General features: G+C 69.1%; 51 protein-coding genes and 1 tRNA gene (1 of these 52 cut by a window edge). 30 read left to right on the top strand and 22 right to left on the bottom strand.

What is annotated here, in order from left to right:
- Both ACFPN9_RS12900 and ACFPN9_RS12895 read right to left on the bottom strand, forming a co-directional pair.
- Window positions 1-559, bottom strand: partial view of a cold-shock protein gene (locus ACFPN9_RS12900; protein ID WP_066720055.1) — the 5' portion only. Its footprint begins 86 nt before the window's first position; 559 of the gene's 645 nt are visible here — the first part of the coding sequence; the start codon lies at window positions 557-559; its stop codon lies beyond the left edge, outside the window.
- Window positions 560-708: 149 nt separating this feature from the next.
- Window positions 709-1,959: a Zn-dependent hydrolase gene (locus ACFPN9_RS12895; RefSeq protein WP_066720059.1), complete on the bottom strand. Its 1,251-nt coding sequence runs from the start codon at window positions 1,957-1,959 to the stop codon at window positions 709-711.
- A 148-nt stretch (window positions 1,960-2,107) separates the two neighbouring features.
- Between ACFPN9_RS12895 and cls the strand changes: the two genes are divergently transcribed.
- Window positions 2,108-3,388, top strand: coding sequence for a cardiolipin synthase (gene cls, locus ACFPN9_RS12890; protein WP_066720094.1), 1,281 nt, complete (start codon window positions 2,108-2,110; stop codon window positions 3,386-3,388).
- Here the strand turns inward: cls and ACFPN9_RS12885 are convergent.
- The 5 genes from ACFPN9_RS12885 to cpdR all read right to left on the bottom strand — a co-directional run bounded on the left by ACFPN9_RS12885 (window position 3,385) and on the right by cpdR (window position 6,424).
- Complete coding sequence (locus ACFPN9_RS12885; protein WP_156446518.1) at window positions 3,385-3,696, bottom strand: hypothetical protein; 312 nt, start codon at window positions 3,694-3,696, stop codon at window positions 3,385-3,387. The two genes, cls and ACFPN9_RS12885, sit on opposite strands and share 4 nt — an antisense overlap.
- A gap of 33 nt (window positions 3,697-3,729) precedes the next feature.
- Window positions 3,730-3,927 (bottom strand): DUF3606 domain-containing protein, encoded by a 198-nt coding sequence (locus tag ACFPN9_RS12880; RefSeq protein ID WP_066720064.1) that lies wholly within the window; start codon window positions 3,925-3,927, stop codon window positions 3,730-3,732.
- A gap of 42 nt (window positions 3,928-3,969) precedes the next feature.
- Window positions 3,970-5,388, bottom strand: a complete 1,419-nt coding sequence (locus tag ACFPN9_RS12875) for an MATE family efflux transporter (protein ID WP_082734916.1) — start codon at window positions 5,386-5,388, stop codon at window positions 3,970-3,972.
- A 453-nt stretch (window positions 5,389-5,841) separates the two neighbouring features.
- Window positions 5,842-5,916: transfer RNA gene (locus ACFPN9_RS12870), tRNA-Val, on the bottom strand.
- A gap of 148 nt (window positions 5,917-6,064) precedes the next feature.
- Window positions 6,065-6,424 (bottom strand): cell cycle two-component system response regulator CpdR, encoded by a 360-nt coding sequence (cpdR, locus tag ACFPN9_RS12865; RefSeq protein ID WP_038363805.1) that lies wholly within the window; start codon window positions 6,422-6,424, stop codon window positions 6,065-6,067.
- Between the two features lie 260 nt (window positions 6,425-6,684).
- Between cpdR and ACFPN9_RS12860 the strand changes: the two genes are divergently transcribed.
- Entirely contained in the window at window positions 6,685-7,605 is a 921-nt protein-coding gene (locus ACFPN9_RS12860) for an N-formylglutamate amidohydrolase (protein ID WP_066720071.1), read from the top strand.
- 328 nt (window positions 7,606-7,933) lie between these two features.
- Window positions 7,934-8,716, top strand: coding sequence for a histidinol-phosphatase (gene hisN / locus ACFPN9_RS12855; protein WP_066720073.1), 783 nt, complete (start codon window positions 7,934-7,936; stop codon window positions 8,714-8,716).
- Here hisN and ACFPN9_RS12850 read toward each other — a convergent pair.
- Window positions 8,621-9,685: an alpha/beta hydrolase gene (locus tag ACFPN9_RS12850; RefSeq protein ID WP_082734917.1), complete on the bottom strand. Its 1,065-nt coding sequence runs from the start codon at window positions 9,683-9,685 to the stop codon at window positions 8,621-8,623. The two genes, hisN and ACFPN9_RS12850, sit on opposite strands and share 96 nt — an antisense overlap.
- Before the next feature lie 211 nt (window positions 9,686-9,896).
- Here ACFPN9_RS12850 and ACFPN9_RS12845 point away from each other — a divergent pair, with 211 nt between their 5' ends.
- On the top strand, window positions 9,897-10,370 hold the full coding sequence (locus ACFPN9_RS12845; RefSeq protein WP_066720097.1) for an Hsp20 family protein: 474 nt from the start codon (window positions 9,897-9,899) through the stop codon (window positions 10,368-10,370).
- An 86-nt stretch (window positions 10,371-10,456) separates the two neighbouring features.
- On the opposite strand, the gene ACFPN9_RS12840 is transcribed toward ACFPN9_RS12845, so the two are convergent.
- The 3 genes from ACFPN9_RS12840 to ACFPN9_RS12830 all read right to left on the bottom strand — a co-directional run bounded on the left by ACFPN9_RS12840 (window position 10,457) and on the right by ACFPN9_RS12830 (window position 12,986).
- Window positions 10,457-11,392, bottom strand: a complete 936-nt coding sequence (locus ACFPN9_RS12840; protein WP_377817151.1) for a hypothetical protein — start codon at window positions 11,390-11,392, stop codon at window positions 10,457-10,459.
- Between the two features lie 87 nt (window positions 11,393-11,479).
- Window positions 11,480-12,544, bottom strand: coding sequence for a threonine aldolase family protein (locus ACFPN9_RS12835; RefSeq protein ID WP_066718031.1), 1,065 nt, complete (start codon window positions 12,542-12,544; stop codon window positions 11,480-11,482).
- A 49-nt stretch (window positions 12,545-12,593) separates the two neighbouring features.
- The gene (locus tag ACFPN9_RS12830) at window positions 12,594-12,986 is read right to left on the bottom strand and encodes an MAPEG family protein (protein ID WP_066718028.1); all 393 of its coding nucleotides are present in this window, start codon (window positions 12,984-12,986) and stop codon (window positions 12,594-12,596) included.
- A 591-nt stretch (window positions 12,987-13,577) separates the two neighbouring features.
- Between ACFPN9_RS12830 and gltB the strand changes: the two genes are divergently transcribed.
- Window positions 13,578-18,308: a glutamate synthase large subunit gene (gene gltB, locus ACFPN9_RS12825; protein WP_066718025.1), complete on the top strand. Its 4,731-nt coding sequence runs from the start codon at window positions 13,578-13,580 to the stop codon at window positions 18,306-18,308.
- A gap of 112 nt (window positions 18,309-18,420) precedes the next feature.
- Window positions 18,421-19,845, top strand: coding sequence for a glutamate synthase subunit beta (locus ACFPN9_RS12820; RefSeq protein WP_066718022.1), 1,425 nt, complete (start codon window positions 18,421-18,423; stop codon window positions 19,843-19,845).
- 43 nt (window positions 19,846-19,888) lie between these two features.
- Here ACFPN9_RS12820 and ACFPN9_RS12815 read toward each other — a convergent pair whose 3' ends face one another.
- Together ACFPN9_RS12815 and ACFPN9_RS12810 are read right to left on the bottom strand one after the other, a co-directional pair.
- Complete coding sequence (locus ACFPN9_RS12815) at window positions 19,889-21,112, bottom strand: SGNH/GDSL hydrolase family protein (RefSeq protein ID WP_066718019.1); 1,224 nt, start codon at window positions 21,110-21,112, stop codon at window positions 19,889-19,891.
- 62 nt (window positions 21,113-21,174) lie between these two features.
- Window positions 21,175-22,419 carry a lytic murein transglycosylase gene (locus ACFPN9_RS12810; RefSeq protein WP_082735410.1) on the bottom strand — a complete coding sequence of 415 codons (1,245 nt, stop codon included), beginning with the start codon at window positions 22,417-22,419 and terminating at the stop codon, window positions 21,175-21,177.
- On the opposite strand from ACFPN9_RS12810, the gene ACFPN9_RS12805 reads away from it, so the two are divergent.
- Both ACFPN9_RS12805 and rnk read left to right on the top strand, forming a co-directional pair.
- Window positions 22,418-22,633: a hypothetical protein gene (locus tag ACFPN9_RS12805; RefSeq protein ID WP_156446444.1), complete on the top strand. Its 216-nt coding sequence runs from the start codon at window positions 22,418-22,420 to the stop codon at window positions 22,631-22,633. The two genes, ACFPN9_RS12810 and ACFPN9_RS12805, sit on opposite strands and share 2 nt — an antisense overlap.
- Before the next feature lie 148 nt (window positions 22,634-22,781).
- Window positions 22,782-23,207 (top strand): nucleoside diphosphate kinase regulator, encoded by a 426-nt coding sequence (gene rnk, locus ACFPN9_RS12800; RefSeq protein ID WP_066718016.1) that lies wholly within the window; start codon window positions 22,782-22,784, stop codon window positions 23,205-23,207.
- An 11-nt stretch (window positions 23,208-23,218) separates the two neighbouring features.
- On the opposite strand, the gene galE is transcribed toward rnk, so the two are convergent.
- Window positions 23,219-24,208 carry a UDP-glucose 4-epimerase GalE gene (gene galE, locus ACFPN9_RS12795; RefSeq protein WP_066718013.1) on the bottom strand — a complete coding sequence of 330 codons (990 nt, stop codon included), beginning with the start codon at window positions 24,206-24,208 and terminating at the stop codon, window positions 23,219-23,221.
- A 174-nt stretch (window positions 24,209-24,382) separates the two neighbouring features.
- On the opposite strand from galE, the gene ACFPN9_RS12790 reads away from it, so the two are divergent.
- The 3 genes from ACFPN9_RS12790 to ACFPN9_RS12780 are packed head-to-tail and all read left to right on the top strand — an operon-like array spanning window position 24,383 to window position 26,632.
- Entirely contained in the window at window positions 24,383-25,267 is an 885-nt protein-coding gene (locus ACFPN9_RS12790; RefSeq protein WP_066718010.1) for a UTP--glucose-1-phosphate uridylyltransferase, read from the top strand.
- A 14-nt stretch (window positions 25,268-25,281) separates the two neighbouring features.
- Window positions 25,282-26,163 carry a methyltransferase domain-containing protein gene (locus tag ACFPN9_RS12785; protein ID WP_066718007.1) on the top strand — a complete coding sequence of 294 codons (882 nt, stop codon included), beginning with the start codon at window positions 25,282-25,284 and terminating at the stop codon, window positions 26,161-26,163.
- Window positions 26,164-26,179: 16 nt separating this feature from the next.
- Complete coding sequence (locus ACFPN9_RS12780; protein ID WP_197426542.1) at window positions 26,180-26,632, top strand: acyl-CoA thioesterase; 453 nt, start codon at window positions 26,180-26,182, stop codon at window positions 26,630-26,632.
- On the opposite strand, the gene ACFPN9_RS12775 is transcribed toward ACFPN9_RS12780, so the two are convergent.
- On the bottom strand, window positions 26,607-27,848 hold the full coding sequence (locus ACFPN9_RS12775) for a TadE/TadG family type IV pilus assembly protein (protein ID WP_197431941.1): 1,242 nt from the start codon (window positions 27,846-27,848) through the stop codon (window positions 26,607-26,609). The two genes, ACFPN9_RS12780 and ACFPN9_RS12775, sit on opposite strands and share 26 nt — an antisense overlap.
- A 176-nt stretch (window positions 27,849-28,024) precedes the next feature.
- Between ACFPN9_RS12775 and purL the strand changes: the two genes are divergently transcribed.
- The 5 genes from purL to bla all read left to right on the top strand — a co-directional run bounded on the left by purL (window position 28,025) and on the right by bla (window position 32,193).
- A complete protein-coding gene (gene purL, locus ACFPN9_RS12770) occupies window positions 28,025-30,235 on the top strand; it encodes a phosphoribosylformylglycinamidine synthase subunit PurL (RefSeq protein ID WP_377817150.1) in 2,211 nt (736 codons plus the stop codon).
- An 11-nt stretch (window positions 30,236-30,246) separates the two neighbouring features.
- Entirely contained in the window at window positions 30,247-30,483 is a 237-nt protein-coding gene (locus tag ACFPN9_RS12765) for a BolA family protein (RefSeq protein WP_066718001.1), read from the top strand.
- Between the two features lie 22 nt (window positions 30,484-30,505).
- Window positions 30,506-30,754, top strand: a complete 249-nt coding sequence (locus ACFPN9_RS12760) for a hypothetical protein (RefSeq protein ID WP_066717999.1) — start codon at window positions 30,506-30,508, stop codon at window positions 30,752-30,754.
- 17 nt (window positions 30,755-30,771) lie between these two features.
- On the top strand, window positions 30,772-31,107 hold the full coding sequence (gene grxD / locus ACFPN9_RS12755; RefSeq protein WP_066717997.1) for a Grx4 family monothiol glutaredoxin: 336 nt from the start codon (window positions 30,772-30,774) through the stop codon (window positions 31,105-31,107).
- A 72-nt stretch (window positions 31,108-31,179) separates the two neighbouring features.
- Window positions 31,180-32,193 carry a class A beta-lactamase gene (bla, locus tag ACFPN9_RS12750; protein WP_066717995.1) on the top strand — a complete coding sequence of 338 codons (1,014 nt, stop codon included), beginning with the start codon at window positions 31,180-31,182 and terminating at the stop codon, window positions 32,191-32,193.
- Here bla and ACFPN9_RS12745 read toward each other — a convergent pair.
- On the bottom strand, window positions 32,190-33,104 hold the full coding sequence (locus tag ACFPN9_RS12745; protein WP_066717992.1) for a DMT family transporter: 915 nt from the start codon (window positions 33,102-33,104) through the stop codon (window positions 32,190-32,192). The two genes, bla and ACFPN9_RS12745, sit on opposite strands and share 4 nt — an antisense overlap.
- Window positions 33,105-33,231: 127 nt before the next feature.
- Here ACFPN9_RS12745 and ACFPN9_RS12740 point away from each other — a divergent pair, with 127 nt between their 5' ends.
- Both ACFPN9_RS12740 and ACFPN9_RS12735 read left to right on the top strand, forming a co-directional pair.
- Entirely contained in the window at window positions 33,232-34,113 is an 882-nt protein-coding gene (locus ACFPN9_RS12740) for a type 1 glutamine amidotransferase (protein WP_066717989.1), read from the top strand.
- A 418-nt stretch (window positions 34,114-34,531) separates the two neighbouring features.
- Window positions 34,532-36,190, top strand: coding sequence for an autotransporter outer membrane beta-barrel domain-containing protein (locus ACFPN9_RS12735; RefSeq protein ID WP_377817149.1), 1,659 nt, complete (start codon window positions 34,532-34,534; stop codon window positions 36,188-36,190).
- Here the strand turns inward: ACFPN9_RS12735 and ACFPN9_RS12730 are convergent.
- The gene (locus tag ACFPN9_RS12730; RefSeq protein WP_377817148.1) at window positions 36,187-36,477 is read right to left on the bottom strand and encodes a hypothetical protein; all 291 of its coding nucleotides are present in this window, start codon (window positions 36,475-36,477) and stop codon (window positions 36,187-36,189) included. The two genes, ACFPN9_RS12735 and ACFPN9_RS12730, sit on opposite strands and share 4 nt — an antisense overlap.
- On the opposite strand from ACFPN9_RS12730, the gene ACFPN9_RS12725 reads away from it, so the two are divergent.
- From ACFPN9_RS12725 to ACFPN9_RS12715, 3 genes are all read left to right on the top strand, one after another.
- Window positions 36,476-37,468, top strand: a complete 993-nt coding sequence (locus ACFPN9_RS12725) for an autotransporter outer membrane beta-barrel domain-containing protein (protein ID WP_377817147.1) — start codon at window positions 36,476-36,478, stop codon at window positions 37,466-37,468. The two genes, ACFPN9_RS12730 and ACFPN9_RS12725, sit on opposite strands and share 2 nt — an antisense overlap.
- Window positions 37,469-37,768: 300 nt before the next feature.
- Window positions 37,769-39,850 (top strand): methyl-accepting chemotaxis protein, encoded by a 2,082-nt coding sequence (locus ACFPN9_RS12720; RefSeq protein ID WP_377817146.1) that lies wholly within the window; start codon window positions 37,769-37,771, stop codon window positions 39,848-39,850.
- Between the two features lie 206 nt (window positions 39,851-40,056).
- Window positions 40,057-41,775 (top strand): mucoidy inhibitor MuiA family protein, encoded by a 1,719-nt coding sequence (locus ACFPN9_RS12715; protein ID WP_066719033.1) that lies wholly within the window; start codon window positions 40,057-40,059, stop codon window positions 41,773-41,775.
- Window positions 41,776-41,942: 167 nt separating this feature from the next.
- Here ACFPN9_RS12715 and ACFPN9_RS12710 read toward each other — a convergent pair whose 3' ends face one another.
- Window positions 41,943-42,521, bottom strand: a complete 579-nt coding sequence (locus ACFPN9_RS12710; protein ID WP_067253429.1) for a tyrosine phosphatase family protein — start codon at window positions 42,519-42,521, stop codon at window positions 41,943-41,945.
- 253 nt (window positions 42,522-42,774) lie between these two features.
- The gene (locus ACFPN9_RS12705; protein WP_377817145.1) at window positions 42,775-43,986 is read right to left on the bottom strand and encodes an amidohydrolase; all 1,212 of its coding nucleotides are present in this window, start codon (window positions 43,984-43,986) and stop codon (window positions 42,775-42,777) included.
- A gap of 245 nt (window positions 43,987-44,231) precedes the next feature.
- Here ACFPN9_RS12705 and ACFPN9_RS12700 point away from each other — a divergent pair, with 245 nt between their 5' ends.
- Together ACFPN9_RS12700 and ACFPN9_RS12695 are read left to right on the top strand one after the other, a co-directional pair.
- On the top strand, window positions 44,232-45,524 hold the full coding sequence (locus ACFPN9_RS12700; protein ID WP_066717099.1) for an adenylosuccinate synthase: 1,293 nt from the start codon (window positions 44,232-44,234) through the stop codon (window positions 45,522-45,524).
- Between the two features lie 56 nt (window positions 45,525-45,580).
- The gene (locus tag ACFPN9_RS12695; protein ID WP_066717101.1) at window positions 45,581-46,801 is read left to right on the top strand and encodes a hypothetical protein; all 1,221 of its coding nucleotides are present in this window, start codon (window positions 45,581-45,583) and stop codon (window positions 46,799-46,801) included.
- Window positions 46,802-46,893: 92 nt separating this feature from the next.
- Here ACFPN9_RS12695 and ACFPN9_RS12690 read toward each other — a convergent pair whose 3' ends face one another.
- Window positions 46,894-47,850 (bottom strand): polyprenyl synthetase family protein, encoded by a 957-nt coding sequence (locus tag ACFPN9_RS12690; RefSeq protein WP_066717103.1) that lies wholly within the window; start codon window positions 47,848-47,850, stop codon window positions 46,894-46,896.
- A gap of 97 nt (window positions 47,851-47,947) precedes the next feature.
- On the opposite strand from ACFPN9_RS12690, the gene mtgA reads away from it, so the two are divergent.
- The 3 genes from mtgA (at window position 47,948) to ACFPN9_RS12675 (ending at window position 49,676) form a co-directional block, all read left to right on the top strand.
- A complete protein-coding gene (mtgA, locus tag ACFPN9_RS12685) occupies window positions 47,948-48,649 on the top strand; it encodes a monofunctional biosynthetic peptidoglycan transglycosylase (protein ID WP_082734993.1) in 702 nt (233 codons plus the stop codon).
- A 151-nt stretch (window positions 48,650-48,800) separates the two neighbouring features.
- On the top strand, window positions 48,801-48,986 hold the full coding sequence (rpmF, locus tag ACFPN9_RS12680; RefSeq protein WP_057189713.1) for a 50S ribosomal protein L32: 186 nt from the start codon (window positions 48,801-48,803) through the stop codon (window positions 48,984-48,986).
- Between the two features lie 120 nt (window positions 48,987-49,106).
- Window positions 49,107-49,676 (top strand): hypothetical protein, encoded by a 570-nt coding sequence (locus ACFPN9_RS12675; RefSeq protein WP_066717106.1) that lies wholly within the window; start codon window positions 49,107-49,109, stop codon window positions 49,674-49,676.
- A gap of 12 nt (window positions 49,677-49,688) precedes the next feature.
- On the opposite strand, the gene ACFPN9_RS12670 is transcribed toward ACFPN9_RS12675, so the two are convergent.
- On the bottom strand, window positions 49,689-49,883 hold the full coding sequence (locus ACFPN9_RS12670; protein WP_066717108.1) for a hypothetical protein: 195 nt from the start codon (window positions 49,881-49,883) through the stop codon (window positions 49,689-49,691).
- 165 nt (window positions 49,884-50,048) lie between these two features.
- Between ACFPN9_RS12670 and ACFPN9_RS12665 the strand changes: the two genes are divergently transcribed.
- Window positions 50,049-51,737 carry a bifunctional diguanylate cyclase/phosphodiesterase gene (locus ACFPN9_RS12665; RefSeq protein WP_066717111.1) on the top strand — a complete coding sequence of 563 codons (1,689 nt, stop codon included), beginning with the start codon at window positions 50,049-50,051 and terminating at the stop codon, window positions 51,735-51,737.
- Window positions 51,738-51,773: 36 nt separating this feature from the next.
- On the opposite strand, the gene phaR is transcribed toward ACFPN9_RS12665, so the two are convergent.
- Window positions 51,774-52,370 (bottom strand): polyhydroxyalkanoate synthesis repressor PhaR, encoded by a 597-nt coding sequence (gene phaR, locus ACFPN9_RS12660; RefSeq protein ID WP_066717114.1) that lies wholly within the window; start codon window positions 52,368-52,370, stop codon window positions 51,774-51,776.
- Window positions 52,371-52,676: 306 nt separating this feature from the next.
- Between phaR and ACFPN9_RS12655 the strand changes: the two genes are divergently transcribed.
- From ACFPN9_RS12655 to phbB, 3 genes are all read left to right on the top strand, one after another.
- Entirely contained in the window at window positions 52,677-53,855 is a 1,179-nt protein-coding gene (locus tag ACFPN9_RS12655) for an acetyl-CoA C-acetyltransferase (RefSeq protein ID WP_066717117.1), read from the top strand.
- A gap of 7 nt (window positions 53,856-53,862) precedes the next feature.
- The gene (locus ACFPN9_RS12650; RefSeq protein WP_066717120.1) at window positions 53,863-54,078 is read left to right on the top strand and encodes a DUF1737 domain-containing protein; all 216 of its coding nucleotides are present in this window, start codon (window positions 53,863-53,865) and stop codon (window positions 54,076-54,078) included.
- A gap of 35 nt (window positions 54,079-54,113) precedes the next feature.
- Window positions 54,114-54,775 (top strand): acetoacetyl-CoA reductase (gene phbB / locus ACFPN9_RS12645; RefSeq protein ID WP_377817144.1); only part of this gene is annotated, 662 nt, incomplete at its 3' end.

The raw sequence follows: 54,775 nt of genomic DNA, 5'->3' as shown, positions 1-54,775 counted from the left end.
GAAGGCCGCTGCGGCTCAGCGAGGAGACGTGCAGGAACACGTCGGCGCCGCCCTGGTCGGGCGCGATGAATCCGAAGCCGCGCTCCGCGTTGAAGAACTTCACGGCGCCGTCGAAGGGGCCTTCCATCGGGCCGCTGTCGCGGTTGCCGAAGCCGCCACGATCGGAATAGCCGCCGCGATCGCCGCCACCATAACCGCCGCGGTCGCCGCGATCGGCATAGCCGCCACCGCCGCCATAGCCGCCGCCGAAATCGTCACGCGGGGCGCGCGGCGCCCGCGGGGCAGTCTGCGTCGCGGTCGAGGCGTCGATCTCGTGCACGGCCACCACCTGCAGGCCGCGGCGGCCCTCGCCGAGGTCGGCGATGATCGTCGCGCCGGGAAGCAGGTCCTGCTGGTCGAGCGGGCCGATCGCAGAAATGTGAAGGAAAACGTCGCCCGAACCGTCGGAGGGCGACGCGAAACCGAACCCCTTCTCGGGATCGAACCATTTGACCTTGGCTTCGATATTTTCGTGCGTGACAAAAGGCTGGGCGGCAGGAGGCTTGCGACGATCGTACATGGAGCTTCGAGGCTGAGTGAGCGGGAAATCGCAATCTAGCGCAAGTAAAGCGTGGCGTCATCGGGGGTGAAGCGTAATTTATTGCCGTCCTGAGCCCATTCCGGAGGAAGCGTCGTGCAAGCGCACCGGTGCTTTGCCGGCACAAGCCTTCATTCGACCCGGTCGGCCCGCGCCAGCACGGCCCGCAACAGCACGTCGAGACCCGGTTCGAGGTCCTCGCGCGAGCAGAACTCCCCGTTATTGTGGGTGATGCCGCCCCGGCACGGTGTGAAGATCATCGTGGTGGGGGCGTGGCGCGCGACGAAATAGGCGTCGTGCCCGGCCTGGCTCAGAATGTCGCGGTGGCGATATCCCCGGGCGCTGGCGATGCCGCGGACCTGCTCGACGAGTTCGGGCGCGAAGATGTTTCCACCCCATTGCCAGATATCGAGGATCTCGACGCTGCAGTCCGCCTTCGCCGCCGATTCGTAAGCCGCGCGGCGCATCGCCTCGGCCATCACGGCGGAGGTGGTGGGGTCCGGATGGCGAACGTCGCCGACCGCCTGGGCCCAGTCGGAGAGGATGCCGGGCTTGTTCGGCCAGGCGACGAGGCGGGCGGCGGTCGCCTTGCCGCCCGTGCCGGCATGGACCCAGCCGAGATCGTCGACCGCGACGAGGAAGCGCGCGCCGGCAATGAGCGCGTTCTTGCGCCACTCCATCGGCCAGGGGCCGGTATGGGCGGTCTCGCCCCTGAACTCGATCAGCATGCCGGTGGAGGGAAAGCCGCCGGTGACGACGCCGACCTGCATGCCCTCGCGATCGAGGATGGGCCCCTGCTCGATATGGAGTTCGTAATAGGCGTCGAAGGCATGGGGCGTCTCCTCCATCTCGCCGCGATAGCCGATGCGGGCGAGCTCGTCGCCGAGCCGGCGGCCCTCCTCGTCGACGCGTCCATGGGCCCAGTCGAGCGTATAGGCGCCGGTGAAGGTGCCCGATCCCACCATGGGCGGCGAGAAGCGCGCGCCTTCCTCGTTGGTCCAGTTGACCAGCTCGATCGGCCGGCGGGTGCGATGGCCGATCGTGTCGAGCGCCCGGCAGACCTCGAGCCCGCCGAGAACGCCGAGAATGCCGTCGAAGCGGCCGCCATTGAACTGGGTGTCGAGATGGCTGCCCATCACCACCGGCGGCAGATTGTCGTCCGTGCCGGCGCGGCGCGCGAAGATGTTGCCGATGCCGTCGATGCGGACGGAGAGCCCGGCCTCGCGGCACCAGGCGACGAACTGGTCGCGAACCTCCCTGTCCGCATCGGAGGCGGCGAGGCGCGAGAGGCCGCCGGGCCGGCCGGGCCCGATCTCGGCGGAGCGCTCCATCGTCGCCCAGAAGCGGTCCATGTCGATGCGGGCGGGGGCGGTCATGTCCATGGCGTCGTCTTCGGTTGGGGCGGCTCGCCCGGTGCGGGCGCGTCCCTGACTATCGTGGCAGAGCCGGGCAGCGGGCAATGCCCGCCGCCGCGGGGAACCCATCCGCCGCCGCATGGGTTTGCCATCGGCGAAGCTGGCGGGGGCCCTGATGAGATTGCTGAAGAACCGGCTCGTCATCGCGATCGTGTCGGCAGTACTCGGCGCGGTCGGCTGGCTGGTGGCAGAGAACCTGATCCCGGAACGAAAGGATCTGGGGAAGCCGCTGCCGCATCATCTTGCAGCGGGGGACCCCCAGTTCGGCCGGTCGATGGCCGCGCTGTTCGGCTCGAACATGCTGCCCGGCAACCGCATCGAAACGCTCGTCAACGGCAACGAGATCTTCCCGGCGATGCTGAAGGCGCTGCGCGGGGCGACCCAGACCATCACTTTCGAAACCTATATCTACTGGCGCGGCGATGTTGCCGATCAGTTCGCCGAGGTGCTGTCGCAGAAGGCGCGGGAAGGCGTGAGCGTCAAGGTGCTGCTCGACTGGGTCGGCAGTATCCCGATGGAGGAGGCTCTGGTCGAACGGATGAAGGCGGCGGGCGTCGAGGTCGTCCGCTTCCGCCCGGTGGCCTGGAGCACGCTCGACAAGGTCAATAATCGCACCCATCGCAAGATCGTCGTGGTCGATGGCCGCATCGGCTTCACGGGCGGCGTCGGTATCGGCGACGAGTGGAACGGCGACGCCCGCACCAAGGCCGAGTGGCGCGACAACCATTACCAGGTCGAGGGGCCGGTCGTGGCCGAACTCCAGGCCGCGTTCGCCGAGCACTGGCTGGAGGCCGGGGGCGAATTGCTGATGGGTGACCGTTTCTTCCCGGCCCTCGCGCCCGCTGGCGACAGTCCGGCCCAGGTGGTCGCGAGTTCCACGAATCAACGCAGCGTCATGCATCTGATGCTGATGACGGCGCTGTCTTCGGCAAAGACGCGGATCCGGCTCGGCACGCCCTATTTCGTTCCGGACGAGACGACCCGTAAGCAACTGCTGGATGCCCGCAAGCGCGGGGTGGAGATCGACATCCTCATCCCCGGCCCGATCACCGATGCCCGCATCGTCCACAAAGCCTCGCGCCATTTCTGGGGCGAGTTGCTGGACGCAGGCATCCGCATCCACGAGTTCGAGCCGACCATGTATCACTGCAAACTCGTGGTGGTGGACGAGGCCTGGGCTTCCGTGGGCTCGACGAATATCGACGACCGGGCCCTGCGGCTGAACGACGAGGTCAATCTCAACGCCTATGATCCGGCCTTCGCCCGCGCGCAGATCGCGGTGTTCGAGGCGGATCTGAAGCGGGCGCGGCCGTATACGCTGGCGCAGTGGCAGGCGCGGTCGTCCTGGGAGCAACTGTCGGACTGGCTCGCGAGCCTGCTGCGCTCGCAGATCTAGCGATCCCGCCTCATGACCGCTTTGCCGCAGACATCATCGCCGCGCAGCCAGGCCTCGCGGCCCCAGTTGCGGTAGCGCAGGCGCAGCGAAATCCAGAAGCCGAAGAACGGCGCGAACAGCAGGCTTAAGGCCAGGGCAACGATCAACAGGTGGGCCGCATGCTCTGCCAGGGGCGGGATCGACAGCACCAGCGTCGTCCCGAAGCCGAAAAGGACGGTCTGGACGATCGCGCCGCAGATCACCGCCAGGAACAGGTCGATATCGAAATCGTCTTCGAAACGCTGCATGGCCGCCTCCTGACGCGTCAACGGCGGGAGGCGGCCGGCAGTTCCGGGGCGAGGCTAGCGGTCCCCGCTCAGGGTCTGGCGCCGCAACTCCTCCTCGACAGCCGCGGCCGATGAGCCCGCCTTGCGGACGGCCTCTTCGAGCTGGCTCTTCGAGATGCCGAATTTGTCGGTCCAGTAGCGGACCTCGTAATCCTCGCCGAGATTGATGCGCGAGCGATCCTGCGGCCCGCGATTCGTCCTGTCGTCAGCCATGGGCGGTCTCCTTCTGTCTCGGAAGGAATCGCGCAGGGGGCGTCAGGTTCCCGGATCCGGCGCAGCCGGCATCAGGCCGAGCCGCTCGCGGGCCGCCCAGCGTCCCAGCATCAGCGCCGCGACCAGCGCCAGCGCGACGGCGAGGCCGATCCAGATGCCGCTGCCGGCCAGCGGCGTGCCGAAGCCCAGCGCGACCGAGAGCGGCAGCCCGATCACCCAGTAGCCGAGCCCGGCATAGAGCATCGGGATGCGCGTATCGCCGAGGCCGCGCAGCAGGCAGGAGCCGACGACCTGCGCCCCGTCGACGATCTGAAAGATCGCAGCGAAAACCAGGAAATGCATCGCCAGCGCCGCGACCTCGATCGCGCCGGGACGGCTGACGTCGAGGAAGGGGCGCACCAGCCAGTGCGGCGCCAACCACATCACGAGGGCCGTCAGCGCCATGAAGCCGACGCCGAGCACGATCGCGACCTGCCCGGCGCGGCGAATGCCGTCGCGGTCGCCGGCACCGAAGGCGCGGCCGACGCGCACCGTCGCAGCCTGGCCGATGCCCATCGGCACCATGAAGGTCAGCGACGCGATCTGGATCGCGATGGCGTGGGCGGCGAGCGCGGTGGGGCCGATGAGGCCCATCAGGAAGGCGGCCCCGTTGAAGATCACGACCTCGAAGGCGAGCGTCGCGCCGATCGGCAGGCCGAGCCGCCAGAAGGCGCGGTAGCGCGGCCAGTCCGCGACCCAGAAGCGGCCGAACAGGCGGAAACGCCGGAATTGCCGGTTGCGCAGCACGAGGGCGGCGAGACCAGCAAACATCAGCACGGAGGAGAGGGCGGTGGCGAGGCCCGAACCGGGCAGGCCCAGCGCGGGCAGGCCGAGCCGGCCAAACATCAGCACCCAGTTGGCGAAGGCGTTGAACAGTACCGCGGCCAGCACCACCAGCATCGCGGCCAGCGGGCGCTGCAGCGCCGCGACGAAGCCGCGCAGCACGAGGTAGAAGAAGAAGGGCAGCAGGCTCCATTGCAGCGCCCGGACATAGCTGCCGGCTGCCGCGGAGAGCGCGCGGTCCTGACCCATTGCGGCGAGAACGGCTTCTGCCTGCCAGAGAAAGAGCCACATCGGCCCGACCAGCGTCGCCGCTGCCCAGAAGCCCTGGCGCACGGTGCGCCTGATCTCGCGCACCGCATGGCGGTTGCGCCCGAGCTCGATCGAGAGCATCGGCGACACGGCTGCCATGACGCCGATCCCGAAGATCAGCACCGCCATGTAGAGATTGGAGCCGAGTGCGCCGGCCGCGAGCGCATCGGGGCCGAGCTGCCCCATCATCATCACGTCGGTTGCCGTCATCGCCGTCTGGGCGAGATTGGTCAGAACCAGCGGCCAGCCAAGACGCAAGGTCGCCCCCGCCTCGGCCATCCAGGCGGAGCGAGACGAGGTGAGCGAGAGGGATTGCGCGGGGGAGGGCATGGGGGGCTGCTTCTAGCCCGCGCCGAACGCCTGCGACAGCCCGCATCGACGGGGCTGCCACCCGTCTGGCGCAATCGCCCGGCCGCCTCTGCCGGCCGGGCGAGAAGAAAAGCTCAGCGCGCCGTCAGCCGGGCGAAGAGATCGCGCGTCACGTTCAGCACGCGCTCGCGAAGCTCCGGCCGGGTCGCCAGCATCCAACCGGCCGCTCCGGCGAGAATCATCCTGAACATGGTCGCATTTCCTCTCGGCAAGTCGGCGGACGGTCCCGCCCCACGCCCGCCCAACGCCCGTGGTGCCGGAAGGTTCAGGGCGGGGCGCCTGATCAGGTCGGCGTGCGGTGCGCGTCGGGCGGTGCGGCGGAGCCGTGAAACCGGAGAGGCTGCGCTCATCGCAGGCGCCAAAAGCAAAAACCCCGGACACCGCTCTTGGGAGCGATCTCCGGGGCTTTGAAGATGGTGGGCGCGACAGGGATCGAACCTGTGACCCCTACGATGTCAACGTAGTGCTCTCCCGCTGAGCTACGCGCCCGTCTGCCGCGTCGGGATAACGTCGCGGCGGCCGGAACAGGTTGCGCCGTTGCCGGGCGACCATGTTGCGAGGTGTGCGGCTATAGCCGCTCGCTTCGAGCCTTGCAAGGCGCTTTGTCGAGAAAGCGTCACAGGCCTGTCGGCGGCCGTCAGGCCGCCAGCAGCTTCTCGACCTCGTTCACCAGCTCGCGCAGGTGGAAGGGCTTGGAGAGCACCTTGGCATCCTTGGGCGTCTGCGAATCGGGGTTCAGCGCCACGGCCGCGAAGCCGGTGATGAACATCACCTTGATGTCGGGGTCGAGCTCGGTGGCGCGGCGCGCCAGCTCGATGCCGTCCATCTCGGGCATGACGATGTCCGTCAGCAGCAGCTCGAAGGGCTCTTCGCGCAGCCGGTTATAGGCCGAGAGCCCATTGTCGAAGGAGGCCACGTCATAGCCCGCATTCTGCAGGGCCTTGACCAGGAAACGGCGCATGTCGTTGTCGTCTTCGGCGAGAAGTATCTTGGTCATGGGCCTGATCTGTCCGTCCCGTAAGGCCTGTGTCTGGTGCAGCGGGGGCCGGCGGCGTAGCCCGGTCCCGGTCTCGACTCGTATTCGCGCTCCATCCCCGCGCGACCGCGGCGGCAGGGTTATCGGCCCGCCCCCGCAGTGGGAACCCACGGTTTCTATAAGGCATCAGTATGGTAAACAACGGGTGAATCCGTGGGCGCTTGCCGCTGCGCGCCTGTGGCGCTTCAACCCAGCCGCTTTGTGTGCTTCTGTCGGCGGCGATGAGCGAGCCATCCCGCCCCCTTTCCACCGGCCCGGAAGACGTCGTCGCCGAGATCGAGCGGCCCTACACGCTGTATCAGCCGGCGCTGCACATCGTGCCGGTGGTGGTCGACGTCCCGCATGCGGGCCGGCGCTATCCCCGGGCCTTCGTCGAGCGCGCAAGGCTGCCGCTGCGCTCGCTGCGCCGCTCCGAGGACGCCTATGTCGACCGGCTCTTCGCCCGCAGCGTGACTCTGGGTGCGCCGCTGCTGGCGGCCGAGTTCCCGCGGGCCTATCTCGACGTCAATCGCGAGCCCTACGAGCTCGATCCGCGCATGTTCGAGGGGCGGCTGCCGCCCTTCGCCAACACCCGTTCCCTGCGGGTCGCGGGCGGGCTGGGGACGATCCCGCGCATCGTCGGCGACGCGCACGAGATCTATTTCGGCCGGATTCCGGTGGAGGAGGCGCTGACGCGGATCGATTCGCTGTACCGGCCCTATCACGCCGGGCTGCGCGACCTGGTGCAGCGGACCCAGCGCGCCTTCGGCACCTGCATCCTGGTCGACGCGCATTCGATGCCCTCGACCGGGCTGGACCGCGAGGGGCCGGTGAAGCCCGATATCATCCTGGGGGATCGGTTCGGCACGAGCGCGGCCGGCTACGTCACCGATGTCGCCGAGGCCGCCTTCACGCGGCTGGGCTTCAGCGTGACGCGCAACCGGCCCTATGCGGGGGGCTTCATCACCGAGCATTACGGCGCGCCCGGCACCGGCGTTCACACGCTCCAGATCGAGATCAACCGCGCCCTCTACATGGACGAGGCGACGCTGCTGCCGCATGGCGGCTTCGTCGTGCTGGAGGAGGCGATCACGGCGGCCATGGCCGAGTGCTTCGCACGCTGGAGCGGCTGGCTCGACGGGTTCCGCCAAGCGGCGGAGTAGGGCGCATGACGGCCCTATGAAGCCGTTGCCACCGCAACAGAAAAAAGGGCCGCACACTTGCGTGGCGGCCCAAGTCTAGGGAGGAAACGCCCAAGGAGGGCAACGAAGGCTTGAGGTCATCGCCCCTTCGCAGTGCACAATATGACGGTGCAGCGCAAAAAAGCAAGTGGCCTGACCAAAATTTTGCGCGAGCCGGCGGCGGATGAGGCATGCGTCAGACGCAGAACGGCGCACTCCAGCGGGGCGGCCAGCACCGGCCGCTTGCCTTCGGCCGGTCCGGCGATCATCAGAAGAGCGGCGCTGCGGATCGGCGCAAGGGGGAACCAGCATGAGCGCGGTCGATTTCGGAGCCTTCGTGGCGGAGCTCGCCACCCAGTCCGGCCGGGCGATCCTGCCCTTCTTCCGCGCCCATCACATGCTCGAAGACAAGTCGCGCGGCGGCGCCTTCGATCCCGTCACCGAGGGGGACAAGGCCGGCGAGACCGTGATGCGCCATCTGATCCGGCGCCAGTTCCCGGCCCATGGCGTGATCGGCGAGGAGTTCGGCAACGAGAATGCCGAGGCCGAGTATTGCTGGGTGCTCGATCCGATCGATGGCACGCGCGCCTTCATCTCCGGCATTCCCGTCTGGGGCACGCTGATCGGGCTGGCGCGCCGGGGCGTGCCGGTCTACGGCATGATGCACCAGCCCTTCACCGGCGAGCGCTACTGGGGCGACGGCGGCGAAGCCCGCTATGACGGTCCGGGGGGAGCGCGCATCCTGCGCACGCGCCAGGTGCGAAACCTGGCCGACGCCACGCTGATGACGACTTCGCCCGCCCTCTTCAAGGGCGAAGAGGCGCAGGCCTATGCCCGTGTCGAGGAGGCCGTCCGGCTCGCCCGCTATGGCTGCGACTGCTATGCCTATTGCATGCTCGCCGCGGGCCATGTCGATCTCGTGATCGAAAGCGGCCTGAAGCCTTATGACATCGTCGCGCTGATCCCGATCATCGAGGGCGCGGGCGGCATCGTCACCTCATGGGACGGAGGCAGCGCCGCCGGCGGCGGGCGCATCCTCGCTGCCGCCAACAAGGCGCTGCATGAGGCCGCGCTGGCGCGGCTCGCCGGCTGAAGCGGGGCCGGCTGCGAGCGGTGCATCCTCGCCGGGAATGAAGGCGTCGAAGGCGGCCCAGAACTGCTCCCGGATCGGATCGCTCTCCATCAGGATCTCGTGGCGCGCCTCGCGCAGGACGAGCGCGCCTCCGGTCTTCAGCCGCGCGGCGAAGCGCTCGATCGCCGGTGTCGAGACGACACGGTCGCGCCCGGCGGCGATCACCAGCGTCGGCACGCGCACCTCGCGGGCGGCGTGGGGGGCGGCCAGCCGCGCCATCAGGCGGAAGGCGGTGCGGACCCAGGCGATGGTCGGGTCGCCGATGCTGAGATGGCGGGCGGCCGCCGAAAGCGCGCTGTTGCGGGCATAGCGGACAGGGTCGCCGCTCAGGCGGTTGCCCTCGAAGGGCTTGGTCGCGATCGCGGTGTCGCCGCCGCCGGGCACGAAGGCCTTGCCGAAGCCGAACCAGAACAGCACGCTCGCAAGCCGGCTGGCGGCCCTCGGATTGTCGATGATGGCGAGCTCGAGCATCGGCGCCAGCGCCACCAGCCGGGAAACGGGCAGGGCGTCCCGGCGGGCGGCGTCGAGGCACAGGGCCGCCCCCATCGAATGAGCGAGGACGAAAAAGGGGCCTGGGCAGCGCTCCTGCATCTGCGCCATGGCCAGCGCCAGATCCGCCTCGTAATGGCGCAGCCAGCCGACATGGCCCTTGCGCTCGCGGCGGACGAAGCGCTGCGAGCCTCCTTGGCCGCGCCAGTCGAAGGTCAGCACATGGAAGCCGCGCCGGCGCAGTTCGGCGGCGGTCTCGCCATAGCGCTCGATGAATTCGGCGCGACCCTGCACCAGGACGACGGTGCCGCGCACGGGCTTCACCGTCGGGCGCCAGCTCGCGAAGCGGACCTTGGCGCCGTCGCGCGTCTGGGCAAACCAGACCCGGCCATGGCCCGGCATCGGATAATCGGGATGGGCGAAGAGTTCGGCGTCGGCCATGGCGGGCTTTCCGGCGGCTGGCTCGCGATCCGGGCGGCGTCGCCACCGATCCGCCGACCCCGTTTATGCCCGCCGGAACGACCTCTTGAAAAGCCGAAAACGTCTTCCCAGATCAGCTCCGTGCAGGCCGGAACGGCTGCACGCACCTGAACCGGGCCCGCGCTCGAGACGAGGCGGGCTGGACATCGACGTCGCTTCTTTGGAGGACATCATGCGTCACTTCGATCTTTCCCCGCTCTATCGCTCGACCGTCGGCTTCGACCGTCTGTTCTCGCTGCTCGACCAGGTCGGCAGCACCGACTCGGCCCCGAGCTATCCGCCCTACAACATCGAGCGCACGGCCGAGAACGCCTACCGCATCACCATCGCGGTCGCCGGCTTCGGCGAGTCCGACCTCTCGATCGAGAGCAAGGAGAACGCGCTGACGGTGCGCGGCGAGAAGCAGGCCAACGACAATGGCGAGAAGCGTGAGATCCTGCATCAGGGCATCGCCGCGCGCGCCTTCGAGCGCCGCTTCCAGCTCGCCGACTATGTGCATGTGACCGGCGCCAGCCTCGAGAACGGGCTGCTCCACATCGATCTCGTCCGCGAGATCCCCGAGGCCAAGAAGCCGCGCCAGATCGCGATCGGCAGCGGCAAGGCGAAGGTCCTCGAGGCCAAGGTGGAGACGGCTCAGGCCGCCTGATCGCTGCTGCGTCCGTCGCCTGAAACAGAGGCGCCCCCGGGAAACCGGGGGCGCTTTTTCGTTGTGGCAGACGAAGGCGGGAGCGCTCACTCCATCGGCGTCACAGGGACGGCGGGCGTCTCCGGTTTCGGTTGGGACGAGGTCGAATCCTGCGGTTGCACGGGCGGCAGCTGGGCGGGAATGCCGGGCTGCTCGGTGCGGGCCAGTGGCGGCGTGCGCTCGCCGCCCTCGGTGCCGCGCACATCCGTGGGATTGACGAGGCGCGGCTTCTCCGCCCCGCTCACAGGGTCCGTCGAGCCCGGGCCTGGGGCTGCAGGGGCGGCCGGCGCGGGCGGGATCTGCGTCGCCGGGGCGCTGGCCTCGGCCGGCGGCTTCGCAACCGGCGCCGGCTCGACGCGGGGCGGAGCGGCCGGGGCGGGCGGCGTCGCCGTGGCGGGGGCGCTGGCCTCGGCGGGGGGCCTGGCGGGCGCCGGAGCCGGTTCGGCCCGCGGCGGCGCGGCCGGCGAAGGCGGCGTGGCGGTGGCGGGGGCCGCCGCCTGCCCCGGCGGCTTCAGGACAGGCGGGCGCTCCGGCGGTTGCGGGGTCAGCCGCGGCGGACGCGGCTTTGCCTCCTCGCGCGGCTCGATGCGGGCGACGCGCGGGGCCTGCCGGGGCGCCGGCTGCAGGACGATCCGGTCGAGTTCCTGGCCGCTATAGGGATCGAGGATGAGGCGGATGCGGGCGCCGCTGCGGGTGCGCCCGTCGACGACATAGGCGGAGCCGGTGGCGATGGTGCGGTCGACCTGCACCAGGCCCAGATCGCGGGCGGCGATGCGTGAGATCGCGCGCTGCGGGATTGGTGCCGGCGGGCGCGGCGCGACATAGCGGTAGCCGTAGCCATAGCCGAAGCGCTGCTCGAGATAGGGCGCGTCGTCATCGAGATAGTACTGGGCCGAGGCGGAGCCGGCACTGCCGGCGAGGGCGCCGGCGACGGCCAGACCCATCAGCGCGGTGCGCGTCGGCGCGGTCGAACGAAGAACCATGAGGGGCAGACCCTTCCAGGATGGACTGACAAGCGTTCAGTCTTCCTTAGGGATTGCGGCGGGCGTGGGGCTGAAAGCGGGAGGGTTTCAGCCCTCCGCGGCCTCGATCAGGGCGATCAGCCGGGTCACATCGGCTTCGGGCGTGGCGAAGGACATCACGAAGCGGCCGACCACCTCGCCCTCGGCGAGCGCTTCGCCCACCGGGAGCGCGCGCGCGGACCAGTCGATATAGCCGACCCCTGCCGCTTTCAGCCGTGCCTGCAGGGCCGGAGACAAAATCAGAAACACTTCATTGGCCTGGCAGGGCCAGGCGAGGCGGGCCTGGGTGCTGCGCCCGATCGCCTGGGCGAGGCGCTGCGCCAGCGCATTGGCATAGCGGGCCAGGTCGAGCCAGTGCCCGTCGGCGAGCAGCCCCTCGAACTGGGCGCCGATGAGCCGGCCCTTGGAGAGAGTCTGGCCGGCGCGCTTGCGGCGCCATTTCATCTCGGCCGCGCGGGCGGGATCGAAGAAGACGACCGCCTCGGCCGCCCAGGCGCCGTTCTTGGTGCCGCCGAAGGAGAGCACGTCGATGCCCGCCTTCCAGGTCGTCTCGGCCGGGCTGCAGCCCAACGTCACCAGCGCATTGGCGAAGCGGGCGCCGTCCATGTGCAGAGCAAGGCTGCGCGGCGCGGCGGCCGCCTTCAGCGCGCGGATTTCGTAGGGCGTGTAGATCGTGCCGCATTCGGTGGCCTGGGTGATCGACAGCACCTGCGGCTGGACCTGATGCAGGGCGCCCTCGCGGAAGCGGGCCAGCGTCTGGGTGACATCTGCGGGCGAGAGCTTGTTGCCGGCGCCGGGCAGGCCGATCAGCTTGGCGCCGTCGCTGAAGAATTCCGGCGCGCCGCATTCGTCGTCCGCGACATGGCTCTCTTCATGGGTGATGACGGCACCCCAAGGGCGGGTCAGGCTCGCCAGCGCCAGGGCATTGGCCGCCGTACCGCTGGTGACGAGGAAGACCGCGACTTCATGCTCGAAGATCTCGGCGATGCGTCGCTCAGTGGCTTGCGTCCAGCCATCCGTGCCATAGGCCGAGGCCGGTCCGTCATTGGCGGCGGCGATCGCGGCCATGACCTTCGGGCTGGCGCCCGCGATGTTGTCGCTGATGAAGTTCATGCCGCCAGCGATAGAGATCGGCGGCGCCGTCGCCAAGGGCGCCGGGCGCCTAGCCGACCAGCGCCTGCACGAGCAGGGTCAGCGAGGCCGCGATCAGCGCGAGGAAGGTCGCGACCATGCCGGCGACGCGGAAGCGCAGATCCTCATCGAGATGCGAGACGCCCCAGGCATGGCTGGCGCGTCCCAGGAGCAGGCACAGGCACAGCCCGTGCAGCAGCAGGGCCGGCGCGCCACGGAACTCGGCCATGGCGAGCAGCAGCAAGGCGAGCGGCGTGTATTCGGCGAAATTGCCATGGACGCGGACGCGCCGTTCTAGTTCCCGGTCTCCGGCCGTGCCGATGGCGACACGGCCGCTACGCCGCTGCCGGACGACCGACAGGGAGAGCATGACAAAAAGCAGCGCCAGCAGCGCGGCATAGACGGGGACGATCACCAGCGACATCGGGCCTGACCATGGAATACGGAAGCCGCCAGCCTAGGCGCCCGGTCCTCGGGGCGCCAGAGCCCCGCGGGGCAGGCCCGACAGGAAGTGAGCGCTCTCCGCGGCCAGTCATGCCAGAAATGTCGGGATGCGGGGCTCACTCAACATAAAATTTCCGAAGGGTGTCGATTCACCGCTTGTGCGAAGATTGGAATTCTGGCAAATTCACGAGATAGGACAGTGTTGCTGTCCCATTTTTCGCCGTGCCGATCGGGCCCCTCTGGGAGAACGGTCGTGCCAAACGCAACGGAGCGGATCGATGACGAAAGGCGCGGCCAAACACGCCAAAGCCAATCGTACGCGCGCCGCCCGCAAAGCGGCAGCCTGACAGGCGCGGCAGGGCGAAAGCCCTCAGCGCCTGCGGAGGACGCGGGCGCCCCGAGACCAGCGCAAGCCACCTCCGACGACAAAGCGAGCGGCCCGGTTGGCCCCGTCCTTGCTGCGGCTTCGCGAGCCGGGGTCAAGACGGGTCCGGTGCGGCAGACAGGTGATATGGACTCAAGGTGGCCCTCCGGCGGAAGCTGGGCGGGCCGTGGCAAGCGGGGTTTGACGATGAGCGAAACCAGCCAGTCGAGCGGCGCCTTCGAGCGCGCGGAGACCTCGGGCGGCGCCACGCCGGCCACGCCGGCCTTCGAGCGCTTCCCCGAGGTTCGCGATCCGGCGATGCCGGTGCGCCAGGGTCTCTACGATCCGTCGATGGAGAAGGATTCCTGCGGCGTCGGCTTCATCGCCGACATGAAGAACCGCAAGAGCCACGCCGTCGTCGCGCAGGGCCTGCAAATCCTGCTCAACATCGACCATCGCGGCGCGGTCGGCGCCGATCCCAAGCTCGGCGACGGCTGCGGCATCCTCACCCAGATCCCGGACCGCTTCTTCCGCGAGGAATGCGCGACGCTCGGCATCACCCTGCCGGATGTCGGCCATTACGCGATCGGCCAGTTCTTCATGCCGCGCGACAATGGCGACCGGAAGACCTGCGAGGACATCGTCGAGCAGACGGTGACCGAAGAGGGGCTGATCTTCCTCGGCTGGCGCGACGTGCCCGTCGACGGTTCCGATCTCGGCAAGGCGGTGAAGGAGACCGAGCCGGTCCATCGCCAGCTCTTCGTCGGCCGCCCGGCCGAAATCGCGACGGAGGAGGAGTTCGAGCGCAAGGTCTACGTTCTGCGCAAGTCCGTCTCCAACAAGGTCTACAAGCTGAAGGACCGCGCCACCGCGACCTATTACCCGGTCTCGATGTCGGCGCGCACGATCGTCTACAAGGGCATGGTGCTGGTCACCCAGCTCGGCAGCTATTTCAAGGATCTGCAGGACGAGCGCTTCGAGAGCGCGATCGCGCTGGTGCATCAGCGCTTCGCCACCAACACCTTCCCGTCCTGGCGGCTGGCGCATCCCTACCGGATGGTCGCCCATAACGGCGAGATCAACACGCTGCGCGGCAACGTCAACTGGATGGCGGCGCGGCAGGCTTCGGTCGATTCCGAGCTGTTCGGGCCTGACATCTCGAAGCTCTGGCCGATCTCCTATGAGGGCCAGTCCGACACCGCCTGCTTCGACAACGCGCTCGAATTCCTGGTGCAGGGCGGCTACTCGCTCGCGCACGCGATGATGATGCTCGTTCCCGAGGCCTGGAACGGCAACCCGCTGATGGATGAGGAGCGGCGCGCCTTCTACGAATACCACGCCGCGCTGATGGAGCCCTGGGACGGGCCGGCCGCGATCGCCTTCACCGACGGCAAGCAGATCGGCGCGACGCTGGACCGCAACGGCCTGCGGCCGGCGCGCTATCTCGTCACCGATGACGGGCTCGTGGTGCTCGCCTCCGAATTCGGCGTGCTGCCGATCCCGGAGGAGAAGATCGTCGAGAAGTGGCGCCTGCAGCCCGGCAAGATGCTGCTGATCGACCTCGAAGAGGGCCGGATCATCGGCGACGACGAGATCAAGGCGAGCCTGTGCCAGGCCAACCCCTACAAGGAGTGGCTGAAGCGCACCCAGATCGTGCTGGAGGACCTGCCGCCGGTCGAGGCGCGGGCGCAGCGCACCGACGTCGCCCTGCTCGATCGCCAGCAGGCCTTCGGTTACACGCAGGAGGACACCCGCCTGCTGATGGCGCCGATGGCGGTGACGGGGCAGGAAGCGGTCGGCTCGATGGGCACCGACACGCCGATCTCGGCGCTCTCGTCGAAGTCGAAGCTGCTCTACACCTATTTCAAGCAGAACTTCGCCCAGGTCACCAACCCGCCGATCGATCCGATCCGCGAGGAACTGGTGATGAGCCTGCTCTCCTTCATCGGGCCGCGGCCGAACATCCTCGACCTGGAGGGAACCTCGCGGCGCAAGCGCCTCGAGGTGCGCCAGCCGATCCTGACCAATGACGATCTCGAGAAGATCCGCTGCATCGGCCATTATGAGGATCGCTTCGACACCAAGACGATCGACTTCACCTATCCGGCGCGCGACGGTGCGGGCGGCATGGCGGCGGCGCTGGAACGCCTCTGCGAGCGCGCCGAGGCGGCGGTCCATGGCGGCTACAACATCATCATCCTGTCCGACCGCCTGGTCGGGCCGGACCGGATCCCGATCCCGGCGCTGCTGGCGACGGCGGCCGTGCATCATCACCTGATCCGCAAGGGTCTGCGCACCTCGGTCGGCCTCGTCGTGGAATCGGGCGAGCCGCGCGAGATCCACCATTTCTGCTGCCTCGCCGGCTATGGGGCGGAGGCGATCAACCCCTATCTCGCCTTCGACACGCTGCTTGACCTGCACGAGCAGGGCGCCTTCCCGACCGAGGTCGACGCCTATGAGGTGGTGAAGCGCTACATCAAGTCCGTCGGCAAGGGCGTGCTGAAGGTCATGTCCAAGATGGGCATCTCGACCTACCAGTCCTATTGCGGCGCGCAGATCTTCGACGCGGTCGGCCTGCGCAGCGACTTCGTCGAGCGCTACTTCTTCGGCACGGCGACCGCGATCGAGGGCGTCGGCCTGGAGGAGGTCGCGCTGGAGAGCGTCAGCCGCCACAAGGACGCCTTCGGCGACGCGCCGGTCTATCGCAACAGTCTCGATATCGGCGGCGAATATGTCTACCGCATCCGCGGCGAGGAGCATGTCTGGACGCCGGACGTCGTCGCCTCGCTGCAGCATGCGGTGCGCCTCAACGCCCAGGACCGCTACGAGGCCTTCGCGCAGCAGGTGAATGACGAGGCGCAGCGGCTGACCACGATCCGCGGCCTGTTCAAGCTGAAGCAGGCGCGCGACAACGGCCGCGCGCCGGTGCCGCTGGAGAGCGTCGAGCCGGCCTCCGAGATCGTCAAGCGCTTCGCCACGGGCGCGATGTCCTTCGGGTCGATCTCGCGCGAAGCGCACGAGACCATCGCGATCGCGATGAACCAGATCGGCGGCAAGTCGAACACCGGCGAGGGCGGCGAGGAGCCGATCCGCTTCAAGCCGATGGCCGACGGGCGCTCGAAGCGCTCCGCGATCAAGCAGATCGCGTCCGGCCGCTTCGGCGTGACGACCGAATATCTCGTCAATGCTGACGTCATGCAGATCAAGGTCGCGCAGGGTGCCAAGCCCGGCGAGGGCGGCCAGCTGCCCGGCCACAAGGTCGATGCGAAGATCGCCAAGGTCCGGCATTCGACCCCGGGCGTCGGACTGATCTCGCCGCCACCGCATCACGACATCTATTCGATCGAGGATCTGGCGCAGCTGATCTTCGACCTGAAGAACGTCAACCCAACGGCGGATGTCTCGGTGAAGCTCGTCTCCGAGATCGGGGTGGGCACGGTCGCGGCCGGCGTCGCCAAGTCGCGCGCCGACCACATCACCATCTCGGGCTTCGAGGGCGGCACGGGCGCGAGCCCGCTGACCTCGCTGAAGCATGCCGGCTCGCCCTGGGAGATCGGGCTCGCCGAGACGCAGCAGACGCTCGTCCTCAACCAGCTGCGCGGCCGCGTCGCGCTGCAGGTCGATGGCGGCCTGCGCACGGGCCGCGACGTCGTCATCGGCGCGCTGCTCGGGGCCGACGAGTTCGGCTTCTCGACCGCCCCGCTCATCGCGGCAGGCTGCATCATGATGCGCAAGTGCCATCTCAACACCTGCCCGGTCGGCGTCGCGACGCAGGATCCGGTGCTGCGCAAGCGCTTCAAGGGCCTGCCCGAGCACGTCATCAACTACTTCTTCTTCGTCGCCGAGGACGTGCGGAAGATCCTGGCCGAGATGGGCTTCACCCGCCTCGACGAGATCGTCGGCCGCTCGGACCTGCTCGACAAGCGCGAGGCGATCGACCACTGGAAGGCCAAGGGGCTCGATTTCTCGCGGCTGTTCCACAAGGTCGATCTGCCGGACGTGGCGATCCGCCATGTCGAGCTGCAGAAGCATCCGATCGACGATGTGCTCGACCGCAAGCTGATCGAGGGCGCGCAGGACGCGCTGGAGACCGGCACGCCGGTGGTGCTCGAGCACCCGGTTTGCAATGTCGACCGCAGCGTCGGCGCGATGCTGTCGGGCGCCGTCGCCAAGAAGTACGGCCATGCCGGCCTGCCGGAGGACACCATCACGGTGAAGCTCTCGGGCACCTCGGGCCAGAGCTTCGCCGCCTTCCTCGCAGCAGGCGTGACCGTCGAGCTGACGGGCCAGGCCAACGACTATGTCGGCAAGGGCCTGTCGGGCGGCAAGCTGATCGTGAAGCCGGACCCGGCCTCGAAGGCGGTGCCGGAGCGCTCGATCATCGTCGGCAACACGGTGCTCTACGGCGCGATCTCGGGCGAGGCCTATTTCCGCGGCATCGCCGGCGAGCGCTTCGCCGTCCGCAATTCGGGTGCGGTCGCCGTGGTCGAGGGCACGGGCGACCATGGCTGCGAGTACATGACGGGCGGCGTCGTCGCGGTGATCGGCCCGACGGGGCGCAACTTCGCGGCCGGCATGTCGGGTGGCATCGCCTATGTGCTCGACGAGGACGGGACCTTCCCGCAGCGCTGCAACCTCTCCATGGTCGATCTCGAACCGGTCGAGGAGGAAGAGGACCTGATGGAGCGGCTGCACCATCATGGCGGCGATCTCGAGCACAAGGGCCGCATCGACATGGCCAACATGTCGGGCCATGACGAGGAGCGCCTGATGCAGATGCTGACGAACCATGTCGACTACACCGGTTCGGAGACGGCCAGGCGCATCCTGGAGAACTGGGCCGATTACCGGACCAAGTTCGTCAAGGTGATGCCGGTCGAGTACCGCCGGGCGCTGCGCGAGATGGAACAGGCGCGCTCGCTGCAGGCGGCGGAATAACACGAGGGTCGGTCCCGGGCGGGCTTCTGCCGCCCCGGGGCTTCATCGGGACAGGCGCCCCGCCCCGCGGGGATGCCCGGCTGAGCCGGGCGGGACGGCGAGAGACACAGGCATGGGCAAGGTCACCGGCTTTCTCGAATATGACCGGCAGGAGCAGAAGTATCAGCTCGCCGGCGACCGCATCCGTCATTTCCGGGAGTTCACGCTCCCGCTGGAGGAGCGCGACGTCAAGAAGCAGGCGGCGCGCTGCATGGATTGCGGCATCCCGTTCTGCCATGGGCCGACCGGCTGCCCGGTCCACAACCAGATCCCGGACTGGAACGAGCTGGTCTATTCCGGCGGCTGGGAGGATGCGCTGCGCAACCTCCACTCCACCAACAACTTCCCGGAGTTCACCGGCCGCATCTGCCCCGCGCCCTGCGAGGAAGCCTGCACGCTGAACCTCGAGAACATGCCGGTCACGATCAAGACGATCGAGCAGGCGATCGCCGACAAGGGCTGGCAGGAGGGCTGGATCGTGCCCGAGCCGGCCGCGATCCGCACCGGCAAGAAGATCGCCGTCGTCGGCTCTGGCCCCGCGGGCCTCGCCGCGGCGCAGCAGCTCGCCCGCGTCGGCCACGAGGTCCATGTCTATGAGCGCGAGGCCCGCGCCGGCGGCCTGCTGCGCTACGGCATCCCCGACTTCAAGATGGAAAAGAAGCACATCGACCGTCGCGTGAAGCAGATGGAGGCCGAGGGCGTCACCTTCCACTACAACGTCAACATCGGCGTGACGCTGCCCTTCCGCGAGCTGGTCGATGGCTACGACGCCGTGCTGATGAGCGGCGGCGCCGAGGTGCCCCGCGATCCCGGCCTGCCGGACACCAATCTCGACGGCGTGCACTACGCGATGCCCTACCTGACCCAGCAGAACAAGCGGGTCGGCGGCGAGGACGTCTCGGGCATCACGCCGATCCTGGCCGGCGGCAAGCATGTCGTCGTGGTCGGTGGCGGCGACACGGCGTCGGACTGCGTCGGCACCGCCTTCCGCCAGGGCGCGCTCTCGGTGACGCAGCTCGACATCAGGCCGATGGCGCCGCAGATCGAGGACAAGCTCACCGTCTGGCCCTATTGGCCGACGAAGTTCCGCACCTCCTCCTCGCAGGCCGAGGGCGCCGAGCGCGAGTTCCAGGCGGCGACGCTCGGGCTCGAAGGCCGCAACGGCAAGCTGACCGGCGTGAAATGCGTCCGTGTCGACGAGAAGCGCAAGCCGATCCCGGGCACGGAGTTCACGCTGCAGGCCGATCTCTGCTTCCTCGCCATCGGCTTCGCCGGCTCGGTGATCGAGGGCATGATCGCGCAGTCGGGCGCGGCCGTGGACAAGCGCGCCAATGTCGTCGCCAATGACAGCGACTACCGCACCAGCGTCGACAAGGTCTTCGTCGCCGGCGACATGCGGCGCGGCCAGTCGCTCGTCGTCTGGGCGATCCGCGAGGGCCGCCAGGCGGCGCATGCGATCGACAAGCACCTGATGGGCGAGACGATCCTGCCGGTGTGATGGGTTTCCGGGATGGTCGGGCGTGACCCGACCATGACGTTAATCACCGCGGCCAGCGGTGATCGTCCAGGCGTCCCGGCTTGGGTTCGGGCAGGATGCCTTCCCCGAAGATGCGGTCGAGCTGGCCGGCGAGCTCGCCGCGGCCGCGGGCCTCGGGGATCGAGACCAGCAGGGCCTGCTCGCCCGGCCCCGCCGTGCCGGTCAGCGGCAGGATCGGCCCCGCCGCCGGCTTGGCCTGGAGCGCGGCGGGCAGGCTGATCACCGGCACGCCCGCGACCATCTGGTCGATCAGCCGTTCGATGCCGCCCGCCTGGAGTTCGGGATTGATCGGCGCTCCCGTCTCCGGCGAGACGGGCAGGGCGATGATGCCGCTCTGGAGGCCGGGGGCGAACAGCCGCCGCACCAGCACATCGACGAAATGGGCCGCCTTGCGGGCCCCGGCGCTGGTGAAATGGATGCCGTCGCCGAGCCGCAGACGCGTGGTCTGGCCCGAGACGTCCGGACCCATGGCGGCATAGCGGTTCTCGCTGTCGACGAAGGCGCCCCAGAGGTCGACATATTGCCCGCCGGCGCGTTCGACCTGCTGGCGGTAGAGATCGTTGAAGGTGACGAGGTCGGTGGAAAGCCGCGCGTTCTGGACGGGCGGCGCGCCGACCCAGATCAGCGGAATCCGCCGCGACGCGAAGACCTGCGCCACCGCCTGGATGCGCTCGCGATAGAGTTCGAGCCAGCGCGGGCTCAGCGGCTCGTGCACCGTCTCGCCTTCGCGCAGGGCCTGGCGGTCATTCAGGCCGATCAGCATGACGGCGAGGCCGACCTTGGTGTCGGCCGCGACGAGGTCGGCGGCGACCTTCGGCCAGTCGTGGAAATCGCTGCGGACGAGGCCGGAATCCGGCTTGGCTTTCGCGATCACGCCGAGATCGGGCCGGTCTTCCAGCGCGTCCTCCAGCCCATCGGCCAGAAGGTTGGCGAGGGAGTCGCCGATGACCAGAATGTGGTGGGCGACGTCGACCTTGGGGATGACGGGATCGTCGCGGACGACGACAGGCGCGGCCGGGCGGCGGCGCACCACCGGCGCAACGCGCTGTCGCTGCGGCTGGACGACCTGGGGCTGCGCCGGCTGCTGCCAGAAGAGCTGGAAGAAGCTGCGCTGCTGCGGCTGTTGCGGCTGGGCCTGCCGTGCCTGCTGCGCGAACGACGTCGGCCCGCCGGTCAGGAGCAGCAGGCCGGCCACAGCAAGCATCGTGAGAAGGGCGCGCAACCGCATCGGGCTCTCGATCCGTGCCTCTCGGCGGGGCGGCGCCAGCATAGCCGAAGACGCGGCGCCCGTCAGCGCGCGCCGCGCAGCCTTACGAGCAGGGCCGGCGTCGGCCAGCCATCGGGGATCTCGCCCTGGCGGAGCTGGTACTGGCGCACCGCCTCGCGCGTGCCGGTGCCGATGCGCCCGTCGGCGTCGTGGTCGTAGAGGCCGAGCGTCTTGAGCCGGCGCTGCAGGTCCTGGATGCCGGCCTTGTCGAGGCGCGGCGCCTGCACCGGCCAGTCGGCCTGGATCTCCGGGCGCCCCAGGATGCGGTCGCCGAGATGGCCGACGGCGAGGGCATAGGCATCCGACGAGTTGTACTTCTTGATGACGTCGAAATTCGCCGTCAGCAGCATCACCGGGCCGCGATGGCCGGCGGGGTAGAACAACCGCCCCTCGCCGGAGGAGGGCAGGCGCCCGCCATCGGCCTTGCGCACGCCGGCGGAGGCGAACTGTGCAAAGCTCGCCCGGTTCAGCCTGTGGTCGAAGCCCTGCGGCAGCGAGACCTCGAGACCCCAGGGCAGGCCCGGCACCCAGCCATGGCCCTTGAGGTAGTTGGCGGTGGAGGCGAGCGCGTCGGCGGTCGAGCTCCAGATGTCGGCATGGCCGTCGCCGGTGAAATCGACCGCGTATTTGCGGTAGCTCGACGGCATGAACTGGGTGTGGCCCATCGCGCCGGCCCAGGAGCCGCGCAGCTCGCGGCGCTCGACATGGCCTTCCTCGATCAGTTCTAGCGCGGTCAGCAGTTCGTCGCGGAAGAAGTCGCCGCGATAGCGCAGATGGGCGAGCGTCGCCAGCGAGCGGATCGTGTCCTTGTCGCCCTTGAACGAGCCGTAATTGGTTTCCATGCCCCAGACGCCGAGCACGATCTCCTTCGGCACGCCGTAGCGCGCCTCGACCTGCGCCAGCACCGAGGCGTTGTCGGCGGCCGCATCGCGGCCGCGGGGAATGCGCGTGCCGCCGACCGCGCTGTTGAGATAGCCCCAGATCGGCGCGCTGAATTCCGACTGCTTCTTCGTCAGAGCGGCAATGGCGGGGTCCGGCGTCACGCCGCGGAAGGCGAGGTCGAAGGTCGCGCGCGAGATGCCGCGGGCCTGGGCTTGCGGCCAGAGGCGCTGGAGGAAGCCGCCGAAATCGCTCTCCGCAGGGCGCGGCGCCGGCGTCGGCGGAGCCTCGCGCGTGCGGGCGGCTGAATTGCTGATCGAACCGGTCGTCTGGGCGAGGGCAGGCGCCAGGCTGATCAGGGCCGTTGCGGCGATGACGGACAGGCGCATGACAAACCCGGACGGCTGGAGAAAAAGGGCCGCTCCAGAGCGCCCGAACAAGATTAACCAAAGGTTAAGCCCGGCGGCAATCCTTGGGCTCGGCGTCGGAGGATCGCGCCGATTTGACAAAGCCGGCGGCATGGCCGAGCCTCTGCGCATGATCCGGCTGTCGATCATCTGCTGCGGCTTTCGCCGTTCCGGTTCCTTCATCGCGGGCTCCTAGCCCCGCGCCCGCTGCGCTGTGCGCTCCGGGTTCGGGGTCGCCAAAGCGCCGATCGGCAGCATTTTCAGCCTATCACCCATCGTCCCACGGCTGTCGCCGGCGCGATCGAAACGCGTCGCCAGCCTGCGACAGACCATCAGGAAACAGCATGAATTCCGCCACCAAGCGCTCCGCGCGTCCCGCCATCGTGCTCACCGCCGAGGACCATCTCCTGCTGAGCCGTGCCGTCGACGGCGCCGGCGAGCGGCTGGCCGATCTGGCGGAGGCGCTGGCCCGCGAGCTCGACCGCGCGCGCATTCTCCCGCCCGGGCGGCATTCAGGCGATCATGTCCGGATTGGCAGCGGCGTCACCTTCCGGGACGAGGGGTCCGGCAAGGAAAGCACCATCACGCTCGTGCGCCCTGAAGAGGCCGACATCGACGCCGGGCGGATCTCGGTCATGACGCCGATCGGCGCGGCCCTGATCGGCATGGCTGCCGGCAAGTCGATCGACTGGGTGACGCGGACAGCCGAGCGACGTCGCCTGACGGTGACGGCGGTGCGCGATCCCGCCGAACTGGCCGCGACGGGCTGAGCCCGGATCGCTCAGACCGCGTTGCGGGTCTTCAGGCTGTCCTCCCAGGCCAGCGCCTGGCGAACGATCTCCTCGAGATCCTCATGCTCCGGCTTCCAGCCGAGCTCGTTGCGGATCCGGTCGGCCTTCGCGACGAGGGCGGCCGGGTCGCCGGCACGGCGGCCCGAGAACTTCACCGGGAAATCGACCCCGGAGACCTTCTTCACCACCTCGACGACCTGCTTCACCGAATAGCCTCGGCCATAGCCGCAATTGAGGGTCAGGCTCGCGCCGCCGCCGCGCAGATGGTCGAGCGCCGCGAGATGGGCGCGGGCGAGGTCGGTGACGTGGATGTAGTCGCGGACGCAGGTCCCGTCCGGCGTCGGGTAATCGGTGCCGAAGACCTCGAGGCCGTCACGCTGGCCCAGCGCCGCCTGGCCGGCGACCTTGATCAGATGCGTCGCGTTGGGCGAGGACTGGCCGGAACGGCCGCGGGGATCGGCCCCCGCCACGTTGAAATAGCGCAGCACGACGTAGCCCAGCCCATGCGCCTTCGCCGCATCGGCGAGCATCCACTCGCTCATCAGCTTGGAGCGGCCATAGGGGTTGATCGGGTTGAGCTCGATCTCCTCCGGCACCGGGCTTACCGGCGGTTCGCCATAGACCGCCGCGGTCGAGGAGAAGATGACGCGTCGGACGCCGCCGCGGACCGCGCTCTCCAGCAGCGCCCGCGTCTTCACCGTGTTGTTGAGATAGTAGCCCAGCGGGTCGGCCACTGATTCCGGCACGACGATCTTCGCGGCGAAATGGGCGATCTCGGTGATGCCGTGTTCGGCGATGATGCGGGCGACGAGATCCTGATCGGCGACGTCGCCCTGGATCAGCGGGACTTCCTTGGGGACCGCCCACCAGAAGCCGGTCGAGAGATTGTCCAGAACGACCACGCTCTCGCCACGGTCCAGCAGTTCCAGAACCATGTGACTGCCGATATAACCGGCTCCGCCCGAAACAAGGACCGTCATCGTTTTCCGACACCTTCCGTCGCCAGGAACCGCCCGACGCAAAAGGCGTTCACGGTCTCGCAAGCTCGTCGTGCTTCTAATACGATCTGACCGGCTGTACCAAGCCGCGCGCCGGCCGCTCTTCCACCCGCACCGCCACAGGCACCCGAGGCCGAGGCGACAATTGGACCTTCAATGTCGAAACGCATCCGCAAGGCCGTCTTCCCCGTCGCCGGTCTCGGCACCCGGTTTCTCCCTGCGACCAAGGCCATTCCGAAGGAGATGCTGACGGTCGTCGACCGGCCGGCGCTCCAGCATGTGGTGGACGAGGCCCGCGCCGCCGGCATCGAGCACTTCGTCTTCATCACCGGCCGCAACAAGGCGGTGATCGAGGATCATTTCGACTTCGCCTACGAGCTGGAAGACACGCTGCGCAAGCGCAACAAGACGGCCGAGCTCGAAGCGCTCGCTGCGGATCTGCCGCTGGCGGGCGCGACGAGCTTCACCCGCCAGCAGCAGCCGCTCGGGCTGGGCCATGCGGTCTGGTGCGCGCGCGACATCATCGGCGACGACGAGCCCTTCGCGCTGCTGCTGCCGGACATGCTGCATCACACCCATGGCAAGGGATGCCTCGCCGAGCTGATCGACGCCTACAACAAGCATGGCGGCAACCACATCGCCGTGGCGCCGGTGCCGGACGACCAGACGCATCAATACGGCATCGTCGGCGTCGAGAAGCGCGAGGCCAAGGTCTCGAAGGTGACCAAGATGGTCGAGAAGCCGCCGAAGGGCACCGCTCCGTCCAATCTGCACATCACCGGCCGCTACATCCTGCAGCCGACGATCTTCAACCTGCTGGCCAATCAGGAGCCGGGTGCCGGCGGCGAGATCCAGCTGACCGATTCGATGATCGCGCTGTCGCGGCTGGAGCCGTTCCATGCCGTGCGCTTCGACGGCGACATCTACGACACCGGCTCGAAGATGGGCTTCCTCGCCGCCAACGTGGCCTATGCGCTGGACCGTCACGATCTCGGGCCGCAGCTGCGCCAGGAACTCGAGCGGCTGCTGGATCGTCTGTGAGACGGACGTGACCGGTGAGTGACGCGGTCAGCGTCTTCGACCGGGCGCTGGGCCGGCGGCGGCTGACGCGGGCGCTCGCGGCCGGCTATCCGGATTTCCTGCTGCGGCGTGCCGCGGAGGATCTCGAGGAGCGGCTGGTTGCGGTGCTGCGCCGCTTCGGCGACGCGGCCGATCTCGGCTCGGCCCTGCCGATGGCCGCCCCGGCCCTGCAAGCCAAGGCCGACCGCGTGTTCCACATGGCGGAGGCCCCGGGTGGCCGGCCCGATCTGGTGGGTGATCTGGAACGGCTCCCCTTCGCCGCCTCGAGCCTCGATCTCTGCGCCTCCCTTCTCGCCTTGCAGGGCGTCAACGACCTGCCCGGCGCGCTGATCCAGATCCGCCGTGCGCTGCGGCCGGATGGGCTCTTCATCGGCTGTCTGCTCGGCGGGCGGACGCTGACCGAACTGCGCCAGATCCTTCTCGAGGCCGAGGCGGAGACATCGGGCGGCGCCAGTCCCCGTGTCGCGCCCTTCGCCGATCTGCGCGATCTCGGCAGCCTGCTGCAGCGGGCGGGCTTCGCCCTGCCGGTCGTCGACAGCGAGGTCGTGACGGTACGCTACCGCGATCTCTTCGGGCTGCTGCGCGATCTGCGGGCGCTGGGCTGGGGCAATGCGCTGACGGCGAGGCGCCGGACGGGCTTGCGCCGCGACACGCTGATGCGGGCGGCGGCGCTCTATGCCGAGCGCTTCGCCGATGCGGATGGTCGGTTGCGTGCCACCTTCGAGATGGTCTGGCTGTCGGGCTGGGCACCGCATGAGAGCCAGCAGAAGCCGCTTAGACCCGGTTCGGCCAAGGCGCGGCTGGCGGATGCGCTCGGCGTGACCGAAATCGGGACGGGCGACAAGGTGGGCGGTTGAGAGCGGGAGGATAGCCATGAGCGGCAGACCAGAACGGCTCGCGCGCGCCGCCTTCGGCGTCTTCCGCGCGATCCCGACGCGCTGGCACGACAATGACGTCTACGGCCACGTCAACAATGTCGTCTATTACTCCTGGTTCGATACCGCCGTGAACGCCTGGCTCATCGAGCGCGGTTTCCTCGAGATCGCCGGTAGCCGCACCGTCGGGCTCGTCGTGGAAACGAGCTGCACCTATTTCGAGAGCGTGGCCTTTCCGGAGACGCTCGAACTCGGACTGGGCGTCGAGCGGCTCGGCACCAGCTCCGTCACCTACCGGATCGGCGTCTTCCGCCAGGGCGGCGAGCGGGCGGCGGCGCAGGGCCGCTTCACCCATGTCTATGTCGACCGCGCCACGCAGCGCCCGGTGCCGATCCCGGCCGATCTGCGCGCGGCGCTCGAAGGCCTCACATCGTCAGGCGGATCTGGCTGATCTCGCGGGCGATCTGCTGGAAGATCGGCCCGAGCTGGCTGGCATTCGAAACCTCGTAGAACATCGACGTCTCGCTGGCGCAGCCGCGCAGCAGGCTGCTGTTCCCGTTGATCACGCGGATCGAATAGATCTTGATACCCGCCGTTTTGGCGCTGGCGCAGGCCGCAGCCGTGCGCTGGTCCATCGTCGTCTGGCCGTCGCCGAAGCGGTTCTGCGTGTTGTCGCCGTCGGTCAGCAGGATCATGTATTTCGTCAGGCGCGGCGTCGTCGCTGCGGCCGCTTCGGGAAGGGGCGCGCCCTGGCTCAGGCTCGCCATGCCCCAGGCCGCGCCGATGGTGACATTGGTGTTGCCGACCGGGGTCATGGCGTTGACGGTGCTTTCCAGCGCCGTCCAGTCGCTGGTCAGTGGGCGGATCGGCGTCAGGGTCGACTGGGCGCAGAAATCGGCGGGATAAAGCGTGGCCGTGGCGCCGGCGACGGCGCTCGCATCGCTCACGTCGTTGGGCTTGTCGCGGTCGCTGATGCAGCCCTGCCAGGTCGCCTTGCTGATCGTCTCGGTCTTCCGATTCCCGCCGCTGCCCGTTGTGCGGGTCTGGTCGTAGCGCAGCCAGGGCGCGTCCTTGTAGCTCGTCGGCAGGCGGACCTGGGTGGCGAAGGGCACGATCGAGATGCGGATCTGGTCCGTGGCGGTCGAGGCGTCCTTCATGATCTTCAGGAGATCGAGCGAAGCCTTCTTCAGCTCGGTCATCTTGTTCGAGGAGGCCATCGAGCCGGTGTTGTCCAGCACCAGCGCCAGTTCGATCGTGTTCGTGCCCCAGGCGGCCTGGGCCGTGGAGGCGACGGGAATGCTGTCGAAACCGATCACGCGCGCGACGCTCGTCTCGACGGTGCTGTTGGCGGAGACGTTCACGGTGCGGGCCGCGCGATCGATGGTAACGGTATAGCCGTCGAGCGTCGCCGTGCTGCCGCCGGCGAGATTGGCGCGGATCAGCGCCTCGGCGCGGGTCTTCAGCTGGGAATCGGTCAGCCTGCTGGCCTCGCGCGCCACCATCAGCGCGGCCGAGTCCACGGCGGCGTTCAACGTGGTGCGCACCGAGGTGGCCCGGCCGTAATCGACGACGATGCCGGCCAGCCCGATCAGCGGGACCGCCGCGAAGCCGAACATCATCGCGACATTGCCGGAACGGTCGGTCCTGAAACGGGACAAAAGCGACATCATCTGTTCCTCCGCGGTACGGTCCGCTCCGTGCCGACGGACACAGCGCAGGGGGCGTGCCAAGCGGGTCGCGCAGGGCGGTTGCGGCGGGAATGCGTTGTCACTGCCGGTCAGTCGGGTTATGCCGCGCGCATCGAAACTGGCCGCGCGGCCGGAACGGCAGGAACCCTCGCCCCGTGATTCCCAACGACATCAAGATCACGCCGCAGCTCGTCGCCGAACACGGCCTGAAGCCCGACGAGTATCAGCGCTTCCTGCATCTGATCGGCCGCGAGCCGACGATCACCGAGCTCGGCATCGTCTCGGCGATGTGGAACGAGCACTGCTCCTACAAGTCCTCGAAAATCCACCTCAAGACGCTGCCGACCAAGGCGCCCTGGGTGATCCAGGGGCCGGGCGAGAATGCCGGCGTCATCGACATCGGCGACGGCCTCGCCATCGTCTTCAAGATGGAGAGCCACAACCACCCCTCCTTCATCGAGCCCTATCAGGGCGCGACGACCGGCGTGGGCGGCATCCTGCGCGACGTCTTCACCATGGGCGCGCGGCCGATCGCGGTGCTCGACGCGCTGCGCTTCGGCTCGCCGGACCATCCGCGCACGCGCCATCTCGTCTCGGGCGTGGTCGCCGGCGTCGGCGGCTACGGCAATTCCTTCGGCGTTCCCAATGTCGGCGGCCTGACCGGTTTCCACAGGCGCTATGACGGCAACATCCTCGTCAACGCCATGGCGGTCGGCATCGCGAAGGCTGACGAGATCTTCTACGCCAAGGCCTCGGGCGTGGGGAAGGCGATCGTTTATCTCGGCTCCAAGACGGGCCGCGACGGCATCCATGGCGCGACCATGGCCTCGGCCGCCTTCGACGAGGGCGCCGAGGAGAAGCGCCCGACCGTGCAGGTCGGCGACCCCTTCGCCGAGAAGCTTTTGCTCGAGGCCTGCCTCGAGATCATGGCGGCCGGCCATGTCGACGCGATCCAGGACATGGGCGCGGCGGGCCTGACCTGCTCGGCCGTCGAGATGGGCGCCAAGGGCGATCTCGGCGTCGAGCTCAATCTCGACGCCGTGCCCTGCCGCGAGGACGGCATGAGCGCCTATGAGATGATGCTCTCGGAGAGCCAGGAGCGCATGCTCATGGTGATCAAGCCCGGCCATGAGGAGCCGGCCGAGGCGATCTTCCGGAAATGGGGACTGGATTTCGCCATCGTCGGCCACACCACCGACAATCTGCGTTTCGTCGTGAAGCACCAGGGCGAGACCATGGCCGATCTCCCGATCAAGGAGCTCGGCGACGAGGCGCCCGAATATGACCGGCCCTGGATCGAGACGCCGCCGCAGCAGCGCATTGCGCCGGAGAGCGTCGAGGCGCCGATCAGCAATGCCGAGGCGCTGCTGAAGCTGATCGGCTCGCCCGATCTGTGCTCGAAGCGCTGGGTCTGGGAACAGTATGACACGCTGATCCTCGGCAATTCGGTGGTGACGCCGGGCGGCGATGCCGGGCTGATCCGGATCGAGGACGGGCCGAAGGGCCTGGCGATGACCGCCGACGTCACCCCGCGCTATTGCGAGGCGGATCCCTTCGAGGGCGGCAAGCAGGCGGTGGCGGAAGCCTGGCGCAATCTCACCGCGACGGGAGCGACGCCGCTCGCCATCACCGACAACCTCAATTTCGGCAATCCCGAGCGGCCCGAGGTGATGGGCCAGCTCGTCGGCTGCATCCGCGGCATCGGCGAGGCCTGCCGCGCGCTCGACTTCCCCGTCGTCTCCGGCAATGTCTCGCTCTATAACGAGACCAACGGCGTCTCGATCCTGCCCACCCCGACCATCGGCGGCGTCGGCGTTCTCGCCGATGTGACCAAGCACGCGACCATCGCCTTCAAGGCGGAGGGCGAGGCGATCCTGCTGATCGGCGAGACCACCGGCTGGCTCGGCCAGAGCGCCTATCTCGCGACGGTCTGCGGCCGCGAGGAGGGCGCGCCGCCGCCGGTCGATCTCGCCGTCGAGCGCCGCAACGGCGATGTCGTGCGCGGCCTGATCACGGCCGGGAGCGTCAGCGCCTGCCACGACCTGTCCGACGGCGGGCTCGCCGTCGCGCTGGCCGAGATGGCGATGGCCGGCGGCATCGGCGCGACCATCGAGGCGCTGCCGGCGGGGCCGGCCCATGCCGCGCTCTTCGGCGAGGATCAGGCGCGCTATCTCGTCACCGTGCCGGCCGGTTCGGCCGAGAGGGTCCGGGCCGAGATTGCGGGGGCGGGCGTGCCGGTGACGGTGCTCGGACGCACGGGCGGTGGCGTGCTGGCGCTGGCCGGCGAGACCCCTGTGGCCGTCTCCGAGCTGAAGAGCGCCCACGAGACCTGGCTGCCGGCCTATATGGCCGGCAAGGCCGCCTGAGGAGAACCGCCATGGCGATGGATGCGCGCGACATCGAGGCGATGATCAAGGCGGCGCTGCCGGATGCGATCGTCGAGATCAAGGATCTCGCCGGCGACGGCGACCATTACGCCGCGACCGTGATCTCGGCCGCCTTCAAGGGCAAGACGCGGGTGCAGCAGCACCAGATGGTCTATGCCGCCCTGCAGGGGAACATGGGCGGCGTCCTCCACGCCCTTGCGCTGACGACGGTGACGCCTGATATTTGAGGCGAACCCTGGAGCAGCCGCCATGGCCGAGCCCGATCCGACTGTCGCTAGCCACACGCTTGTTCTTCTGCGCAGCATGGACCGCAAGCTCGATCACGTCATCGAGACGCTCGGGCGACACGACGTTCGCCTCGGACGGCTGGAGCGCGATATCGGTGAGGTGAAGAGCGATCTCGTCCTGCTCGAAAACCGGATGCTGACCCAGACCAACGAGATTCTTCGCATCGTGCATCGCCTCAACGAGCAGGACGCTCTGGCGAGCCAGAACTGAACTCCGGAGATACGTTCATGTCCGACGTCAATGCCCGCATCGATGCCGAGGTGAAGTCCGCCGATGTGGTGCTCTTCATGAAGGGCACGCCGCAATTCCCGATGTGCGGCTTCTCGGGGCAGGTCGTGCAGATCCTGTCCTATGTCGGCGTGCCGTTCAAAGGCGTGAACGTGCTCGAGGATCAGGAGATCCGCGAGGGCATCAAAGCCTATTCCAACTGGCCGACGATCCCGCAGCTCTACGTCAAGGGCGAGTTCATCGGTGGCTGCGACATCACCCGCGAGATGTTCCAGGCCGGCGAACTGCAGGCGCTGCTCGCGGACAAGGGCATCGCGGTCAAGCAGGCGAGCTGAGACCCGCCGCCGGTTCGACAAACCGGCGCCCCATTCGCCGTCTTCCGTGCGCGCCGCTCACGGGAGACGCCGATGCCTCGCTTCATCACCACCGCCATCCTCGCCTGCGCCGCTGCCGCGCCTTGGCTCGCGCCGGCACCGGCCGCCGCTGATTGGGACAAGGCGAGGCTTTCGCGCGAGATCGTCGCGATCGAGCGCGACGCCAATGGCCGGCTCGGCGTCGCCCTGCTCGATCTGAAGGATCGCTCGCTCTGGTCGCATCGCGGCAGCGAGCGCTTTCCGATGCAGAGCGTGTTCAAATGGCCGCTGGCGATTGCGGCGCTGCAGGCGGTCGAGGCCGGCAAGCTCAGGCTCGACCAGCCGGTCACGATCAAGCGCAGCGAGTTTTCGCTCTATCACAGCCCGCTCGCCAAGGCGTTCAAGGGCGAGGCCAACGCCTATCCGGTGCGGGAGCTGATCGCGCTCGCCGCCGGCGAGAGCGACAACACCGCCGCCGACATCCTGATGCGCGAGATCGGCGGTCCGCGGGCGGTCACCGCCATGCTGAAGGCCGGCGGCATCACCGGCATCTCGGTCGATCGCTATGAGCGGCAGTTCCAGCCGGAGGTCTTCGGCTTGGCCGGATTCGGCTGGTCGGATGTCATCGACGAACCCGCCTATCGCGCCAGGCTCTCCGCGCTCGATCCGGCCAGGCGCAAGGCGGCCCTGCAGGCGGCCCTGAAGGACCCCCGTGACAGCGCGACGCCCGAGGCCAGCGTCGCCTTCGTCGAGGCGCAGGCCAAGGGCAACTGGCTGCGCGAGCCGGCGCACAGCGCCCTCATCGACAGGATCACCCTTGAAACGAAGAGCGGCCCCGATCGCATCCGCGCCGGCCTGCCGCAAGGCGCGCGCTTCGCCCACAAGACCGGCGCCGGGCTGACGATGGACGGCATCAACCACGCGACCAACGACATCGGGCTCGTGACCCTGCCGAACGGTCGCGTCTTCGCCATTGCGGTCTATCTCGCGGGCTCGACAGCGGATGCGAAGGCGCGCGAGGCGGCCCATGCCGCGGTGGCGCGGCTGGCGGTCTCGGCGCTGCGCTAGACGCGCTTGGCCAGCCGCTCGGCGATGAAGATGCCGCCGAGCACGAGCAGCAGGGCGACGCCGTGATAGAGCGCGAGCTGCTCGCCGAGGATCAGCACGGCGAGGATCGGCGCGAAGACCGGCACGAGATTGACGAAGACGCCGGCGCGGCCCGGGCCGATCAGCTCGACCGCACGCATGAAGAAGAGCTGCGACAGGATCGAGGGGCCGATCGCGACATAGAGCAGGATCAGCCAGCCCTGCGGCGTCTTCACCGTGAAGGCGCCCTGCGCGATCTCGATCACCAGCAGCGGCAGCGAGACGAGGCAGGCGACCATTGCCAGCGCGGAGAAGAAGACCAGTCCCGGCACCTGGGGCCGCGAGCGGATCGCCACCGTGTAGCCCGCATAGAAGGTGCAGGCGATGATCATGAAGAGATCGCCCGGGGCGAAGGCGAACTGCCGGAGCACCGCGATGTCGCCGCGGCTGGCGACGACGGCGACCCCGAGCAGCGTGACGAGGACGCCGAGCGCCTGAACGGGGCCGATCGGCGTACGATAGGCAATGAAGGCGCCGATCAGCACGAAGACGGGAATGGAGCCCTGGAGAATGCCGATATTGATCGCCGTCGTCGAATAGGCCGCGAGATACATCAGCGCGTTGAAGGCGGTGAAGCCGACCGTGCCCATCGCGACGACGAACTTCCAATGCGCCCGCAGCACCGGCCAATGCGCCCTGATCTGGTGGCGCAGCAGCACCGGCATCACCGCGCAGACCACGACCCAGCGCAGCGAGGTCAGCGCCATCGGCGAGATGGCGTCGACCGCGAGGCGGCCCGCGACGGCATTGCCGCCCCACATCAGGGTCGTCAGGGTGAGCAGCAGATAGGCATTGCCCCAGAGGCGCTGCTTGAGGGTCTGGTTCGCGGGCAAGCGGTCAACCGATCGGGAAACGGGCTCCTGCAATAGCCTTGCGCGCGGTTCGCGTCATGTGGGATGAGGCGCAGTGGCGCCCGGCGCCCGGCGCATCCCTCACCCACAGTCACCCGCGGCTCCTCCCATGCTCGATGTCGTCCGTCGCCCGCTCCGCCTGCTCTTCGTGGACGGCAACACCCGCGCCCAGCGCGAGAGCCATGCCGCTGGCTACGGTGCCCAGCCGGCCGAGGCCTATGCCGCCGAGATCGCCGCGATCGAGCCCGGCGTGGTGACCGACATCTGCCTGCCGGCCGACGAGGGCGCCAATCTGCCGGATGGCGCGGGCCTGCAATCCTATGACGGCATCGTCCTCACCGGCTCGGCCCTGCACATCTACGAGCTCGAACCGGCGGTGACGCGCCAGATCGAACTGATGCGCGCGATCTATGCCAGCAGCACGCCCTGCTTCGGCTCGTGCTGGGGGATCCAGATGGGCGCCGTCGCGGCCGGCGGCACCGTGACGCGCAACCCGCGCGGGCGCGAGGTCGGCTTCGCCCGGCGGATCACGGTCAACGAGGCCGGCCGCAGCCATCCGCTGCTGGCCGGGCGCCCGGCCGCCTTCGACGCGCCGGCGATCCATCTCGACACGGTGGTGCTGCCGCCCGGCGACACCACCGTCCTGGCCTCGAACGCCTATAGCGACGTGCAGGCGGCCGAGATCCGCCATGAGGGCGGCGTGTTCTGGGGCGTGCAGTACCACCCCGAGTTCCCGTTGCGCCAAGTCGCCTCGATCCTCGGGCGGATGGTGCCGATCCTGGTCGAGGAGGGCTTCCGGCGCGACGAGGCCGCCGCCGAAACCTGGCTGTCGGAGCTGCGTGCGCTCGACGCCGACAGGAGCCGCCAGGACCTCGCCTGGGCCCATGGGCTCGACGCCGAGGTGCTGGATGACACCCGCCGCGTGACGGAGCTGCGCAATTTCCTCAACCTCCGCGTCAAGCCGCAGGCGAGCGCGCGCGGCCGGGGCTGAGAGGGCCGGAGGACTCGGTCTAGGCTCTGTTTCGCTCCGTTTCGGGGCGCCGCCCGGCACCATGCGTTTACGCTGCGCTAACCATAATTGACGCCTTCTGACGCCATGCCGCCCCTCGGGGCGGCGATTCGGGGCGCTGGAGACCCCGGGGGCGGCGGGGGCTGGCATGACGGCGGCGACGGGCGGGGCGCGTGGCGCCGCGCAGGACTTCGAACGGGTTTCGACCAGCCATTCGCAGCGTACCGCTTCCGACACAGCGCCCGTTCGACGGCAAAGCCCGGCCCGGAGCGCAGGGGTCTGCCCGCGGCTGCGCGCCGCGATGCTCGGCGGCGCCGGACGGTGCGCCCTGCTGATCGCCTGTGTTCCCGCTCTCCTTTTGGCGGGCCCCTTGTCGCCGGGGGCGGCTCAGGCCCAGAGTGTGACCTACAGCACGCCGACGACGGGGACGGCCGGTACCGCGGGTAGTGCCGGCTCTCCCACCGCGACGGACGGTGGATCGGGTGCGAACGCCATCCCGGTCCCGACCGGCGAAACTGCCACGATCGACGCCGTGATCACCGGCGGCGACGGCGGGGCAGGCGGCAATGGAAGCGCTGTCAACAATCCGCGAGGCGGCCGGGGCGGCGATGGCGGTGCCGGCGTGACCAGTTCCGCTTCGGCGACCATCATCTTCAACCAGGCCGTGACAGGCGGCCAGGGCGGGAACGGCGGCAGCGCGACCGTCGGCGCGACCGACAACGCCTATGGCGGCGCCGGAGGCAATGGCGGCGCTGCAGCCGCCCTCGGCAGCTCCGGCACGGTGACGGTCGACAGCACGCTGACCGGAGGCAATGGCGGCAATGGCGCAGGCGCCAATCGCGCACTCGGACAGGGTGGCGCCGGCGGAGCGGGCGGCAGCGGCCTGACGATCGGCGCGTCGACGAGCGCGACGATCAATGGAAGCCTCGTGGGCGGGAATGGCGGCAATGGCGGCGGCGGCATCGCCGTCCCCGGGGTCGGCGGTGCAGGCGGCAACGGCCTGACGACGACGGGGGCCGGCGCGACGGTGACGATCCATGGCAGTGCGAGCGGCGGCAACGGTGGTGTCGGCAACGCGACAGCAGCCGCTGGCGCGGGCGGCGCCGGCGTGATCGGCTCCGATCTGACTCTCATTCTCTCAGGGAGCGCCACCGTCACCGGTGGCCTCTCAGGCGATGGCGTCACGCGTGCCAATGCCATCACCTTCAGCGGCGGCACCAACCGCCTCGAAGTCTGGTCAGGAGCGACGGTCACCGGCAACGTCGTGGCCTCCGGCACAAGCACCTTCGCGCTCGGCGGGGCGTCGAACGGTGCCTTCGATCTCTCGCAATTGGGGCCCGCTGGTCAGTACCGGAACTTCGGCACCCTGGCGAAGTCCGGGACAGGCACTTGGACCGTGAGTAACGCGCCCGGCGCGACGATGGCCTGGCAGGTCTCGGCCGGCACGCTCGATCTCGGCGGCACCACGCAGACCGCCAGCGCCTTCACGCTGACCGGTGGCACGGTCCGCAACGGCACGCTCTCCTCGACCGCGAGTTTCGATCTGCAGGCCGGCACGCTGTCGGCGATCCTCGCCGGCACCGGCGGGCTCGCCAAGACCGGCACGGGCGATGTCACGCTTTCGGGCGCGAACACCTATAGCGGCGCGACCACGGTGTCGGCCGGCAAGCTGATCGTCAACGGCTCGATCGCCTCCTCATCGAGCCTGACGGTGAACGCCGGCGGTACGCTCGGCGGCTCGGGCACGGTGGGCACCACCAGCATCAACGGCGGCACGCTGGCGCCCGGCAATTCGATCGGCACCCTGTCGGTCAACGGCAACCTGACCTTCAGCGCAGGCTCGACCTATGCGGTCGAGGTCTCGCCCGCGGCCTCCGACCGGGTCAACGTCACCGGCACGGCGACGCTGGGCGGAGCCAGGGTCGCTGCGAGCTTCGAGCCGGGCACCTATGTCGCCAAGCAGTACACCATCCTGAACGCGGCCGGCGGCGTCACCGGCACCTTCGGTCAGAAGGTCGATACCAACCTGCCATCGGGCTTCAAATCGGCGCTGAGCTAAGACAGGAACAACGCCTTCCTCGACCTGACGCTGGATTTCACGCCGACCGCTACCTCCACCTCGTCGTCCACGACGTCGTCTTCGACACCGGCGGTCTCACCCCTTCCCAATCGTGGCCTGAATCCGAACCAGACCAGCGCCGCCAATGCCCTGACCGACTTTTTCAACCGCACCGGCGGCATTCCCACCGTCTTCGGCAGCCTGACGCCGGCGGGCCTGTCGCAGGTCTCGGGCGAGTCCGCCACCGGCGTGCAGCAGTCCAGCGCCACCGTGATGAACCCGTTCATGACTTCGCTGACGGCCGTCGCGCCGGATGGGCGCGGCGTGCCGCTGGCGCCGGCGCCCACGGGCTATGCCTCCTATTCCTCCACCAAGGAGCAGGCGGAGGATCTGCCGACGCGCAAGGGCGGCAGGCCGCCCGCGATCACGCCCGATCCCGATCTCTGGCGCTGGAGCGTCTGGGCCGGCGGCTATGGCGCGGCGCAGTTCAACGGGGCCGATGCCGGCGCCGGCACCGCCGCCACGACCAGCCGGATCTATGGCGCAATGGCCGGCGCCGACTATCGGATCGCGCCCGACACTGTCGCGGGCTTCGCGCTCGGTGGCGGCGCGACCAGCTTCAACAGCTTCGGGCTGGGCTCGGGCACCTCTGACCTGTTCCAGGCCGGCGCCTTCCTCCGTCAGCAGATCCGCCAGAGCTATCTCACCGGGTCGGTGGCCTATGCCTGGCAGGACGTCACCACCGACCGGACAGTCGCCGGGCTCGACCGCCTCGAGGGCCGCTTCACCGCCAACAGCTGGGCGGGGCGGATCGAGGCCGGCCATCGCTTCGGGCTCGCCTCCTTCGGCGTGACCTCCTATGCCGCCGGCCAGTTCACCACCGTTTCGCTTCCGGGATATCAGGAAACCGCACTGGCGGGGCCCGGGACCTTCGCGCTCGCCTATGCCGGCAAGGATACGACACGGTTGCGCGGCGAACTCGGCCTGCGCGCCGATATGGAACTCGTGCTCGCCGGCAAGCCGCTCAAGCTCGAGGCCGGCGCCGCCTGGATCCGCAACGGCAATGTCGGCTCGAGTGCGCTGGCGAGCTTCCAGACGCTGCCCGGCGCGAGCTTCATCGTCGGTGGCACGGCGCTCGATCGCAATGCGCTGCGCACCACGGCCTCCGCCGAGCTCAGGCTGAGCCCGCTCCTCACTCTCGCCGCCACCTTCGAGGGCGAGTTCGCACCGAACAGCCGCAGCTTCGGCGGCAAGACGGCGCTCCGCTACAGCTGGTGACGTGGTCTCTGCCGCCGGACCGTGATTCGAAGGCCGCCCTGCACAGGGCCCGTCGGGGCGGCAGCCCTGATCGTTCGATGACCGGATGTCACTGAAATCACAGCTCTATCGCGCTTAAGTTGCACAATGCTTGTGCAATTCCTCTTCGCTCTTAATCGAAATTTAAAGGAACAGGGCGGAGATCGGAGCCGTAATGACGTTGGGATAGGTCTGGACCTTCCTCTTCGTCTGAGCCGAAGCAGGCTCTCGATATCATTTCCGATGGAGCGTTTTACGTTCCGTTGCTGGGGCCCGAAGACGTTGAAATCCATCCGCATCAAAATCATCGCGATCCTGGCGATCGTCTCGCTGGGCGCCGTCATCTCGTCGGCCCTCGGACTCTGGGCGCTGTCGCGCTCCAACGATCTCAACCAGCGCGCCGCGAACCTCTCGGACATCACGCTGGCGACCGACAAGATCAACGGCCATGTGCTTGGTGTGGTGATGGATGCGCGCGGCATCTACATGTCGAAGGACGCCGCGGCCGCTGAACCCTTCGCCAAGGGCATGGAAGCGCGCTTCCCGCAGATGCGGGCTCTGGCCGCCGACCTCACCCGGATGGCGCCGGAATCCGAACGGGCTCAGACACGCGCCATCGAGAAGGCGATCGCGGATTTCATCACCTTCCGTTCCGAGACGATCCGGCTAGGCCGGGAGGTCTCGACGGCGGCCGCCAATGCCCAGGGCAACAACGAAGCCAACCGCAACAACCGCAAGGCTCTGAACGATCTCCTGGTCGGCTTCGCGAAGACCACCGATGCTGCGAGCGATGCGCTCCAGAACGAAGCGACGAGCTTCACACAGCTGGCGCAGATCGGTCTGCCGGTCGCGCTTGTCGTCATGCTTCTGGGTTCGCTGCTGATGGCGCTGTTCTACGCCCAGCGCTCGCTGACCAAGCCGATCCTCGATCTCAGCACCGTCATGGGCGCGCTGACCCAGGGCGATCTCAAGGTGACCGTGCCGCATCTCGGCCGGCAGGACGAAATCGGCACCATGGCCAAGGCCGTCTCCGTGCTGCGCGAAAGCTCCGAGCAGGTCGCGCTGCTGCAGCAGCAGGAGCAGGCGGCCGCGGCGGCGCGGCTGGCCCGCGCGCAGTCGATGGAAGCGGTGGTCTCCGATGTCGGCGAGGTCGTAGCGGCGGCGGCGGCCGGTGACTTCTCGGCGCGGCTGCAGATCGATCAGGCCGACGAGCAGATGCAGAAGCTCGTCGCCGGCATCAACGAGATCAACGCCGTCGTCGATGGCGCGACCAGCGAGTTCTCCGAGGCCCTGCAGGCGATCGCGGCCGGCGACCTGACGCATCGGGTCGACACGACCTATCGTGGCCGCTTCGCCGACCTCAAGAACGCCATCAACGACACGGTCGACCGTCTCTCGGCCACGGTGAAGACGATCCAGGTGACCTCGGCCGATGTCGGCTTGGCCGCCCGCGAGATCAACATGGGCGCGGATGACCTGTCCAAGCGCACGGAAGAACAGGCCTCCTCGCTCGAAGAGACCGCGGCGACGACCGAGCAGCTCGCGGCGTCCGTGAAGGCGACCGCCCAGGCCTCGCGCCAGGCGGCCTCTGTTGGCGACGAGGCGATGAAGGCGGCGCAGAACGGCGGCTCGATCGCCGGCCAGGCGGTCGACGCCATGGCGCGGATCGAGGACGCCTCGACCAAGATCTCGGACATCATCCGCGTCATCGACGACATCGCCTTCCAGACCAACCTGCTGGCGCTGAACGCCGCGGTCGAAGCCGCCCGCGCCGGCGATGCCGGCAAGGGCTTCGCGGTCGTGGCCTCGGAAGTGCGGACTCTCGCCCAGCGCTCCAGCGAGGCGGCGAAGGACATCTCCGCGCTGATCTCGTCCTCCAATACGGAAGTCGGCGCCGGCGTGAAGCTGGTGCGGCAGGCCGGCGAGGCGCTGGAGCAGATCCTCGGCGCCTCGCAGAAGGTCGCCGCGACCATCGCCGAGATCTCGGCGGCGTCCGGCGAGCAGGCCAGCGGCATCGACGAGATGAGCCAGGCGGTCGCCCATCTCGACGAGATGACCCAGCAGAATGCCGCGCTGTCCGAGCAGAGTGCAGCCTCGGCCGCCTCGCTCTCCAGCCGCATCGGCCAGCTCAACGACCTCGTCGCGGCCTTCAAGACCGGTCCGGATTCAGGGGGCGCCATGGGTTCGGCCCCCTCCGCTCCGGCCGGCGAGCCCGCCCGTCTGCGCCAGCTCGCGGAGGCCGCTTTCGCCGGCCACCGCCCGTCTGCGCGTCCCGCGCCGCCTCCGGCGCCCGCCGCCGCGCGGGCTCCGGCCAAGAAGGTCGCCAACAGCCGCGCCAGCGATGCCGGCTGGGAAGAGTTCTGACCTCCCAGCGACCTCGCCGGGATCAGCGAAAGGCCCTGCCGGACGGCGGGGCCTTTTTCGTATCGGCCTCCTGCAATGGAAGGACGACGCTGGGCGCAGACCGCGATCGGGTGGCGTCGTCCGCAATCGGGCCCAATTCCGCCTTGGCCCCGCCGAATTCGGACGCGCCTATCACGGCGACGTGATCGCCCAGGGGATAGCCGACCATGATGACCCGTTTAGCCGCCGCCCTCGTGCTGGCGCCCGGCTTCGCCGCCGCAGCCGAAATCGAGCTCCCCACCCGCATCGACCGGGTCACGGTCTATCCCGACGGAGCGGTGGTGACGCGGCTTGGCAAGGCCGAGCTGCTGCAGGGCGCCTCGCAGATCGTGCTGCGCGGCCTGCCGGCGACGATCGATCCCGCCTCGATCCGCGTCGAGGGCAAGGGCAGCGCGGGCTTCTCGGTCGGTGCCGTCGATGTCCGTCTGGCTCCCGGCGAGGCCCGGCCGGTTCTCGATGCGGTGATCGAGGGCAAGCTCAAGACATTGCGCGAGGAGAAGGAGACCCTCGCGGGTCAGATCGCCGCGATCGAGGCCAAGCGCGCCACGATCGAGCGTTTCGGCCAGACCGGACCCGACAAGCTCGGGCCCGACGGCAAGGCTCTGCCGGTGGCGGATTGGCCGGCCGTGTTCGAGGCGATCGGCACGGCGCTGGTCAAGGTGCATGAGGAATTGCGCGGCGTGCGGGCGCGCGCGGCCGAGGTCGAGGGCGAGATCGTGGCGCTGGAACGGGCGAAGCCGCAGCCGGGGCGGCCGGGCGCACCGAAGCGCGACGTCGCCATCGCGGTCGAGGCGCCCGGGCCGGTCGCGGCCGAGTTCACGGTCAGCTACCGCGTCGGCGGGGCGAGCTGGACCCCGCAATACGAAGCGCGGCTGGCGACGGCGGCTGCCGGCGGCAAGCCGGGTCTCGAACTGGTGCGCCGTGCTGAACTTCGCCAGCGCACGGGGGAGGATTGGAGCGAGGTCGCGCTGACGCTGTCGACGACGCGCTCGGCCGGTGGCACCCGGGTTCCGGAACTGACGCCGGTGCAGGTCATGTTCTTCGAACCGCCGGTGCTCTATGAGGCGCGCCCGACGGCACGCGCCGCCCAGGCCCCGATGGCGGCCGCCCGGGCCAAGGCGGAAGCGGACGCCCAGGCCGAGGCCTCGCAGCGCGCGGCGGCCGCGCCCGCACCCGTCGCGGCGGAGGCTCAGACCGCGACGGTCGAGGCGGGCGCCTATCAGGCGAGCTTCCAGGTGCCCGGCCGCGCGACCATTCCACAGGACGGCTCCTCAAAGACCGTGCTGCTGAGCCAGGCCAAGGCGGACCCGGCGCTGACGGCGCGGATCGTGCCGGAGCTGGAGGAGAGGGCCTATCTCGAGGCGAGCTTCGTGCATGAGGAGGCGGCGCCGCTGCTGCCGGGCCCCGTGGCCCTGCATCGCGACGGCACCTATATCGGGCGTGGCCGGATCGGGTTGGTGGCGCCGGGCGACAGGGTGGAGCTCGGCTTCGGCGCCGACGAAAAGCTCAAGGTCACGCGCGCGCCGGTGCGCCGCCGGGAGAACGAGCCGAACTGGCTGGGCCAGAGCCGGACCGATCTGCGCGAGTTCCGCACGGTGGTGAAGAGCCTGCACGCCCAGCCGGTGAAGGTGACGGTGACCGAGCGCATTCCCTATTCGGAGAACAGCGCGATCACGGTCGAGAGCCTGCCGGCGCAGACCACGCCGCCGACCGAAAAGCAGGTCGGTGACAAGCGCGGCGTCTCGGCCTGGACCTTCGACCTCGCGCCCGGCGCCGAGAAGGAGATCAGGGTCGCCTACCGGATCAAATGGCCGGGCGACCGCGAGGTCACCTATGCCCCGCAGCCGGGACCGGGGCCGCAGCCTCTGCCGCGGCCGCTGAACTGAGGGAGCGGGGAAGTTTGCTCACGAACCACGCGTCATCCTGGACCAGCCGCGCAGCGGCGCAGGCCGGGATCCATCATCGGGCTCTGCGCCGCCCTCGGATGGATCCCGGGACGACCTTCGGTCGCCCAGGATGACGGCCGAGTGTCGGAGGGACAAACGACCACCGCTCACACCGCCATCTCGAGCTCGCGCCCGCGGCCGAGCCGTGTCATCCAGTCGGTATAGCGCGGCTCGGTCTGGAGCTGCCGGCCGTAATGGCGGCGCAGCGCCTGCGTGAGGCGCCCGCCGCGGCCGAGCTGCGCGTCGGCGAAGCCGATCATCACCGAGTTCGGCCAGGCCTGCGGGCGCACGGTGCGCAGGCGCTCGAACAGCGCGTCCTCGCTCGCTTCCGGATCGTTCTGCGCCATCAGCATGAGCATCGCCGCGGTCGAGCGCGAGATGCCCATATGGCAGTGGACGAGGAGATGGCCCTCGACCCGCTCACCGACGCCCTCGCGCAGCCCTTCGCCGAAGCGCAGGATCTGGGCGACATGCTCCGGCTCGGGAGGGATCTTGCCGGGTGCGGGATCGATGATGTCGTGGAAGCGCAGCGTCACGCGGGTGTGCTCGCCAAAGGTCCCGAAAGCGTCGATCTCGGGCCAGTCGGGGTCCAGCACCGAAAGCACATGCGTGACCCGGCGCAGGCTGTGGGCGGGCAGTTCCTCGATGCCGCAGATGGTGAGTGTCGAGATGGCGAGCGATTGCATGGGGATGACCCGCTGGTTTGCGTGAGCCCGCCGCATAGGACCTGCCTCCGGGCCGCGCAACCGACGGGCTTGGAGGGGAGCCCTGCAGAGGGGGGCGCCGTCATTCCGGGGCTTCGCGAAAGCGAAGAGCCCGGAACCCATAACCTCTCGATCGGCAGGATGAGGTGGCCGCGTGGAGCCCGATTCGGAAGGACCTGCGGTTATGGGTTCCGGGCTCGCCGCTTCGCGGCGCCCCGGAATGACGCGTTGTGCCTTAGGCCGCCGCCGCCCGCTCCCCGATGCCCAGCTCCTCCTGCACGACATTGACCCAGTAGCGGATGCCGTCGGGGATGATGGCGTCGTTGAAGTCGTAGAGCGGGGTGTGCAGGCCCTTGAAGGAGCCGTCCGCCTCGACGCCGTTGCCGATGCGCATGAAGGCGCCCCGCTTGATCAGCATCATCTCGGCGAAATCCTCGCCGCCCGTGCCCGGCCGCATCTTCCCGTCGACATGGTCGGCGCCGACCGAAGCGGACGCCGCCGCGACCGCGACCGCGACCTGCTCGGCCTTGTTGATCAGCGGGCTGGTGCCGCGGTGATAGGTCGCTTCGGCCCTGCAGCCCCAGGCGAGCGCGGTGGCAGCGGCCAGTTCGCCGATGCGGCGCTCGACCGTGTCGCGGATCTCGGCGGAATAGGTCCGGGCCGTGCCGCCGAGCACCAACTCGGAGGGAATCACGTTGGACGCGTTGACGTCGCCGCCATGGATGTAGCCGACGCTGATCACGGCGGTGTCGAGCGGCGGCACGTTGCGGCCGACGATGCCCTGGAGACCCAGCACGAACTGCGCCTGGGCATAGGTGATGTCGGTCGAGCGATGCGGCTGCGAGCCGCCATGGCCGCCGACGCCGCGGAAGACGACCTCCCAGCTGTCGGCCGAGGCGAGGAAGGGGCCGACCGCCGTGCCGAAATGCGAGGCCGGCAGGCCGGGCGTGTTGTGGAGGCCATAGATCGCGTCGCAGGGAAAGCGGTCGAACAGCCCGTCCGCCAGCATGGCGTTGGCGCCGCCGCGGCCTTCCTCGGCCGGCTGGAAGATCAGGATGCAGGTGCCGGCGAAATCCGGATTCTCGGCGAGGTAGCGCGCGGCGCCGAGCAGCATGGTGGTGTGGCCGTCATGGCCGCAGGCGTGCATCTTGCCAGGGTGCTGCGAGGCGTAGGGCAGGCCGGTCTGCTCCTCCAGCGCCAGGCAGTCCATATCGGCGCGCAGCCCGACCGCACGCTGGCCGGCGCGCTTGCCGCGGATGACGCCGACAACGCCGGTCCCGCCGATTCCTTCCGTCACCTCGACACCCCATTCGCGCAGATTCTTCGCCACGAGGGCGGCGGTGCGCGTTTCCTCGAGCCCGAGTTCGGGATGGGCGTGGATGTCCTGGCGGATCGCCGTGAAAGCGGCGTGGTGCCGGTCGAGCCAGGCGTCGAGCGTGTTCGTCATCGGTGTCTTCATCCCCTTGGCGCGGGCCCGCATCGGTCCTGCGGGCGGCCGCCGGCTCATCTTCTACACCCGCCCGCCGCCGCCGGCCATGCGCGCCAACCTTGACCTCGGCGCGCTCTTGGCTCATGAGGGCGTGCAAGAACCTGCCTTCGAACCCCGGTCTTGCGCCGGGGTTTTTCATGTGCGGCGCTTGCCCGAAACGACACGCGCAAGACTCACTTAGGACAAGCAGGAACCCCTGAACCATGGCAAATGTGGTGGTGGTCGGCGCCCAATGGGGCGACGAGGGCAAGGGCAAGATCGTCGACTGGCTGTCGAGCCAGGCCGATGTCGTGGTGCGATTCCAGGGCGGGCATAATGCCGGCCACACGCTGGTGATCGACGGCGTCGTCTACAAGCTCTCACTGCTGCCGTCGGGCATCGTGCGGCCCGGCAAGCTCTCGGTCATCGGCAACGGCGTCGTGGTCGATCCCTGGCATCTGGTCGAGGAGATCGCGCGGCTGCAGGCGCAGGGCGTCGCGATTTCCCCCGAGAATCTCCGCGTCGCCGACAACGCCACGCTGATCCTGCCGCTGCATCGCGAGCTCGACCATTTCCGCGAGACCGCCAATGCCGGCCTCAAGATCGGCACGACCAAGCGTGGCATCGGCCCGGCCTATGAGGACAAGGTCGGCCGCCGCGCCATCCGCGTCATCGACCTGAAGGACCCCGCGATCCTGGAGGCCAAGATCGAGCGCATGCTCGCCCATCACAATGCGCTGCGCCGCGGCCTGGGCATCGACGAGGTCAACGGCGCCGAGCTGCTGACGCAGCTCAAGGAAATCGCGCCGAAGATCCTGCCCTTCGCGGATACGGTCTGGGCGCTGCTCGATTCGCAGCGCCGTGCGGGTAAGCGCATCCTGTTCGAGGGGGCGCAGGGCGCGCTGCTCGATGTCGACCACGGCACCTATCCCTTCGTGACCTCCTCCAACATCGTCGCCGGCCAGGCCGCGACCGGCTCGGGGCTCGGCCCCTCGGCGGTCGGCTATGTGCTGGGCATCGCCAAGGCCTATACGACCCGCGTCGGCGAAGGGCCGTTCCCGACCGAGCTGTTCGACGAGATCGGTGAGCTGATCGGCCAGAAGGGCAAGGAGTTCGGCGTCGTCACCGGGCGCAAGCGCCGTTGCGGCTGGTTCGATGCCTGCCTCGTGCGCCAGACGGTGAAGACCTCCGGCATCGACGGCATCGCGCTGACCAAGCTCGACATCCTCGACGGCTTCAAGGAGATCAAGGTCTGCACCGGCTACAGGCTCGACGGCGAGATCCTCGAGCATCTGCCGGCCGGCCAGAGCGACCAGGCCCGTGTCGAGCCGGTCTACGAGACGATTCAGGGATGGGAGGGCTCGACCGCTGGCGCCCGCTCCTGGGCCGATCTCCCGGCGCAGGCGATCAAATATGTCCGCCGCATCGAGGAGCTGATCGGCGCGAGCGTGTCCGTGCTGTCGACCAGCCCGGAACGCGACGACACGATCCTGGTCCACAACCCCTTCGAGGGCTGAAACCGGCTGCTCCGCCAAGGGTTGACGCAGGCCCGCAACAGCGACAAGTGAGGCCAATGGCCGACTTCTATCCCATCCTGGCTCGTGCCGTGGCCGGACTGTCCGACACGTCGCCGGCAGCGCGCCAGGCGATCTACGACCGTGCCAGGACCGCCCTCGTGGCGCAGCTGCGCAGCCTCGACCCGCCGCTGGGCGAGGCCGAGATCATGCGGGAGCGGCTGGCGCTCGACGAGGCCGTGGCGCGGATCGAGGCCGATTACGACGACACGCCGCCGCCGCCCAGCATCGATTCGCTGCAGCCGCCGCTGGAGACGGTGCCGGCCTTCGACGATCCGCCTCTGCCGGAGCCTGCCGCCCCGCCGCCGCGCCCGCCTGTGAACGCCGCCGCGCCGGAGGAGGACCGCTTCGGCGAGAGCCGCGACGATCCGGCCGAGTCGCAGCCGGCGCGGCCGCGTATCGCGCCGCCCCGCGAGAAGCGCGTCAAGCCCGGCCATCTGCGGACGGCGGTGGTGGCGGGGGGTGTCGCAGTTGCCGTCGCCGCCATCGCAGTGACGGCCTATTACGTCAACAAGGTGAACCCGCCCGAGACCGTCCAGCGTCCGCGCAGCGAGACGCCCGCGCCGGCGCCCCAGGCGGACTCCGCCGGCAAGATCAACGAGCGCGTCGGCGAGGCCGGTTCCCAGCCGCCCGCGACGCGGCCGTCGGCCAGTGGGGCCGCGCCCTCGCAGGAGATCACGGTGGCGCAGCGGGCGATCCTCTACACGGAGGATCCCAACAGCCCGCAGGCGCCGCGCGCCGTCAATGGCCGGGCTTTCTGGCGGCTCGACAGCGAGAGCGTCGGCCAGGGCCGGCCGGTCGAGACGATCGTGCGCGCAACGGTTGAGTTCACCGAGATCGGCCTGACGCTCGACTTCACCGTCCGCCGCAACACCGATTCGGCCTTCCCGGCCTCGCACATCATCGGGATGCGCTTCTCAAGCACCGGCAATCCCGCGACGGAGGCGGTGCGCGAGGTCGGCGTGCCGCAGTTCAAGGCGGAGGAGAGCGAGCGCGGTGCACCGCTCTCGGCCATCAACTCCGCGCTTGGCGAAAACCTTTTCGTGGCGGCGCTCTCCAATGTTCCGGTCGAGGTCGACCGCAACATCGAGCTGATGCTGACCCGCAGCTGGATCGACGTGCCGGTGCGTTTCGCCTCCGGCCGGCGCGGCATCATCACCTTCGAGAAGGGCGTGCCGGGCGGGCAGACGCTGGCCGACGCTTTCGGGCGCTGGCGGTAGGAACCCGTTCACGTCATCCCGGGCCGACCTTCGGTCGTCCCGGGATGACGGCTTTCCTCGGCGGCGTCGCTATCGGCTCCCGCCGTAACCGCTCAGCTCGCCCGCTCCGCCGCGAACCGCGCCGCCGCACGCAAGATATCCGCCTCCGGCCCGAAGCCGGAAAGGGCCGCCACGGCCGCCGCGCTGAGGGCGTCGCGTTCGCGCTTGGCGGCGTCGAGGCCGAGCGCCTGCACCAAAGTGCCCTTGCCCTTGTCCTGGTCCTTGGCGGTCGCCTTGCCGAGCTGCTCGGGGCTGGCCTCGACGTCGAGAATGTCGTCGGCGACCTGAAAGGCCGCGCCGAGCGCCCGGCCGTAGCTGTCCAGGGATGCGCGCTGCGCGGCCGAGGCGCCGCCGAGGATCGCGCCCATCGCGACGCTCGCCGCCAGCAGCGCACCGGTCTTCATCGCCTGCAGCCTGCGGATCTCGGCCTCCGAGAGAGCAGCCGGTTCGCCGCTGCCGAAGCGGCCCTCGGCGGCGAGATCCAGCATCTGGCCGCCGGCCATGCCGCCGAGCCCCGCCGCGCGGGACAGCGCCAGCACCAGCGCGGCCCGGATCTCGCCGGAGGGGTGGGTTGCGGGGTCGGCCAGCACCTCGAAGGCATAGGTCAGCAGCGTGTCGCCGGCGAGGATCGCGCTGGCCTGGTCATAGGCTCTGTGGACGGTCGGGCGGCCGCGGCGCGTGTCGTCGTCATCCATGGCCGGCAGGTCGTCATGGACGAGCGAATAGCAGTGGACCAGCTCCACTGCCGCACCGGCCCGCAGGGCGTCCGCGGGCGCGACGCCGAAGAGGCGGGCGGTCTCGACCGTCAGGAAGGGCCGCAGGCGCTTGCCGCCGCCGAGCGCGCCATGGCGCATGGCGGCGAGCAGCCGGGCGGGGCGGGCGATCTCGCCCTTGCGCGGGCTCTCGGCCAGCAGCCCGGCGAGCAGGGTCTCGATCGCGTCGGCGGTCCAGCCCAGCCGGGCGGCGAGCCCGTCGGCGGCCTCGGGAGCGCGGGTGGGGGCGGAACTCATGCGCGGGCCTCGCGTTCGCAGACCGGCGGGGCTTGCCGGAGAGCGGCCGAACCGTCAAGCCGGAGGCCGGCGCGGAGGCGTGAGGGGGATGACGGCAATGGCGGGTGACGGAGCGGCGAGGCGGCGAAGTCCTGTGCTGCGCCTGCTGCGGACCCTCTGGCTCGCTTTGCTGGCGCTGCCGGTCCTGCTGCTGGTCGCGATCCTGCTCTATGCCTTCGTGCCCGTGCCCTCGACGATGATGCTCGGGCGCTGGCTGACGCTGCAGCCGGTCGAGCGTCAATGGGTGCCGCTCACGGACATCTCTCCCAATCTGATCCGGGCCGTCATCGCGGCCGAGGACCAGCGCTATTGCAGCCATCGCGGCGTCGACTGGGTCGAGCTCAATGCGGTGATGGAGGACGAGGACGGGCCCTCGCGCGGTGCCTCGACCCTGACGATGCAGACGGCCAAGAACGTCTTCCTCTGGCCGGGCCGCTCCTATGTCCGCAAGGCGCTCGAGATTCCGCTGGCGATGGCGATCGACTTCGCCTGGGGCAAGCCGCGGGTCGTGGAGGTCTATCTCAACGTCGCCGAATGGGGCGAGGGCGTGTTCGGGGCCGAGGCCGCCGCCCAGCGCCATTTCGGCAAGCCGGCCGCGAAGCTGACGCCGGCCGAGGCGGCGCGTCTGGCCGGCGCGCTGCCCAACCCGCTGCTGCGCGACCCGGCGAAGCCGAGCCGGGCCCTGCTCTCGGCCAGCGCGCGGGTACAGCGCCGGGTCGGGCAGCTCGGCCCGCTGGGGGATTGCGCCGTTCCGGCCTGACCTGCCGGTCGGATTGCGAAAAGCCGGATTCGGCACTAGCCAGCGCGGCCGTCAGCGTGTATGGGCAACGCCTCACGAGATTGATCCGTCGTCGTGGCGGTGGCGTGGCCTGCGGGCAGCGCTTCCGGGCGGCGGCACGATGGAGAGTATCATGGCCGTTCCGAAGAGAAAGACGTCGCCGTCGAAGCGGGGCATGCGCCGCTCGGCCGACGCGCTGAAGCAGCCCACCTATATCGAAGACAAGAACTCCGGCGAGCTGCGCCGCCCGCACCACATCGACCTCAAGTCGGGCATGTATCGCGGCCGCCAGGTCCTCAAGGCCAAGACCGAGGCCTGAGCGTCTCGCAACGTTGTTCGAAAGGGGCCGGCCTCTGCGCCGGCCCTTTTTCTTTGTCTGCGACAGAACCCGGATGGCCATCGCCGCGACAACGACGCGACGTCATGCGTGGAGGTCGCGATGGTCTTCAATCCTCAGCTCAACGCCCGCATCGTCGCCTGGCTGCGCCAGCGGCCGCTTGGCGTCCGCCATGGCAACGGCGAATGCTGGACCCTCGCGGAGGACGCGCTGTTGGCCCAGCGCGCACGCACCTCTCGCCAGCTGACCCGGCGCTTTTCGGCCCGTGCCGACTATGTCTGGGGCGAAGAGGTGCGGTCGGCGACCGAGATCGCGGCCGGCGACATCATCCAGATGCGCGGCTACAGCGTGCGCAGCACCGTGACCACGCGCGACCTGCTGTCCGGCCCGGCCGGGCGCGTCGGCATGCCATGGGTGATGAGCCGGCCCCATCACACGGCCATCGTGCTCGGCATCGTGATACCGGGGCGGCTGGTCGAGGTGATCGAGCAGAACGTGCCGATGCCCGGGTCGACACGGGCGGACCGGCTCGTCCAGATCAATCGGTTCGCGCTCGTCTCCTGCGAAACTCCGCCCGAGCGCCGCTTCTCGGACGCCGGCGATCCCGAGACGGTCAGCACGCGTTACGAGGTGCTGGGCGGACGCGTCTGGGTCTACCATCCCCAGGCCTGAGACGCAGGCGCTTCAGGGACGGCGCCCGGTGGCGGAGAGAAGGCGCGCCGTCCGGCGGTAGAGCCCCGTCGCGACCTGCGGCGTCTCGCAGCCCCTGCGGGCGAAGGGGCCAATCTCGGCCTGGCTGGCCGCGAGCTGCAGCAGCAGCATGGCCGAGCCCGCCGCCACGCGTCCGTCAGCCTGCTCCCGATGCCCCGATTCGGCCATGTGCCACTCCGATACGCAGTCGCTGCGCCCGGAGGGAAAGTTGCAAGGGGCCGGCCAGGCTTAACGGGGTGTTAAGAACACTTACTGCATCGTTTCCGGACATCTCCCGCCCGCGAACCGTCCAGCGCTCGTCGGGCGTCCCGTCCTCCCGAGGCTGCTTCACCGATGCCGGTGCCGTCGATCTTCAGTGCGCGTGACGAGGCCCGCGTCGACCCGCGCAACCTGCTCTCGTCGATCGGTGAAGTCGTCTACAGCTGGGACATCCAGAGCGACGCGCTGCAATGGGGCCCGAACGCCGCCGATGTGCTCGGCCCGATTCCCGCCGCCGCCATGTCCCGCGGCCTCGGCTTCGCCGGGCTGGTCGAGCCGGGGAGCGGCCGCAGCCGCTATGACGCCGTCTTCTCCTCCGGCGGGCAGGATCAGGGCGAGGGCGTCATCTACAGGACGCGCTATGCGGCCGAACTGGCCGGCCGTCGCATGTGGGTCGAGGATGCCGGGCGCTGGTTCGCCGGCACCGACGGGCGGCCCGCCTGCGCCCGCGGCATGCTGCGGCTCGAGCGCCAGGTTCGCCCCGACGAGCTGCTCGGCCAGACCGGCGAGCTGGGCGACCGTTCGGCCCTGCTCGACCGGCTGTCCTCGGCGCTCTCGGAGCATCTGCCTGCGGAGCGCAATGTCGTCGTCCTGATCGCGGCGATCGACGAGCTGGCGCGGCTCAACGACGATTTCGGCCATGAGGCTACCGACGAGATCATCGGCGTGGTTCAGGAGCGGCTGCGTTCGGTGACGCGGCGGCGCGACCATCTCGTGCGCTATTCCGGCAACCGCTTCGCGATCCTGCTGACCGGCTGCCCGCAGAACCAGGTCGAGGCCGCGGCGCGGCGTTTCAGCAAGGCCGTGGCGCAGTCCGCGATCGAGACCGCGCGCGGAATCGCGCTGGTGCGGCTGCGCGTCGGCGCCGCGATCGCGCCGGATCTCTCCAACCATGCCGGGACGCTGCTCTCTGCTGCCGAGAACGCGCTCTCCGGCGCCAAGGCCGGCGCCTCCGACGCGGTCGTGATCGCGCGGCGGCAGGAAAGCCGCGTGCGCAGCGACCAGGATTCGGGCTTCGACGTCAGCGCGCTGGCGGCCCTGAACGAGCGCCGCATCGAGCTCGCACTGCAGCCGATCGTGCGCGCGACGACGCGCGAAATCGCCTTCCACGAGGCGCTGCTGCGCGTCTCCTTCGGGCGCGAGGGGGCCTTCTTCGCCACGGCCGAGCTGATCCCGATGCTGGAGCGGCGCGGCCTGGTGCGGCTTTTCGACCATCGCGTGCTCGAACTCGCCGCCGCGCTGCTGGCGGAGGATCCGAAACTCTCGCTCTCGGTCAACGTCTCGCCGCGGTCGCTTTCCGACCCGGAATGGATGGACGCCTTTCTTGCCTGCACCAGCAGCGGACGGGGGCTGGCCGAGCGGCTGATCGTCGAGATCACGGAAACCGCGACGATCGAGAACCCGACGCGGATCGCCCGGCTGCTCGGCAAGATCAAGGAGCGCGGCGCCCGCGTGGCGATCGACGATTTCGGCGCGGGCCACACATCGCTGCGGCATCTGCGCGCCTTCCCGATCGACGTGCTCAAGATCGACGGCACCTTCACCCAGAATCTGCGTCGCTCGACCGACGACCGCTTCTATGTCCGCACGCTGATCGACCTCGCGCGCCATCTCGGCGTCGACACGGTGGCGGAATGGGTCGACGACGAGACGCAGGCGCGGATGCTCGCCGACTGGGGCGTCACCTATCTGCAGGGGCATCTGGTCGGAAAGGCGGAGCTGCGCCGCCCTGCGCCGGGGCAGGGCCGGCGCGCGGCGAGCTGAGCGCGGCCGAACTGCGCCTCGCTCAGCCCTTGCGCCTCACTTCGTCCTGGCGAGCTTGTCGAGCCGGTCGCGCATCTCGCTCAGCTCGCGCTTGAGATCGCCGAGATCGTCGCCCTTGGCGGGCGAGGCAGCAGAAGCGTCCTCCTGCGCCTTGCCGGCGGCAGCCGCGGTGAAGGGGTTGAACATCCGGAAGGCCTCGGTGAACATCGCCATGTTGGCGCGGGTCTGGGCCTGCAGCGCGTCCATGGCGCCGCCGCCGAAGGCACCGCCGGAGAAGGCCTTGGCCATCTGCTCGCGGAACTGGTTCTGCTCCTTGGTCAGATGATCCATCGAGAATTCGAGATAGCGCGGCACCAGCGCCTGCATGCTGTCGCCGTAGAAGCGGATCAGCTGGCGCAGAAAGGCGATCGGCAGCAGGTTCTGCCCGTCCTTGGATTCCTCGTCGAAGATGATCTGCGCCAGGACGGAGCGGGTGATGTCCTCGCCTGACTTCGCGTCATAGACGACGAAATCCTCGCCGTTGCGGACCAGCCCCGCGAGATCTTCCAGCGTGACGTAGGAACTCGTGCCCGTGTGATAGAGGCGGCGGTTGGCGTATTTCTTGATGACGGTCGGTTCTTTGTCGCTGGCCATCAGAATCCTGCACGTTGGTCCGTAGCCTTCCGCACAGATCGCGCGGCGGCCGGACTGACGGTCTTCCGGCGGCGATGGTAGCCGCTGCCGCGCCCGTCGCAAGTTTTTTGAGCGCCGGCCCGCAAATGCCGATCACAGCATGGGCTATGCGGCATGTCTTTGCGCCATCTCAAGGATCGGCTGCCGCAAGTTTCGGCGCGGCCCTCTCTTTCGGCTGACTTGACGGCGGCGCGGCGGGCTTCGAAGGTGCCTGCCGAACAGGCGTCCGGCCGGGCCGGACGTCGCGACAACAGTGAGGATTTCCCCATGGCCGATACGGACATCGTGATCGTCAGCGCGGCGCGCACCGCGGTGGGCGCCTTCAACGGCGCCTTCGCCAACACGCCGGCCCATGAGCTCGGCGCGGCCGCCATCAAGGAGGCGCTGGCGCGCGCCAAGGTCGATCCGGCCGATGTGGACGAGGTCATCATGGGCCAGATCCTGACCGCCGGGCAGGGCCAGAACCCGGCCCGCCAGGCCGCCATGGCCGCCGGCATTCCGCAGCAGAAGACCGCCTGGGGCCTGAACCAGCTCTGCGGCTCGGGCCTGCGCACGGTCGCGATCGGCCTGCAGCAGATCGCCAATGGCGATGCCGACATCATCGTCGCCGGCGGGCAGGAATCGATGTCCATGGCCCAGCATGCCGCGCATCTTCGCTCCGGCACCAAGATGGGCGACCTAAAATTCACCGACACGATGATCAAGGACGGGCTCTGGGACGCCTTCCACGGCTACCACATGGGCACGACCGCGGAGAACGTCGCGACCAAGTGGCAGATCACCCGCGAGGAGCAGGACGCCTTCGCCGTCGCCTCGCAGAACAAGGCCGAGGCCGCGCAGAAGGCCGGCAAGTTCAAGGACGAGATCGTTCCCTTCACCGTCTCGACCCGCAAGGGCGACATCGTCGTCGATACCGATGAATATCCCCGCCACGGCGCGACCCTGGAGGCGATGGCGAAGCTCAAACCCGCCTTCTCGAAGGACGGCACCGTCACCGCCGGCAACGCGTCCGGCATCAATGACGGCGCGGCCGCGCTGGTGATCATGTCGGCGAAGGAAGCCGCCAAGCGCGGCCTGAAGCCGCTGGCGCGCATCGCCTCCTGGGCGACGGCGGGCGTCGATCCGGCGATCATGGGCTCGGGCCCGATTCCGGCGACGCGCAAGGCGCTGGAGAAGGCCGGTTGGTCGGTCTCCGATCTCGATCTCGTCGAGGCCAACGAGGCCTTCGCGGCGCAGGCGCTGGCGGTCAACAAGGACCTCGGCTGGAACCCCGAGATCGTCAACGTCAATGGCGGCGCGATCGCGATCGGCCACCCGATCGGCGCCTCGGGTGCGCGCGTGCTCGTGACGCTGCTGCACGAAATGGCGCGTCGCGACGCCAAGAAGGGCCTCGCCACGCTCTGCATCGGCGGCGGCATGGGTGTGGCCATGGCGCTGGAGCGCTGAGGGCGGCATGGCGCGCCAGACGACGCTCTACCGCTACCTGACCGGGCCCGACGACGCCTCCTTCTGTCACCGGGTCTCGGAGGCGCTGAGCCGGGGCTGGGTGCTTTACGGGCATCCGACCCTGACTTTTGACGCCGCGCAAGGCCGGGTCGTCTGCGGCCAGGCCATCATCAAGGACGTCGACGGGCCGTATAGGCCCGATCTGAAGCTGTCGGAACAATAGCGCGGCGCCCACGCCGCCATGAGGAGGGACGAAGCATGACGAAGGTGGCACTTGTCACGGGGGGAACGCGCGGCATCGGCGCGGCGATCAGCCGGGCCCTGCAGGAGGCCGGCCACAAGGTCGCCGCCAGCTATGCCGGCAATGACGAGGCGGCCGCCAAGTTCCAGGCCGAGACGGGCATCCCGGTGTTCAAATGGGATGTCGGCGACTACGACGCCTGCGCGGCGGGCATCGCCAAGGTCGAGGCCGACATCGGGCCGATCGACATCCTGGTGAACAATGCCGGCATCACCCGCGACGGCTTTTTCCACAAGATGACGAAAGAGCAATGGTCGGATGTGATCCGCACCAATCTCGATTCGCTGTTCAACATGACCCGGCCCGTGATCGAGGGGATGCGCGCCCGCAGTTTCGGCCGCATCATCGTGATCTCCTCGATCAACGGCCAGAAGGGCCAGATGGGGCAGGTCAACTACTCCGCCGCCAAGGCTGGCGACATCGGCTTCGTCAAGGCGCTGGCGCAGGAGAACGCCAACAAGGGCATCACCGTCAACGCGATCACGCCGGGCTATATCGGCACGGACATGGTCGCGGCGATGCCGGAAGCCGCCCTTCAGCGGGTGATCGCCGGCATCCCGGTCGGCCGTCTCGGCAAGCCCGAGGAGATCGCCGCGATGGTCGTCTTCCTCGCCTCCGA

Origin of the sequence: Allobosea massiliensis (assembly GCF_042655245.1) — a bacterium.
GTDB lineage: Bacteria > Pseudomonadota > Alphaproteobacteria > Rhizobiales > Beijerinckiaceae > Allobosea > Allobosea massiliensis.
Note: the sequence above shows the minus strand (reverse complement) of the source record. Positions and strands in the feature narration are given on the sequence as shown.

What these genes read in the sequence shown, in the direction of transcription:
- ACFPN9_RS12815 (WP_066718019.1), bottom strand. Translation starts at nt 21,112, where the DNA reads ATGCGGTTGCGCGCCCTTCTCACGATGCTTGCTGTGGCCGGCCTGCTG.
- rpmF (WP_057189713.1), top strand. Translation starts at nt 48,801, where the DNA reads ATGGCCGTTCCGAAGAGAAAGACGTCGCCGTCGAAGCGGGGCATGCGC.
- ACFPN9_RS12830 (WP_066718028.1), bottom strand. Translation starts at nt 12,986, where the DNA reads ATGTCGCTGGTGATCGTCCCCGTCTATGCCGCGCTGCTGGCGCTGCTT.
- ACFPN9_RS12820 (WP_066718022.1), top strand. Translation starts at nt 18,421, where the DNA reads ATGGGCAAGGTCACCGGCTTTCTCGAATATGACCGGCAGGAGCAGAAG.
- phaR (WP_066717114.1), bottom strand. Translation starts at nt 52,370, where the DNA reads ATGGCCAGCGACAAAGAACCGACCGTCATCAAGAAATACGCCAACCGC.
- cpdR (WP_038363805.1), bottom strand. Translation starts at nt 6,424, where the DNA reads ATGACCAAGATACTTCTCGCCGAAGACGACAACGACATGCGCCGTTTC.
- ACFPN9_RS12675 (WP_066717106.1), top strand. Translation starts at nt 49,107, where the DNA reads ATGGTCTTCAATCCTCAGCTCAACGCCCGCATCGTCGCCTGGCTGCGC.
- ACFPN9_RS12765 (WP_066718001.1), top strand. Translation starts at nt 30,247, where the DNA reads ATGGCGATGGATGCGCGCGACATCGAGGCGATGATCAAGGCGGCGCTG.
- ACFPN9_RS12655 (WP_066717117.1), top strand. Translation starts at nt 52,677, where the DNA reads ATGGCCGATACGGACATCGTGATCGTCAGCGCGGCGCGCACCGCGGTG.
- ACFPN9_RS12730 (WP_377817148.1), bottom strand. Translation starts at nt 36,477, where the DNA reads ATGAACGGGTTCATCACGGTGGCGCTGGACTGCTGCACGCCGGTGGCG.
- ACFPN9_RS12840 (WP_377817151.1), bottom strand. Translation starts at nt 11,392, where the DNA reads ATGGTTCTTCGTTCGACCGCGCCGACGCGCACCGCGCTGATGGGTCTG.
- ACFPN9_RS12790 (WP_066718010.1), top strand. Translation starts at nt 24,383, where the DNA reads ATGTCGAAACGCATCCGCAAGGCCGTCTTCCCCGTCGCCGGTCTCGGC.
- cls (WP_066720094.1), top strand. Translation starts at nt 2,108, where the DNA reads ATGAGATTGCTGAAGAACCGGCTCGTCATCGCGATCGTGTCGGCAGTA.
- ACFPN9_RS12760 (WP_066717999.1), top strand. Translation starts at nt 30,506, where the DNA reads ATGGCCGAGCCCGATCCGACTGTCGCTAGCCACACGCTTGTTCTTCTG.
- ACFPN9_RS12850 (WP_082734917.1), bottom strand. Translation starts at nt 9,685, where the DNA reads ATGGCCGACGCCGAACTCTTCGCCCATCCCGATTATCCGATGCCGGGC.
- ACFPN9_RS12880 (WP_066720064.1), bottom strand. Translation starts at nt 3,927, where the DNA reads ATGGCTGACGACAGGACGAATCGCGGGCCGCAGGATCGCTCGCGCATC.
- ACFPN9_RS12845 (WP_066720097.1), top strand. Translation starts at nt 9,897, where the DNA reads ATGCGTCACTTCGATCTTTCCCCGCTCTATCGCTCGACCGTCGGCTTC.
- bla (WP_066717995.1), top strand. Translation starts at nt 31,180, where the DNA reads ATGCCTCGCTTCATCACCACCGCCATCCTCGCCTGCGCCGCTGCCGCG.
- ACFPN9_RS12860 (WP_066720071.1), top strand. Translation starts at nt 6,685, where the DNA reads ATGAGCGAGCCATCCCGCCCCCTTTCCACCGGCCCGGAAGACGTCGTC.
- ACFPN9_RS12775 (WP_197431941.1), bottom strand. Translation starts at nt 27,848, where the DNA reads ATGTCGCTTTTGTCCCGTTTCAGGACCGACCGTTCCGGCAATGTCGCG.
- ACFPN9_RS12690 (WP_066717103.1), bottom strand. Translation starts at nt 47,850, where the DNA reads ATGAGTTCCGCCCCCACCCGCGCTCCCGAGGCCGCCGACGGGCTCGCC.
- ACFPN9_RS12895 (WP_066720059.1), bottom strand. Translation starts at nt 1,959, where the DNA reads ATGGACATGACCGCCCCCGCCCGCATCGACATGGACCGCTTCTGGGCG.
- ACFPN9_RS12700 (WP_066717099.1), top strand. Translation starts at nt 44,232, where the DNA reads ATGGCAAATGTGGTGGTGGTCGGCGCCCAATGGGGCGACGAGGGCAAG.
- ACFPN9_RS12725 (WP_377817147.1), top strand. Translation starts at nt 36,476, where the DNA reads ATGACTTCGCTGACGGCCGTCGCGCCGGATGGGCGCGGCGTGCCGCTG.
- galE (WP_066718013.1), bottom strand. Translation starts at nt 24,208, where the DNA reads ATGACGGTCCTTGTTTCGGGCGGAGCCGGTTATATCGGCAGTCACATG.
- ACFPN9_RS12780 (WP_197426542.1), top strand. Translation starts at nt 26,180, where the DNA reads ATGAGCGGCAGACCAGAACGGCTCGCGCGCGCCGCCTTCGGCGTCTTC.
- ACFPN9_RS12670 (WP_066717108.1), bottom strand. Translation starts at nt 49,883, where the DNA reads ATGGCCGAATCGGGGCATCGGGAGCAGGCTGACGGACGCGTGGCGGCG.
- ACFPN9_RS12650 (WP_066717120.1), top strand. Translation starts at nt 53,863, where the DNA reads ATGGCGCGCCAGACGACGCTCTACCGCTACCTGACCGGGCCCGACGAC.
- rnk (WP_066718016.1), top strand. Translation starts at nt 22,782, where the DNA reads ATGAATTCCGCCACCAAGCGCTCCGCGCGTCCCGCCATCGTGCTCACC.
- ACFPN9_RS12715 (WP_066719033.1), top strand. Translation starts at nt 40,057, where the DNA reads ATGATGACCCGTTTAGCCGCCGCCCTCGTGCTGGCGCCCGGCTTCGCC.
- ACFPN9_RS12805 (WP_156446444.1), top strand. Translation starts at nt 22,418, where the DNA reads ATGACAAACCCGGACGGCTGGAGAAAAAGGGCCGCTCCAGAGCGCCCG.
- gltB (WP_066718025.1), top strand. Translation starts at nt 13,578, where the DNA reads ATGAGCGAAACCAGCCAGTCGAGCGGCGCCTTCGAGCGCGCGGAGACC.
- ACFPN9_RS12740 (WP_066717989.1), top strand. Translation starts at nt 33,232, where the DNA reads ATGCTCGATGTCGTCCGTCGCCCGCTCCGCCTGCTCTTCGTGGACGGC.
- ACFPN9_RS12710 (WP_067253429.1), bottom strand. Translation starts at nt 42,521, where the DNA reads ATGCAATCGCTCGCCATCTCGACACTCACCATCTGCGGCATCGAGGAA.
- ACFPN9_RS12810 (WP_082735410.1), bottom strand. Translation starts at nt 22,419, where the DNA reads ATGCGCCTGTCCGTCATCGCCGCAACGGCCCTGATCAGCCTGGCGCCT.
- hisN (WP_066720073.1), top strand. Translation starts at nt 7,934, where the DNA reads ATGAGCGCGGTCGATTTCGGAGCCTTCGTGGCGGAGCTCGCCACCCAG.
- ACFPN9_RS12875 (WP_082734916.1), bottom strand. Translation starts at nt 5,388, where the DNA reads ATGCCCTCCCCCGCGCAATCCCTCTCGCTCACCTCGTCTCGCTCCGCC.
- mtgA (WP_082734993.1), top strand. Translation starts at nt 47,948, where the DNA reads ATGGCGGGTGACGGAGCGGCGAGGCGGCGAAGTCCTGTGCTGCGCCTG.
- ACFPN9_RS12835 (WP_066718031.1), bottom strand. Translation starts at nt 12,544, where the DNA reads ATGAACTTCATCAGCGACAACATCGCGGGCGCCAGCCCGAAGGTCATG.
- ACFPN9_RS12695 (WP_066717101.1), top strand. Translation starts at nt 45,581, where the DNA reads ATGGCCGACTTCTATCCCATCCTGGCTCGTGCCGTGGCCGGACTGTCC.
- ACFPN9_RS12705 (WP_377817145.1), bottom strand. Translation starts at nt 43,986, where the DNA reads ATGACGAACACGCTCGACGCCTGGCTCGACCGGCACCACGCCGCTTTC.
- ACFPN9_RS12665 (WP_066717111.1), top strand. Translation starts at nt 50,049, where the DNA reads ATGCCGGTGCCGTCGATCTTCAGTGCGCGTGACGAGGCCCGCGTCGAC.
- grxD (WP_066717997.1), top strand. Translation starts at nt 30,772, where the DNA reads ATGTCCGACGTCAATGCCCGCATCGATGCCGAGGTGAAGTCCGCCGAT.